General features: G+C 37.5%; 54 protein-coding genes (2 of these 54 cut by a window edge). 26 read left to right on the top strand and 28 right to left on the bottom strand.

The window, feature by feature from the left end; genetic code table 11:
* A protein-coding gene (locus EGI31_RS23960) for a zinc dependent phospholipase C family protein (RefSeq protein ID WP_255039730.1) crosses the window boundary here: on the top strand, positions 1-813 show its 3' portion. The gene continues 165 nt to the left of window position 1, outside the view; 813 of the gene's 978 nt are visible here — the last part of the coding sequence; the start codon falls outside the window, past its left edge; it ends in the stop codon at positions 811-813.
* 116 nt (positions 814-929) lie between these two features.
* Here the strand turns inward: EGI31_RS23960 and EGI31_RS23955 are convergent, their stop codons facing one another.
* The 8 genes from EGI31_RS23955 to EGI31_RS23920 all read right to left on the bottom strand — a co-directional run bounded on the left by EGI31_RS23955 (position 930) and on the right by EGI31_RS23920 (position 10,359).
* The gene (locus EGI31_RS23955) at positions 930-1,922 is read right to left on the bottom strand and encodes a polysaccharide deacetylase family protein (RefSeq protein WP_255039729.1); all 993 of its coding nucleotides are present in this window, start codon (positions 1,920-1,922) and stop codon (positions 930-932) included.
* 205 nt (positions 1,923-2,127) lie between these two features.
* Positions 2,128-5,148, bottom strand: coding sequence for a CHAT domain-containing protein (locus EGI31_RS23950; protein WP_255039728.1), 3,021 nt, complete (start codon positions 5,146-5,148; stop codon positions 2,128-2,130).
* Between the two features lie 78 nt (positions 5,149-5,226).
* On the bottom strand, positions 5,227-6,174 hold the full coding sequence (locus tag EGI31_RS23945; RefSeq protein ID WP_255039727.1) for a DUF4412 domain-containing protein: 948 nt from the start codon (positions 6,172-6,174) through the stop codon (positions 5,227-5,229).
* 142 nt (positions 6,175-6,316) lie between these two features.
* Positions 6,317-6,586: a hypothetical protein gene (locus tag EGI31_RS23940; RefSeq protein WP_255039726.1), complete on the bottom strand. Its 270-nt coding sequence runs from the start codon at positions 6,584-6,586 to the stop codon at positions 6,317-6,319.
* An 18-nt stretch (positions 6,587-6,604) separates the two neighbouring features.
* Positions 6,605-7,099 carry a hypothetical protein gene (locus EGI31_RS23935; protein ID WP_255039725.1) on the bottom strand — a complete coding sequence of 165 codons (495 nt, stop codon included), beginning with the start codon at positions 7,097-7,099 and terminating at the stop codon, positions 6,605-6,607.
* A 2-nt stretch (positions 7,100-7,101) separates the two neighbouring features.
* Complete coding sequence (locus EGI31_RS23930) at positions 7,102-8,574, bottom strand: hypothetical protein (RefSeq protein ID WP_255039724.1); 1,473 nt, start codon at positions 8,572-8,574, stop codon at positions 7,102-7,104.
* A gap of 16 nt (positions 8,575-8,590) precedes the next feature.
* Positions 8,591-9,961, bottom strand: a complete 1,371-nt coding sequence (locus EGI31_RS23925) for an OmpA family protein (RefSeq protein WP_255039723.1) — start codon at positions 9,959-9,961, stop codon at positions 8,591-8,593.
* Between the two features lie 71 nt (positions 9,962-10,032).
* Complete coding sequence (locus tag EGI31_RS23920; RefSeq protein WP_255039722.1) at positions 10,033-10,359, bottom strand: LytR/AlgR family response regulator transcription factor; 327 nt, start codon at positions 10,357-10,359, stop codon at positions 10,033-10,035.
* Between the two features lie 107 nt (positions 10,360-10,466).
* Here EGI31_RS23920 and EGI31_RS23915 point away from each other — a divergent pair, with 107 nt between their 5' ends.
* From EGI31_RS23915 to EGI31_RS23890, 6 genes are all read left to right on the top strand, one after another.
* Entirely contained in the window at positions 10,467-10,988 is a 522-nt protein-coding gene (locus tag EGI31_RS23915) for an RNA polymerase sigma factor (RefSeq protein ID WP_255039721.1), read from the top strand.
* A 1-nt stretch (position 10,989) separates the two neighbouring features.
* Positions 10,990-11,694, top strand: coding sequence for a tetratricopeptide repeat protein (locus EGI31_RS23910; protein WP_255039720.1), 705 nt, complete (start codon positions 10,990-10,992; stop codon positions 11,692-11,694).
* A 188-nt stretch (positions 11,695-11,882) separates the two neighbouring features.
* Complete coding sequence (locus EGI31_RS23905; RefSeq protein WP_255039779.1) at positions 11,883-12,518, top strand: DUF2490 domain-containing protein; 636 nt, start codon at positions 11,883-11,885, stop codon at positions 12,516-12,518.
* Positions 12,519-12,560: 42 nt separating this feature from the next.
* A complete protein-coding gene (locus EGI31_RS23900; protein WP_255039719.1) occupies positions 12,561-13,235 on the top strand; it encodes a response regulator transcription factor in 675 nt (224 codons plus the stop codon).
* A 22-nt stretch (positions 13,236-13,257) separates the two neighbouring features.
* Complete coding sequence (locus EGI31_RS25370) at positions 13,258-14,667, top strand: sensor histidine kinase (protein WP_255039718.1); 1,410 nt, start codon at positions 13,258-13,260, stop codon at positions 14,665-14,667.
* A gap of 102 nt (positions 14,668-14,769) precedes the next feature.
* Positions 14,770-15,714: a DUF8428 domain-containing protein gene (locus EGI31_RS23890; protein WP_255039717.1), complete on the top strand. Its 945-nt coding sequence runs from the start codon at positions 14,770-14,772 to the stop codon at positions 15,712-15,714.
* 114 nt (positions 15,715-15,828) lie between these two features.
* Here the strand turns inward: EGI31_RS23890 and EGI31_RS23885 are convergent, their stop codons facing one another.
* On the bottom strand, positions 15,829-17,523 hold the full coding sequence (locus EGI31_RS23885) for a carboxylesterase family protein (RefSeq protein WP_255039716.1): 1,695 nt from the start codon (positions 17,521-17,523) through the stop codon (positions 15,829-15,831).
* A 224-nt stretch (positions 17,524-17,747) separates the two neighbouring features.
* On the opposite strand from EGI31_RS23885, the gene EGI31_RS23880 reads away from it, so the two are divergent.
* From EGI31_RS23880 to EGI31_RS23865, 4 genes are all read left to right on the top strand, one after another.
* Positions 17,748-18,791 (top strand): NHL repeat-containing protein, encoded by a 1,044-nt coding sequence (locus EGI31_RS23880; RefSeq protein ID WP_255039715.1) that lies wholly within the window; start codon positions 17,748-17,750, stop codon positions 18,789-18,791.
* A 257-nt stretch (positions 18,792-19,048) separates the two neighbouring features.
* Entirely contained in the window at positions 19,049-20,335 is a 1,287-nt protein-coding gene (gene purD, locus EGI31_RS23875; protein WP_255039714.1) for a phosphoribosylamine--glycine ligase, read from the top strand.
* 95 nt (positions 20,336-20,430) lie between these two features.
* Positions 20,431-21,957 carry a PSP1 domain-containing protein gene (locus tag EGI31_RS23870; RefSeq protein ID WP_374760710.1) on the top strand — a complete coding sequence of 509 codons (1,527 nt, stop codon included), beginning with the start codon at positions 20,431-20,433 and terminating at the stop codon, positions 21,955-21,957.
* Positions 21,954-22,424, top strand: coding sequence for a gliding motility lipoprotein GldH (locus tag EGI31_RS23865; RefSeq protein WP_255039713.1), 471 nt, complete (start codon positions 21,954-21,956; stop codon positions 22,422-22,424). Before EGI31_RS23870 ends, EGI31_RS23865 begins: the two co-directional genes overlap by 4 nt.
* Before the next feature lie 356 nt (positions 22,425-22,780).
* Here EGI31_RS23865 and EGI31_RS23860 read toward each other — a convergent pair whose 3' ends face one another.
* A complete protein-coding gene (locus tag EGI31_RS23860; protein WP_255039712.1) occupies positions 22,781-25,285 on the bottom strand; it encodes a TonB-dependent receptor in 2,505 nt (834 codons plus the stop codon).
* 470 nt (positions 25,286-25,755) lie between these two features.
* Between EGI31_RS23860 and EGI31_RS23855 the strand changes: the two genes are divergently transcribed.
* From EGI31_RS23855 to vapC, 5 genes are all read left to right on the top strand, one after another.
* The gene (locus tag EGI31_RS23855) at positions 25,756-26,550 is read left to right on the top strand and encodes a sensor histidine kinase (protein ID WP_255039711.1); all 795 of its coding nucleotides are present in this window, start codon (positions 25,756-25,758) and stop codon (positions 26,548-26,550) included.
* A gap of 3 nt (positions 26,551-26,553) precedes the next feature.
* Positions 26,554-27,267 carry a LytR/AlgR family response regulator transcription factor gene (locus EGI31_RS23850; protein WP_255039710.1) on the top strand — a complete coding sequence of 238 codons (714 nt, stop codon included), beginning with the start codon at positions 26,554-26,556 and terminating at the stop codon, positions 27,265-27,267.
* 3 nt (positions 27,268-27,270) lie between these two features.
* The gene (locus EGI31_RS23845; RefSeq protein ID WP_255039709.1) at positions 27,271-28,818 is read left to right on the top strand and encodes a S10 family peptidase; all 1,548 of its coding nucleotides are present in this window, start codon (positions 27,271-27,273) and stop codon (positions 28,816-28,818) included.
* A 178-nt stretch (positions 28,819-28,996) separates the two neighbouring features.
* Complete coding sequence (locus tag EGI31_RS23840; protein WP_255039708.1) at positions 28,997-29,188, top strand: type II toxin-antitoxin system VapB family antitoxin; 192 nt, start codon at positions 28,997-28,999, stop codon at positions 29,186-29,188.
* The gene (gene vapC, locus EGI31_RS23835) at positions 29,189-29,593 is read left to right on the top strand and encodes a type II toxin-antitoxin system VapC family toxin (protein WP_255039707.1); all 405 of its coding nucleotides are present in this window, start codon (positions 29,189-29,191) and stop codon (positions 29,591-29,593) included.
* An 82-nt stretch (positions 29,594-29,675) separates the two neighbouring features.
* Here the strand turns inward: vapC and EGI31_RS23830 are convergent, their stop codons facing one another.
* The 4 genes from EGI31_RS23830 to lhgD form a co-directional block, all read right to left on the bottom strand.
* Complete coding sequence (locus EGI31_RS23830; RefSeq protein ID WP_255039706.1) at positions 29,676-31,121, bottom strand: NADH-quinone oxidoreductase subunit N; 1,446 nt, start codon at positions 31,119-31,121, stop codon at positions 29,676-29,678.
* The gene (locus EGI31_RS23825; RefSeq protein WP_255039705.1) at positions 31,121-32,689 is read right to left on the bottom strand and encodes a complex I subunit 4 family protein; all 1,569 of its coding nucleotides are present in this window, start codon (positions 32,687-32,689) and stop codon (positions 31,121-31,123) included. Before EGI31_RS23825 ends, EGI31_RS23830 begins: the two co-directional genes overlap by 1 nt.
* Before the next feature lies 1 nt (position 32,690).
* Entirely contained in the window at positions 32,691-34,832 is a 2,142-nt protein-coding gene (locus EGI31_RS23820; protein ID WP_255039704.1) for an NADH-quinone oxidoreductase subunit 5 family protein, read from the bottom strand.
* Between the two features lie 86 nt (positions 34,833-34,918).
* Positions 34,919-36,121, bottom strand: a complete 1,203-nt coding sequence (lhgD, locus tag EGI31_RS23815) for an L-2-hydroxyglutarate dehydrogenase (protein ID WP_255039703.1) — start codon at positions 36,119-36,121, stop codon at positions 34,919-34,921.
* Between the two features lie 127 nt (positions 36,122-36,248).
* On the opposite strand from lhgD, the gene EGI31_RS23810 reads away from it, so the two are divergent.
* Both EGI31_RS23810 and EGI31_RS23805 read left to right on the top strand, forming a co-directional pair.
* A complete protein-coding gene (locus tag EGI31_RS23810) occupies positions 36,249-36,539 on the top strand; it encodes a hypothetical protein (RefSeq protein WP_255039702.1) in 291 nt (96 codons plus the stop codon).
* A 221-nt stretch (positions 36,540-36,760) separates the two neighbouring features.
* Entirely contained in the window at positions 36,761-38,836 is a 2,076-nt protein-coding gene (locus EGI31_RS23805) for a BatA domain-containing protein (RefSeq protein ID WP_255039701.1), read from the top strand.
* Here EGI31_RS23805 and EGI31_RS23800 read toward each other — a convergent pair.
* Entirely contained in the window at positions 38,833-39,855 is a 1,023-nt protein-coding gene (locus EGI31_RS23800) for a hypothetical protein (RefSeq protein WP_255039700.1), read from the bottom strand. The two genes, EGI31_RS23805 and EGI31_RS23800, sit on opposite strands and share 4 nt — an antisense overlap.
* Before the next feature lie 247 nt (positions 39,856-40,102).
* Here EGI31_RS23800 and EGI31_RS23795 point away from each other — a divergent pair, with 247 nt between their 5' ends.
* The 5 genes from EGI31_RS23795 (at position 40,103) to gatC (ending at position 44,053) form a co-directional block, all read left to right on the top strand.
* Positions 40,103-41,053, top strand: coding sequence for a DUF8428 domain-containing protein (locus tag EGI31_RS23795; RefSeq protein ID WP_255039698.1), 951 nt, complete (start codon positions 40,103-40,105; stop codon positions 41,051-41,053).
* A gap of 103 nt (positions 41,054-41,156) precedes the next feature.
* The gene (locus EGI31_RS23790) at positions 41,157-42,191 is read left to right on the top strand and encodes a DUF6807 domain-containing protein (protein WP_255039697.1); all 1,035 of its coding nucleotides are present in this window, start codon (positions 41,157-41,159) and stop codon (positions 42,189-42,191) included.
* 69 nt (positions 42,192-42,260) lie between these two features.
* On the top strand, positions 42,261-43,028 hold the full coding sequence (locus tag EGI31_RS23785) for a TerC family protein (protein WP_255039696.1): 768 nt from the start codon (positions 42,261-42,263) through the stop codon (positions 43,026-43,028).
* A 1-nt stretch (position 43,029) separates the two neighbouring features.
* Complete coding sequence (locus EGI31_RS23780; RefSeq protein WP_255039695.1) at positions 43,030-43,776, top strand: lysophospholipid acyltransferase family protein; 747 nt, start codon at positions 43,030-43,032, stop codon at positions 43,774-43,776.
* Positions 43,766-44,053: an Asp-tRNA(Asn)/Glu-tRNA(Gln) amidotransferase subunit GatC gene (gatC, locus tag EGI31_RS23775; RefSeq protein ID WP_255039694.1), complete on the top strand. Its 288-nt coding sequence runs from the start codon at positions 43,766-43,768 to the stop codon at positions 44,051-44,053. Before EGI31_RS23780 ends, gatC begins: the two co-directional genes overlap by 11 nt.
* 4 nt (positions 44,054-44,057) lie before the next feature.
* On the opposite strand, the gene EGI31_RS23770 is transcribed toward gatC, so the two are convergent.
* The 9 genes from EGI31_RS23770 to EGI31_RS23730 all read right to left on the bottom strand — a co-directional run bounded on the left by EGI31_RS23770 (position 44,058) and on the right by EGI31_RS23730 (position 52,476).
* Positions 44,058-44,603 carry a YceI family protein gene (locus tag EGI31_RS23770; RefSeq protein WP_255039693.1) on the bottom strand — a complete coding sequence of 182 codons (546 nt, stop codon included), beginning with the start codon at positions 44,601-44,603 and terminating at the stop codon, positions 44,058-44,060.
* A gap of 65 nt (positions 44,604-44,668) precedes the next feature.
* Positions 44,669-45,322, bottom strand: a complete 654-nt coding sequence (locus EGI31_RS23765; RefSeq protein ID WP_255039692.1) for a hypothetical protein — start codon at positions 45,320-45,322, stop codon at positions 44,669-44,671.
* A complete protein-coding gene (locus EGI31_RS23760; RefSeq protein ID WP_255039691.1) occupies positions 45,322-45,822 on the bottom strand; it encodes a QcrA and Rieske domain-containing protein in 501 nt (166 codons plus the stop codon). Before EGI31_RS23760 ends, EGI31_RS23765 begins: the two co-directional genes overlap by 1 nt.
* Before the next feature lie 53 nt (positions 45,823-45,875).
* Entirely contained in the window at positions 45,876-47,315 is a 1,440-nt protein-coding gene (locus EGI31_RS23755) for a porin family protein (RefSeq protein ID WP_255039690.1), read from the bottom strand.
* On the bottom strand, positions 47,312-47,881 hold the full coding sequence (locus tag EGI31_RS23750) for an RNA polymerase sigma factor (RefSeq protein WP_255039689.1): 570 nt from the start codon (positions 47,879-47,881) through the stop codon (positions 47,312-47,314). The genes EGI31_RS23755 and EGI31_RS23750 overlap by 4 nt, the downstream gene beginning before the upstream one ends.
* Positions 47,882-48,014: 133 nt before the next feature.
* The gene (locus tag EGI31_RS23745) at positions 48,015-49,370 is read right to left on the bottom strand and encodes an FGGY-family carbohydrate kinase (protein WP_255039688.1); all 1,356 of its coding nucleotides are present in this window, start codon (positions 49,368-49,370) and stop codon (positions 48,015-48,017) included.
* 149 nt (positions 49,371-49,519) lie between these two features.
* Positions 49,520-50,626: a lactonase family protein gene (locus EGI31_RS23740; protein ID WP_255039687.1), complete on the bottom strand. Its 1,107-nt coding sequence runs from the start codon at positions 50,624-50,626 to the stop codon at positions 49,520-49,522.
* Positions 50,627-51,307, bottom strand: coding sequence for an SGNH/GDSL hydrolase family protein (locus EGI31_RS23735; protein ID WP_255039686.1), 681 nt, complete (start codon positions 51,305-51,307; stop codon positions 50,627-50,629).
* 89 nt (positions 51,308-51,396) lie between these two features.
* Entirely contained in the window at positions 51,397-52,476 is a 1,080-nt protein-coding gene (locus tag EGI31_RS23730; protein ID WP_255039685.1) for a BamA/TamA family outer membrane protein, read from the bottom strand.
* Positions 52,477-52,617: 141 nt separating this feature from the next.
* On the opposite strand from EGI31_RS23730, the gene cysS reads away from it, so the two are divergent.
* The 3 genes from cysS (at position 52,618) to EGI31_RS23715 (ending at position 56,030) form a co-directional block, all read left to right on the top strand.
* Positions 52,618-54,108, top strand: coding sequence for a cysteine--tRNA ligase (gene cysS, locus EGI31_RS23725; protein ID WP_255039684.1), 1,491 nt, complete (start codon positions 52,618-52,620; stop codon positions 54,106-54,108).
* A 77-nt stretch (positions 54,109-54,185) separates the two neighbouring features.
* Entirely contained in the window at positions 54,186-54,731 is a 546-nt protein-coding gene (locus tag EGI31_RS23720) for a Uma2 family endonuclease (RefSeq protein ID WP_255039683.1), read from the top strand.
* Positions 54,732-54,788: 57 nt separating this feature from the next.
* Positions 54,789-56,030, top strand: coding sequence for a NupC/NupG family nucleoside CNT transporter (locus EGI31_RS23715; protein WP_255039682.1), 1,242 nt, complete (start codon positions 54,789-54,791; stop codon positions 56,028-56,030).
* On the opposite strand, the gene murI is transcribed toward EGI31_RS23715, so the two are convergent.
* From murI to EGI31_RS23695, 4 genes are all read right to left on the bottom strand, one after another.
* The gene (murI, locus tag EGI31_RS23710) at positions 56,027-56,782 is read right to left on the bottom strand and encodes a glutamate racemase (protein WP_255039681.1); all 756 of its coding nucleotides are present in this window, start codon (positions 56,780-56,782) and stop codon (positions 56,027-56,029) included. The two genes, EGI31_RS23715 and murI, sit on opposite strands and share 4 nt — an antisense overlap.
* A gap of 58 nt (positions 56,783-56,840) precedes the next feature.
* Complete coding sequence (locus EGI31_RS23705; protein ID WP_255039680.1) at positions 56,841-57,221, bottom strand: type II toxin-antitoxin system VapC family toxin; 381 nt, start codon at positions 57,219-57,221, stop codon at positions 56,841-56,843.
* A 2-nt stretch (positions 57,222-57,223) separates the two neighbouring features.
* Positions 57,224-57,427, bottom strand: coding sequence for a type II toxin-antitoxin system VapB family antitoxin (vapB, locus tag EGI31_RS23700; protein WP_255039679.1), 204 nt, complete (start codon positions 57,425-57,427; stop codon positions 57,224-57,226).
* Positions 57,428-57,489: 62 nt separating this feature from the next.
* On the bottom strand, positions 57,490-57,671 hold the final stretch of the coding sequence (locus EGI31_RS23695; RefSeq protein WP_255039678.1) for a YgiQ family radical SAM protein. It continues 1,828 nt past the right edge of the window; 182 of the gene's 2,010 nt are visible here — the last part of the coding sequence; the start codon falls outside the window, past its right edge — the gene reads right to left on this strand; its stop codon occupies positions 57,490-57,492.

Here is a 57,671-nt window from a genome sequence, read left to right as displayed (position 1 = left end):
AATCTACCCGATGTCAGAAAATACAGCCACCTGAAAGACAAAGCCGAAAATCCTCGCCATTTTATTGATATTGAAGACTTTGGTGATATTCCTTTTGATAGTATACGCACCCGTAAATGGGATGAAAAAAGTCTCCAAAAGTGGGGGAATTTGCCTTGGTTTATGAGCGATACCTACAAAAGTTTGGTGAATTCTATGAAAAATGGTCGCCGCACCGAAACCTTGTTTTCTGCCGCTGAACTGGGTCATTATCTAGCTGACGCACACATGCCACTTCACACTTCGTCTAACCACGACGGCCAATTGACCAACCAAAGAGGAATTCATGCACACTGGGAGGCACTTTTGGTAGAACGGTATGCCAAAGGGTATAACCTCAAAGTTGGGCCAGCAACCTATATTACAAACGTGGACGCCGAAATCTGGAACATCATCAGAGACACACACATTCTAGTGGACACACTTTTGGCTATAGACCGAAAACTAAGAAGCGAATTCCCGGCCGACCAACTTTATGAAAAAGACAAAGACGGCAAAGTGGTAAAGAACAAATTTGGCCAGTGGGTATTTACCAAAGAATACTCAGAATTGTTACACAAATCGCTGAACGGTATGGTAGAAAAACAAATGCGGAAGTCAATCCAACAAGTGAGTAATTTTTGGTATACCGCCTGGGTAGATGCCGGCAAGCCCGATTTATTGGCAATGGAACAACCAGAATTGTTTAAAAGAACCAATAAACAGTACAAAAAGGACGTCAAAATCTGGCAAGGCGGTCAGCTGCCTTACCAATACATGGAAAAGGAATACTAGTAGTGCGATTTTGCTAAGTCGCATGTTGAATTCAAATGGGCAATATTCATTTTATAATTTTCACAATAAAAAACAAAGTAATTATTCACTGTATTCAGCGATTTGAAAAATCGCTGTTACTTAAGTTCCCTACGTCTCTTCCCCACCTCACGCCAAGTAGTCAATATAATCTTATTGTCTGCCAAATATTTCTTAAAAACTGGATCCATCATCGTCATGGCATCACTTTTTCGAACAATTCCTGAGTCAGAAATGTACTTAAATATCTCCGAGGGCCATGTGCAGTGCATAATTACCATCGTAAGGCCAGGTTTTAGGGCTTCTATGGTTTCTATATATTTCTTGGTTTTAGAAGCCAACAATTCAGCATCTGAACAGTCTTTTTTGCCATCTGGGCATCCCCAGCCGTAAGAAACATTATGCAAATCATCAATCACTGGCAGACCAGCTGCCCACAATTGTTTGCCCACCGCCGTGGTCATTTCTATGGTGAGTCCTGCGTCTTTTTCAGTTTGTAGAATCATCGAATTGTGTCCTCCCGGAAACATCACGGGAATTTTCTCTTCCATGGCCACTTTCAGATACCTTTCTAGGAAATCTTTTCTGGCAAAAACCGTCCCCATGTGTGTGTCTAGGTGTGTTGGCTCCCAGCCCATGGTGCGTGAGCGGTCTATTTGAGCTCTTATCTCTTTTTCTATTTCGTCAGGAGTAGCATTCGTGGCTGTGGCTCTTACACTTGGCCACATAGCTCCTTGTTTGTCCACCAGTCCAGGAACGGCAGGTTTACCCATCAATGGCCCCCAACGGTAACCTTTCCATTCAGAAGTGAGCGTCAAGTGCAAACCCGCATCAGTTTGAGGATGGGTTTCAAGATATTTGAAAAAATCTTGAATCCACGGGCAAGGCATCATCATACTTAATGAGTTGGCCACGCCTTCCTCCATGGCTTTTATGGCTCCCAGGTTAGAATCATACGACATACCCACATCATCGATATGCAAAATAAGCACTTTGGAGCCTTTCGGATAACCCAATTTCTCGGCATAAGTGGGTTCTTGAGCAAAGATATTTTGAGAAAATAGTAGCAAAATTACCAGCAGCTTTTTCATTGAAGGTTGATGTTTGGGTTGAATATTAATTCCGACTTTAAAAGTAAGGAAATTTTGTCTTTGGAGCAAAAAATGGTTTTGAGTTATGTTTTTGGGGACACAAACATTGGGCATGAAGTTATGGGAACACAAACTTAGGCTTTTTGAAGTTTTTGGGAACACAAACTTGGACTTTGTGAAGTTTGTGATGACACAAACTTGGGCATCATTTTTTAATTTTAGAAACCCAATATAAGGCGGCAATTCCTATTAAGCCGAGAAGAATCCAAAGCCAATAATTGGTGGTTTCTAAAGGCTCCATATTGCCATTTACCACAAAACCAGCCCAAAAATACGGGTGAGTTTTGAGCGGATTTTTGCTTATGAATGTTTTCTTCGCATTGCTCAGAGCCTCGTCTTTATCTTGACCTTCTTTCAGATTTTTGTAAAAATTTATGATTATCTCGGCAGTTTCTTTGTCGGGTACTTGCCACAGGCTGTAAACAGATGATTGCACACCGGCGTATGTGAGTGCACGAGAAATACTCATGATACCTTCCCCAGATTTTAAAATGCCATTTCCAGTATCGCAGGCACTTAAAACGGCCATTTTAGCGGGAAAATTGAGACTATATAATTCAGAGAAAAAGAGTTTTTCGTTGTTGGAGAAGACTAAACAGGACTTATTAAAATCATCCTCAAAAAGCTGTGAATGCATTGAAAAATGAAAGATTCCATACTTGTCTATCGAACTCAAAAACCTTGCTTTGGTGGCTTCTTGGTTTTTTACACTTTCACCTCCAAACAGACTTGCAATAGCGTTAGCTTCTTCACGAGCAAATTTTAAATCCGCAAAACCAGCCCTAACCAAACTTACCTCTGATTGGTTATATTGTGGAGAGAAAGCGATTAGTTTTTTGTTAGAAATACGTACATTGTTCTGCTGGTTAAACAACCAAATGGATAAAGAATAATGATACGAAAGTTGATGCTTCAAAACTATAAATTGCTTGGATTTCGGGTCTATGAGCGATTCGAAAGGTAAATAACTCAAAAAACCTTCGGGAATAATGCTGATTTTGGGCGTTGAGGACTTAAATCCCAGATTCCTGCACAATGCCATGGCGTTTGCTTGATAATCAGCATTTATATTTTTGGTTTTGGCCAGAAAAGCTTCCATCTGTGGTTTTAATGTACTCACCAAACCAAGTTTTTTTATTTCTAGGCTGTTCTTACTCAAATTCAAGACGTAAACGTGTTCGTTTCCGATATAATATTTTAAAATCGATTCGTCATTTTTAATATTTGCAATAACCTCATTGACATCAAAATTTAGAACAGATATTTCTCGGATAGCACGGTAAGTTTCGGAAGTACTTTCTAGCAATTTGTTGATTTCGGCTTCAAGTGTCAAAATCTTCTTATTGTTTTTGGCGATAAGATCTTTGTCTTTGATTACTAGGTTTTTATAGTAATTGAGCTCGCCTTCGAGGTCTTTTATTTGTGTGGCCGTGCGTAAATTGGTATTATCAGGCCTGTAGGCTTTTTTGAGATATTCTTTAAAAAGATGTTGAGAGGAATTTTCTTCGATAGTATTAATGTACTCTATGAGGTCTGCCTTTGAGAGCTTTTTCTCCGTTGTGGTGCTCAACAAACCTTCAATTATTTCAGAATGATACTGGTTCAGAGTTTCGTTGTATTCTCCTTTTTGGTAATATTCAAAAAATAACTTTGAAGCGATTTTATAGAGCTGTTCTGCTTGAATTAAGTCTTTTTTGTTTTTTGTTACTTTGTAATTTTTTAAAAATACCTCTCCACTTTTTGTAAAAACTTTGATAAAATTTAGGGAAACAGCATCTTTAACGTCTTTAAATTCTATTTTTTCAAGAGGCTTTCTTTTTTTGGAAAGCTCAAAAACCAAGTCTTCTAAATTCTGTTTGACATCAACCACTGCAGCCTCATGTTTTTTTTGAATTAAATTCAATTCTGCACGAGTACTTTTGAGTGTAAATTTGGACGAACTAAAATTTTCTGTATCTATATATCTAAGAGCAAGTTCTATATTTTTTAGAGCATTTGGATAGTCTTTTAATTCGTAATTTATTCTAGAAATTCTGGAGTAACCTATCATTTGATGGTGTTTTGACTGGTACCTGTTTGCTACGGCGAGTGTTTTTGTGGCCAACTTAAGTGCTTCGTTGTAATTTTTTTCTTGAATGTAATATTCCAATATTTCGTCGGAAGACTGAAGAAAATATTGGAGGTCTTTGGGGTTTTCGTTAGAAAAATTCGGGTCTTTTATCAAATTTGTCAGTAATTCCTCTGCCTTTCTTACCTCCTTAGTGGTCAAGTATATTCTAATGTTATTTAAAACATAGCTTTTTTTTGCTTTGAAATAGGTATTCAATTTTTGATTTTCGGGCTTACCGTATTTTCGCTGATAAAAAGTATTGAGTTTTCTTGAAGACTCTTTTGCTTTTTGATAATCGCCGTAATTGAGGTATTGATAGGTAAGGTTCTGGTAAACAGTGATTAGATAATCATCTTTGTCAAATAGGTTTTTGTGTACTTTTTCCCAAATATTAGCAGCCTTTGTATAATATGCTATGGCATTTTTTTCGTTTCCGACTTCAGAGTAGGCGTAAGCTAAATTATTATAAGTCAGTGCTGTATGTGTACTCACTTCGCCAAACTGCCTGATGTATTGTCCCAAGGATGTTTTGTAGTACGAGATGGCCTCGAAGTTCTTATCGTTGGTGTCATAAAGATAGCCCAAGTCATATAGATAATCCGTTCGTGTTTCAAGCAATGCTTGATTAAAATCTTTAATTTCTAGGCCCTTCAAAGCAAAATTTAGAGCCCCTGGCCAATCGCCAGAATAGGCAATGTAGTGGTATTTGTTGGTATAAAAATTCAGTAAAAGTGTGGTTTCGTGAGGTTTTCTATTTTTTATGGCTGAGAGGTTTTTTAATCCCAATTCCACATTTTTGATGAGTTCGTCATCGCTTAATTTGAAATCAAAAAGCAATATGTAGTTGTCTATAAAACTTCTCTCTGAAGTGCTAATAGATTTGTTATTTTTAAGGGATAAAGAGGCGGCTTTTGCTGCTTTATAGTCCGATTTATCATCCAAGTCATAAATCTTTTTCAAACCATCTGCAAACACTTTGGATTGTGAAATCGCCGTACTGCTTGACAAAATAAAAAGTAGAATGAATAAAGAAAACAAAAGTGTATTTTTAGTCATTGGCTTAAATATAAAACGAAAAAATACTTGATTTCTACCCAAGGTAAAAATCAAGTATCGGTATAAATTGTTTTAAATTTAAAACAAAGATTTATAAGTTGAGGTATCGAAGGTAGTTTTATCAGAAAGTTTTACCTCTTCTATCTCCATATCTACGGTATTTCCGTTTTCAGCTTTAACACTATAACCCAAAACTGCCCGGCCTTCTTTGGCCATTTTGGCGAGTTCGGGATGAGCGTAATATGCCATATAATTTTTCTGAGTGCTTTTGCCCGCTATTCCACCCGAACCATAACCCATTTTTTGACCCAATTTGGCAAACTCACCTACACGACTCTGGCTAATCCACATCAATACTTCGTCTTTAGAATCTTGATCCTCAACTTTATAACCGTCACACTTGTAACCTGCTATGGTTTTGGTTTGAGAGGTTTTGGTTATTTTTATTTGCTCATCTTTTTCAGTGGCATATTGTTCCAGCTTATCAGGTTTGAAACCGATGGCCATCAAGTTTTTGGTACCGTTATTGTTCGTAAAAGTAAACATCTTGTTTTGCTCCAAGTCCATCACAATCATGTCCATATTGCCAGAGGCTTTTTGCATATCCGGGTTATTGGATCCAATAAATTTTATCCCTACGGCCTTATCGTCAGCACCAAAAAAGTATTTGTTTTGCATGACGTTTTGTGTTTTTTTCTTAGGCTCAGTCATGGTCATTTTCATGGTCATGGAAGACACAAAACTGTATGAAGCCTTAGGTTTACCGCCAAACGAAAACCCACCGAAACCACCACTAGACTTTTCCTCCTTCGATTCCTTTGTCGCTGGTTTCTCTTTTGAAGTTTCGGTTTTTGTAGTAGTTTCTTCCTTTTTTTTGGTTTTAAAAAGACCATCAAAGGCTTTGTCAAAAGCGGCTTCAGCTTTTTTTAGGGGATCTTCCTCTTTCTTCTTTTCGGTCTCTTTTTCCTGACTCCATCCAGCAAAAGAAAGAGCCGAAAGCACGATAAACAACAAATATTTCTTCATTTTGTGAGCGTTAATTTATTATTCCAAAATATAGCTTATTGGTCTTTGAAAGCCAATTTAAATGGCAGAATTTTATTTTATGACAGAAGTGCAAAATCTGTACAACCTGAGCTAAAAATGAATTTATTTGGTTTCTTTCATTTCAATTATCACAGGTAAATTCCTTTAGCTGATCTTCGTAAAGTTTTCTTTGAGCAGCGGTGTAAACCGAACAAGACTTGAGTACATTATTGAGCGATTTCTTAACTGCCTCACATTTACTTTTGCTCTCAATATCCGTAGACCAAGCCTCAATGGCTTTAAGGTAGTCTTCGGTTACATTTTCACAATTGTTGGATATCGGATCCAGCAACTTTGCAGGCCCGCACGAAACTGTGGTAAAAAATGCTAAACAAAAAAGTAGTTTTTTCATGGTTTGATATATTTATAATTAATATTTCATGCTGAATGTACAATTTTTAAATTCTTTATCTGGGTCAAGGAAATTAGTTAGTATGACATTCATTTCTCCTTCAATCACACTGTTTTTCTTGTATTTTGTAAATTTAAACGTGCCACTTTTAGACAGCATATTTTTGCCGTCGATTGTACCTACAATAACACCTAATAGATTGGCCTCTAAATTTTTGTTGTCAAATTGGTAAGTTTTGCCTAATTCGAGTTTGGTATCAGTGAATTGTAACGAAATGAAATTGTTGTCGTCTATTTTACCTACCATGTCAATAGTGGCAAAAAGCCCCCCAAAACTTACTGATTTTGCCTCCCAAGCCTTTCCGTCAAGTGTGCCTTTCATACTACCAGATACTTTACTGCCAGAAGAACTTCCTGAGTCGTCGTTATCGTCAGGTGTAATGTCGAGTTTACCACATGAAGTGATAGATAATGTGACTAAAAATAGAAAAGAGAGTTTTTTGATTGTTTTCATGATTATTGATATTGATAAGTGATAACTAAACTGTGGAATTGAAGGGTGTTTCCGGTCCAATTTCCTGATGATGAAATGTTTACATAATATGAATTATTCTGATTGTCAACGGTTTCATTAGCATTATCGGTGATGTTAATAACGCTTACCGTATTTGTAGAACTTTGAGCAGATGCAATATTGGTAAATGTATTGGTTGCATGGCTATTTTTATTTAGCGTAAATGAGAGATTCGAGGCTGAATTGTCTAATAAAAACATTCTAACATTAGTAATCCTAACACCATCAGGTAAATTTATTGGTAAATACATAGTAGCTCCAACATTCGTGGTGTTAAACCAGGCATAGCCACTGCCTTTTCTTAGTTGGTCATCATAATCTTGGGCTTGAACTGCACTAAAATTATAGCTTGCAAAGTAATTGGAACTACCTTCTACTCTTAAAATACCATCTTTATCAGCGAAAACATGGCGACGTTCGGTTATATTGACCTCATTAAAGTCGAGTTCAGCGGAGCGTATAGTGTTATTCACGTCAAGATTAGCCTTTGCTTGGGCTAAGCCATCTTCACCAATCCCCGTAATTGAAGGATTAATACTTACATTTTGATCACTTCCAACACGAATAACAGTCCCGAAAATAGAATTCATTTTTAAATTATTTTCGAAATCCATTTGAATGCTATTATTGGATTTTAAACCTAATCCAGAATTATTACTAGTTCTGTAACTATATAGGTAGCCCTCATCCTGCAAAAGAATTTTTAGTTTGTAAGTAACAGGTAAACCAATTAGATATCGAAAAGAAGCAATGGTATCAGAAGACAAATTATTTCTAATTTTTACAACACTAAGCCTGTGGGCTGGATTATCAACTCCAATCCCAACATTTGCAGTTTCTCCATCAATTATAAATCTATTAGCTCCATTATTTCTAAATGAAAGAGAACCAGCAGACTCAGATTGTAATAGAAAGGACCCATCGGAGGTCATAGAAATACCATTTGGATTTGATCGCAAGAAGAACTTGTTATTTAAGGAAAGCGTAGCTTGATTCTGTAAAGGGTTTCCATTTCCAAAAAAAGCTACATTTTCATTGTTTGCTAGAACATTGAACCTGTAAAAGCCATTTGTGGCGTTATCAGCAATGGAGACATTCCCTTCGGAATTTAAGTAGAACTTTGGTCCACTGTTCGTATCAAAAGAAGTATGAAGTGAAAGGTAATTCTTCCCAAACAACTGTAAACCTCCATAGCTAGTCCTTATTCGCCCATGAAGCAATGAATAATTATAAAAATCAATGGGAGTCAAATGACCCTCACTATAGATTTTAAAAGGATTTGATGGTGAAGAGTTTACTTCAGTACCGCTACTTAAATTGTCAAACACACTTTTCCCAGGCTCTAAAGTGACAGACTGGCCAAATGAAAAAATAGACAAAATGCTCAACACAAATGTTTTATATATTTTTTTCATAACTTTGATTATTTTTTTACAATTTCAAAAATTCAACTCTGCGATTATTAGCCTTTCCTTGCGGCGTGGTATTAGGTTCAGAAGGCAGGGCTTCGCCCTTTCCATCTGTTTCCATGCGATTGGCCTCAATTCCAAACTCCGCTGAAAGAGAATTCTTTACCGAAGCCGCACGGAGTTTCGATAATTCTAAGTTTTTCACATCATCACCATCAGAATCCGTATGACCAATGATTTTTACTTTAACAGTCGGGTTTTCTTTCAACACCGTTCCGATTTCTTTCAAAACTCCATAAGACTCAGCCTTAATTTTGTCAGAATTGACATCGAAAAGAATTCCTCTGGTCACTAGTTTGCCTTCGGTGATGAGTTTGGAACGGGTATCTGGTGCACCCACTGCATATCGAACATTGGCCACCATATACTCGTCTTTGTTTTCCTGTTCCGAGTAGTTCATATAGCTGGAGCCTAACTTAAATGCATTGTATTTTAGTTTTGGGTCAAAAGCCTTCGGGATATCCAAAACTTTGACTTCGTTGACATAGATACGCAGTCTACTTTTTTGCCTCCATATAGAGAAATGAACTTTGCTCGGTTCTTCATAACTGTCGCCTGAGCATGTCAAACTTTTTATTACTAGTTTTTCATTCTTGTTGATTACCTCGCTGTTTTCATAGACTTCAAAACCAGCGAATTCGGTTCCGCCACCCCAATTGAAATAGAATCCATTGTTGATATTTGTATTTGTAAAATCAGCCTTAGGATTTGGGCTCGAATAAATGTAGAAATTGTAGCTCAGTAGGTTATTGCTGCGGTATCTAGTGAAGATATCATATTCCAAGGTGAAATTTTCTGGCATATCTTTCACAAAATCTGGCTGAAAAAAGCCATCCTGACTCATGAAAAGCCATTTTTCAGGACTTTCGTTGAAGGTAACAATCTCCGCAGACGAGTTCGTATTCCATTCCAAAGGAAAGTCCCCCACACTGGTCTCATTAAAGTCATCAAAACCCAAAACTTTCTCTCCAGGCACGAAGTCAAACTTCGAATAGGCCTTCATGCTGGCCTTGGGAGCTGGTGCGGTTTGCTCCTTTTTTATCTCTTTCTTTTCGTTAGGTTCTGAACCCTCAGAAGCCTTATCATCCTCATTTTCCTCCGAATCACTTTCTTCCGATTTTTTCGAATTACTCTCCTTTTCAGGCTTTTCTTTTTTCTTGAAAATATTCCCGATACCTTCCTCTACTTTGTCGAGGCCTTTGTCAATGCTTCTGTCAATTGCATTATTGGTACGGTCAGTAGCTTTTCTTTTCGCTACTTCTTTGGGTTTTATGATTTGGGCCGAAAGACTCTGCACGGCCAAAAACAAAATCAGTGTTATGTAAAATCTCATTTTATATAATGTTTAGTATTGGTGTCATTTTGAGAAAAAAGTAAACTCTGGTTTTGAATTTTTTTTTCAGTTCATTTTTTTTCATACAAAAGGCTGTTTTTTAGGCCCGTAAGTCTTCTCCTCGAAATACTGGCCTTTAGGTTATTGAAAAGCAAAACTTCTTTTTCTTGAATTTCGAGACAATAGTGTAGGTTAATTATGCACGAGCGATGTGTACGGTAAAAAGGATAGGGCTCAAAAATCCCTTCACATTCCTTAAGTGTTTTGGCCAATGTGATACTTCTGCCATTTGAAAAATAAAACACGCTATAGTTTTCGTCGGCCTCCACTTTTATAACATCCTCGGGTTTTACTTTGGCTCTTTTTAAGCCTCTAACATTTTTAAATTGATATTTCATGAACACTTTTTTAATGTTTGTGTGGAAAAACACGAAAAGTAAACTGCCGTAAAATAAAAAATTTCGTATGTTTACTTTTTAAGAAAAAAAACACTAAGCTCAGAACAGTGACGGAGATAGAGAATTTAAAAAGGCGGGACGGAAAAACACTGGAGCGGATTTATACTTCGTATCGGAGTGGATTTTTGATGTTTGCCTCGAAGTATAATTTACCTCAAGAAGACATTCTAGATGTCTATCAAGATGCTTTTGTGGCTTTGATAGAAAACGCCGAAAAAGGTAAACTCGATGGATTGAATGCCGAACTGAAGACCTATCTTTTCTCTATTGGTAAATACATGATTTTTGGCAAATTGAGAAAAAATAAGACTGATTTTGTTGAAATAGAAACACTCCCTGACGGCCTAGAATGGTCTGAAGTAGATGAAAGTGATCAACAGATTGGGCTTCTAGAAAACAGTTTGAAAAAACTGGGAGACCAATGCTACAAAATTGTGCGACTGTTTTATTACGAAGAAAAAAAACTCGACGAAATAATGGAACTGCTCCCTTATCAGTCAAAAGACGTACTGAAAAGTCAAAAAGCGAGATGTCTAAAACATCTCAAAGAAATGTTATCGAAAAACTGAAATGGAAGAGCTAATCAATAAATATTTCGAGAAAACACTGACTGAAAAGGAGTTAGTGGAGTTTAATGAAAAACTCGAAACCGATAATGAATTCAAGGCAGAGTTCGAATTTCAAAAATCGGTGCAGTCGGCCATTCGTTCAAAAGAGAGAGCTGAAATCAAGAACTTGGTGGCGAGCTTCGAAAAACCAAAGCATCAGAATGGTTGGTGGAAATACGCCGCAGCTGCGGTGGTGTTTATCATCGGGGGCTGGGTGGTTTTTCAACAATTTCTTGGTAAATCCGATACCTCCAAACTTTATCTGAGCTACTATCAAACTTACCCGAATGTTATAGCCCCGAACGTACGTGGAGAATCCGAAGAAACCTTAAAAACCAAGGCTTTTGCTGCTTACGACTCTGGAGATTTTCAATCTTCAGCCCAACTTTTTGGAAAACTCAAAGCACTGGTAAGTGAAGATTATGCCACGTTTTATGAGGGAATTTCTTATCTAGAAATCAATAAACCAGAAAAAACCATTGCACTTTTCGAGAACAAAAAATTTATTAATTCAAATGCTCAACTAGAGGTATACAGGCAATGGTATTTAGCTTTGGCATATCTAAAAACCAACAAAAGGGACAGTTCAAAACAGATTTTGAAACAACTGTCCATAAGCGATAATCCCCAAAAAGAGCAAGCCTTGAAGCTTTTAGACGAACTTTAGGTTTTGTTAATATTTCATCGATACCGCCGAAAAACCCTCTATTTGTGTTATTTTTGATCCGAAAATTATCAAACAAGCATTATTTAGTGGATTTGAATAAAAAAATCAGACGAGTTTTTTGGTTAACTTTTTTTATACCTTTTTCAGTTGTTTCTCAATCGAATGTAACCCACCAGAATCTGTTTTGGATGCGGGCGATGGTACAGACAAATTTGAATAAAAAATTATTCTTGGTTACTGAAATAGACAACCGTAGGTTTTATGAGGGGAATACCCAGCACCACACTATTCAGCACAATCATCTACATTTTAAGGTAAATCCTAATTTAGACGTTGCATGGGGACAAACTTTTTCGTGGCAAGATCCTCAATTTCCTGACGCCACCGTTAAACTTACTGTTCCCGAGATTCGTCCTTTTCAGGAATTAAATGCTGTACAGCGAATAAATGAAAAGATTGTTTTTTCTACCAGAGTCAGGATTGACGAGAGATTTATTCGGAAAAATGACGGTGTTCAACTTCTTGAGGGATATAATTTTAACATGCGTTATCGTCTGAGGCTACAATACCAGTTTTTTCTCTGGAAAAAACAAAACGCCAACCTAAAGCTTTCGGATGAATTAATGGTAAATTCAGGGAAAAATGTGAATTTCTTTGACCAAAACAGAATTTATATAGCTTACGAGCATAGTTTTACTAAAAAATTCTCTGCCGAATTGGGCTATTTGCGATGGTATCAACAGCGAGCTCAGTTCGATACGTATTTTCAAAGAGACATTGTTCGTTTGACTTTATTTAAGAAGATAAATTTTGCCAAAAATTAGATTTATCATCGTTTTTTGATGAAATAGCAAAAAAATCGGAGTATGAAAATTTTACTAGTAGAAGACGAGGCCAAAACTTTGCAACTCATTAAGCAAGGTTTGGAACAACATAATATTGAGGTAGATATCGCATACGACGGCCTCATGGGCCTTACATTGGCACAAAGAAATACATACGATTTATTGATTACCGATATCATTCTTCCAGAAATAAATGGGCTAAATCTTTGCAGAAAACTGCGTGAAAGTGGTTTCGAGACACCTATTTTGCTCTTGACTGCCTTGAGCACTACTGCCGATATTATCACTGGACTAGACGCAGGAGCAGATGACTATCTTGGGAAACCGTTTGAGTTTAATGAGCTTATGGCCAGAATCCGAGCCTTGACTCGTAGAAATAAGTCGATAGCGGCTCCATCTAATGTGTTGCGAGTGTCTGACTTGGAGCTAAACCAAGATACCAAACAGGTAAAACGAGCTGGAAAGGAAATACTATTGACGGCCAAGGAATTTAATCTTTTGGAGTTGTTGATGCGTCATCCTGGTCGTGTGATTTCGAAGGTCGAACTTGCCGAGAAAATTTGGGACGTAACCTTTGACACGGGTACGAATGTCATAGAAGTTTACGTGAATTTTCTTAGAAAAAAAGTGGACAAAGACTTTGATAAGAAGCTGATTCATACACAAATAGGTATGGGCTACGTTATAAAGGATTGACTAGAAATCGAAATAGAATCAGGTGAAGTCCATATTGGAAAAATTAAACTTTAAGCTCAACATAAGAGGGCAGCTTACCTTGCAGGTTTTACTGTTGGTGGGTTTTCTTTTTATGTTTTTTTCGGTTAGTATTTATTTTTTTAGTAAACTTTATCTCGAAAAACGCTTCTACAAAAAACTACAAGACAGAGCTTTAACGACCTCGTCTCTTTTTTTTGATTTCCAAGCCAACAATATCGAGATTCAGAAAATTGTTGAAAATACCGAAAGAGAGTACCTCAACGAAGAGGTTATTTCGATCATAGACATCAAAAGAAACCTTTTTGTGTTTTCCAACAACTTCAAAAAAGAGGAATTTCACCGACTTTTGATGTTGAGGATTGACTCAACCAGCTCGGTAGGAAACGCAAGTTTGGGTGCTTATAAGATGGCTTATCTGAGAATCAAGGATAATTCTGGAGAATATTGGGTGATGGTGAGTGCCGTTGACAAAATAGGCGAGGGAGCCTTGGCGGACTTAAAGAATATCCTTATCATTATGTCCTTTGTGGCCTTACTTTTTATAGGATTCTTGGGTTGGTATCTGGCCAATAAGGCCCTTGCTCCGATATCTGACATTATTCAGCAGTTAGACCAGATTTTTCCGAAAAATATTTCCAAACGTATCATTCATACCAATTTTGGCGATGAGATAGGCCAAATGGCCGAAACAATCAATAAGCTCTTACATCGGGCAGAAAATGCCGTATTCACTCAGAAAATGTTCGTGGCCAATATTTCACACGAGCTAAAGAATCCCCTGACGAAAATCTTCACACAGATAGAGCTGTTGGAAATGAAATACAAGAATTTTCCGGAGTTTCACGAGCAGATACTTTCTTTGAGAGAAGATACCCTTAAACTCAATCACCTCACGCATTCGCTGTTACAATTGGCCAATATATTTTCAGACGAAAACGCATTGCCACTTACCGAAGTCAGGCTGGATGAAGTGGTTTTTGATGCGGTTTCGGAGTTCAAAAAATGGAATGCGAATAAGAACATAGAGATAGATCTCGAGAATTTTCCTGAAGATGAGAAATACCTCATCGTAAATGGCAATGAGGAGGCTTTGAAGGTGGTTTTCAAAAATTTGATAGACAATGCCTGTAAGTTTTCGGTCAACCAGACTGCTTTGTTGAATATTTCGGTTAAGCGTAATCAGGTGAAAGTGGGCATAAAAAATGAAGGGGTCCCTATTCCCAAAAACGAGATCACGCAAATTTTTCAACCCTTTTATAGATCAGATTCCACCGCAAGAGGCAAAACAGGCCATGGTGTTGGTTTAGCCATTGTAAAGCAAATTGTTGAACTACATCACGGTAAAATCAGCGTTTTACCACAAGAAGATGGCAATCTTTTCCAAGTCACTATTCCAAACCTTTTTTACTAACAGCTGAATTTTAAGGTAAATTTAATTTCCATTTAACACCGGTTTAAGGTGGGTATGTTTAGTTTGTAGCATATTCGAAACTTAAAATATTTAAATATGGAAATGGAAAATCATTCACCGAGTAATTCAAATACACTTAAAATAGGTTTAGTTGTTCTTTTAGGAGCTTTAGGTCTTTTAGGATATCTATACTACGGTTCACAAAACGAAAACGCCGACTTACAAAAACTTCTAACTGGCAAAGTAGACGAGCTCTCAACTACCAAAGTTAAGTTGGATTCGATATCTCAATCACTTGATGCTAAAATTGCCGAGGTGACCGCCTTGGGTGGAAGTGTGGAGGAGCTTGAAAAAATCAAGGCTCAGCTAGAGCAAGATAAGAAAAGACTCAAGGCAGATGCTAATTTTTCTGCTAAGAAATATGAGGGTAAAATAGCTGAATATGAGGCTTTTTTAACTCAAAAAGACGAAGAAATCTTAAAGTTGAAAGAAGAAAATGGGCTACTAAACTCACAGAATTTAACTCTTCAGACAGAGAAGGAGCAAGTGCTTAGTCAAAACAAATCATTGAGCTATGCCAAAGACTCTTTAAACTCAAAGGTAAGCGAGGTTAGTTCTCAAAATGAGGATTTACGCAAAAAAGTAAACGTGGGTTCTGCTTTGAAAGCGGTTAACGTACAAGTGGTAGGATTGACAGGAAGAGGTAAGGAAAAAGATGGCGAATTGAAAAACCGCAAGGTTGATCAACTTAAGATTTCGTATATTCTACCTTCTAACCCACTTACTGAAAGAAACAATAAAGATGTGTATTTGAGAGTAATGGATCCAAACGGAGCAGTGCTGAATGACATGTCGAGAGGTGGTGTTTTGAATTTTGCCAACCAGGAAATTGGTTACAGTTTAAAGCAAAACGTGGCCTACACCAATGACGACCAGAAAGTTGATATGTTCTACAAAAAAGAAGCAGCTTTCAAATCAGGTAAATATGCAATTGAACTTTACTCAGAAGGCTTCAAAATTGGAACAGGAAGCTTCTTGGTAAAATAAATAAAGAATATATTCATAATGGTTTATAGGGTTCTATCGGATTCCTGCGTCGATTTTCGATGCAGGAATTTTCATTTAGCGTGAGGCTAAAAAAGGGCCTTGCGGCCCCTTTTCTTATTTCAAATCTATCATTCCCGAATTTTTCAAAATCCCCTTGTCTTTGTCGTTTAAGCTCCAGTTTTTGTCAAAAAGACCATAACCTATGACATTGTTGATGTTTTTGTCATACAAAACCCAGTCACCATAACCCGAAAGAATACTTGCTTTTCCGGCTGATCTCAACCTAGCAAAAGGACTATTGTCGGCATTGGGCAATTCCCAAAACGGTTGTCCCGAGTTAATCAAAATGTATTTGTTGCCATTCGGAAAAATAAAACTCAAACTGGCATTTTCTTTGGCAGAAGATTTAAGCGATATAGGCAAGTAGGCTGCATATTTTTCGATGATTTCATTGGTTTCTGCTTCGCCAAAAAGCACCAGATTTGACCTCTCTATGTCATTTGGTCTTACTTCTTTGTCGGACAAAACCCTAGGAAATACCATCACCCTACCCATGAAATCTCCTCTATACACACTCCAATTTGCTGCTTCTTCAGCTATTTTGCGTCTTTGGTCTAGCTGCTCTTTGGTCGGATTTCCCTTCGTGCCATACACGTAAATATGCCTATCACCAATGGCCTCCGTCATTGGACCTTCCAAATTTGCATTTTTAGTTTTCGTATTGTCAGGTCTTTTGCCTACAGCCCACTTCCCATCATTTTTTATCAAAATTTGCCCATTGGTCAATCCGAAAACAGAAAGATTTTGCCCGTCTATGTTAAGACTTAATTGCGACTTGGTGTTAAAATTCGGATGTTCTAAAATATTGACAGAAAACGCATTGATGTTTTCAGTTTTTACGTCCAGAATATTCTTATTTTTAAAATTGGCCTCTATTTTGGCTGTTTCTCCAACATTTTTGTCAATAATTTCGAGCCAATAAGCTTTGTTGTATTTCAGCTGACTCGTAGTAAATTTCACTTTGTCTGGAAACGGATTTCTTGTGAATTTCGAAAACCAGGTAAAAATAAATTCGTCTTTGTAGGCATTTACCCAACTATCGTGTTTTACTCCTGGATATTCTTGGTAAGTTACTTTTGCTCCTGCGGTTTTAAAATCTTCTACCCACTTTCTAGTGTTTTCAACTTTTACAGCAGGGTCTTGATCTCCTTGGAAAAAGTGAACATTCATGTTGTATGCATTATCGAGATATTTGATGGTTTCTGAAGGTGGTGCTGGACAAACAGGTGCTATAGCCGCCCAAACATCGGGCCTCGTGAGACCCACCCACATGGTGCCGCCACCACCCATCGATAGTCCGGTAAGATACATTCTGTTTTCATCTATGTTGAAGCGTTTTTTCGCATCGGCTATCATATCCCAAACATCTTTTTCGGCTATACCTTGGTAGCCCATGGTGCCACGAACATTTGGAGAGATCACCACATAATTTACATCCTTCCATTTCGGAAATTTCAAGCTAGCCTCTACGTCATTTTCACCTTCGGCATTGCTTTTGCCAAAAACTCTCCGAAGAGCTAAGCGATGATTAGAACCAGCTCCATGGAGCATAACTACCAATGGGTAAGACTTCTTCTCGCTGTAATCTTTTGGAATGTAACAGGCATAGGGTTGTTCGGTGTCATCAACATCCGAGTGAAAAGTCAGAATTTGCGGGCCCGAAGGGAGTTTCTGGGAGAAAGAATTTAGGAAAGTAAATAGTAAAATAGAAATTGAAAGTATCAATTTTTTAGGAAAAACATGACTCATTTTGGGTAAGGTTTAAGAAAGGAAGTTAATTTTCATTCGCCAAATTTTTAAATATTTCTTTATATTTCAAATCAAAACATTCAAAATGTATGATTGTGAAGACAAGAACGAACTGATTTTATAAAGTTTTTTAATAACTATCGTTTTTTTAAGAAAAATCTTAGGATTAAATCCAACCAAAAATATAATTCATTATTTTGCATAAACTATTCAACAATAACAAGATGTATTTAGATCGAAGAAATTTTCTCAGAATCGTTGGAGCATCATCTGCTTTACAAATATTACCAGGCTTTACGTATGGCAAAAATGATGAAATAATAATCGGCCATAATACTCACAAATACAAGGTAAAGGTAGGTTGGGGGATGCTGGATGCCCAAAAAACACCAGTAAATGACTGCCACGAAATGGTAGAAGATGCAACTGGTAGGCTCATAATGTGTACGAACGAAACCAAGAACAATATCCTTATTTACGATAAATCAGGGAAATTGCTCGAGACTTGGGGAAACTCCTATCCCGGAGCTCATGGCCTCACCATATTCAACGAAGGCGAAAAACAATATCTTTTGATTTGTGACAACAGCCGCAATCAGGTCATAAAAACTGATTTGAAGGGCAAAGAAATTTTTAAAATAGACTATCCCAAAGAAACGGGTGAATATCAATATCCAAGTCAGTTTGTACCAACCGAAACAGCCGTAAATCCCGCTAATGGAGATATTTATGTGGTGGATGGCTATGGCAAAAACTTTGTAATACAGTATGATTCAAAAGGTAAATATATTAGGCATTGGGGCGGAAATGGCTCAGAGGAGGGTCAATTTAAATGTAACCACGGTGTGGTTGTTGATACGAGAAATCCTTCAAAGCCAACTTTGATTATCACATCAAGACAACAAACCTGCTGGAAGCGTTTCACGCTTGAGGGTAAATACATATCGACCATCCATTTGCCTGGTTCATTTATTTGTCGCCCAGTGCTAAAAGGCGAAAATCTCTATGGTGCAGTGTATCGTTCTACCTCAGAAGAATATCCCAACTCAGGTTATATTCAAATTCTCGATAAAAACGACAAGGTAGTTTCCTCACCTGGAGCCTCCGAACCTATTTACCAGAATGGTCTACTTCAAGAACAAAGAAAATCAGACCCCGCCAAGGTGTTTATGCATCCACACGACGTCTGTATAGATGGCGATGGAAGCATCTACATACCACAATGGGCATCCAAAAAGACTTATCCGGTTAAGCTAGAACGGGTGTAGAGGAAATTTACTAATATCAGGACTATGGTTTATTGAGTACGGATAAGCAAATTATCGGCATTTAAATTAAAATCTGTGAAAATCAGCGTTGCTTGTATCCGTGTCATCTGCGTTCCATTTATATTGAAATTGGATTCTGGGCAATACTTTTTTCATAATCAAAGATATTGATTTGAATGCTTTGTTTTGACCGAAAAAACCTTCTCATTTTGTTCCCACCCCTTCAATACCTATTTTTGTATTTTTAAATACAGAAAATGAATATTCTTATAATAGGTTCGGGTGGTAGAGAGCATGCATTTGCATGGAAAATGGCTCAAAGCAAAAAATGCGACAAACTTTTTGTAGCTCCTGGCAATGCCGGTACAGGCCAAATCGCCACCAATGTAGATATCAAAGTAGATGATTTTGAAGGGATAAAAAAACTGGTACTCGCTGAAAGTATAGGTTTGGTAATTGTTGGGCCAGAAGATCCTTTGGTGAAAGGAATCGTAGATTTTTTCAAGGCCGATAGACAACTTAAAAAGGTAAAAATAGTAGGCCCAGATGCTTCTGGAGCTAGGCTTGAAGGCAGCAAGGATTTCTCTAAGGCCTTCATGCAAAAACATGGTGTACCTACCGCATTTTCTGAAACTTTTACACGAGAAACTCTAGATAGCGGATTGGCTTATCTCGACAAACAAGCGGGTCCTTATGTATTAAAAGCCGATGGTTTAGCCGCTGGAAAGGGTGTGATTATCACTGAAAGCAAAGAAGAAGCCAAGGCGAGTTTAAAGGAAATGCTAACCGAAGGAAAATTCGGAGAAGCAGGAGATAAAGTTCTTGTAGAGCAATTTTTGAAAGGAATAGAGCTTTCGGTTTTCGTACTTTCTGATGGTAAAAACTATGTGATTTTGCCAGAAGCCAAAGACTATAAAAGAATAGGTGAGGGCGATACTGGCCTCAACACTGGTGGAATGGGAGCTGTTTCTCCTGTGCCGTTTGCCGATACCTCTTTTATGCAAAAAGTGGAAGATTTGGTAGTAAAACCAACATTGGCTGGTCTTCAAGCCGAGGGAATTCACTACGTGGGCTTCATTTTTATAGGCCTTATGAACGACGAGGGCAACCCGATGGTAATAGAGTACAACGCCCGCATGGGTGACCCCGAAACCGAGGTGGTTTTGCCAAGAATAAAAACCGATTTTGTTAAATTAATGGTTGCTGCTGCAGATGGTAAATTAGACAAAATCAAATTGACCATTAATCCGAAATCAGCAGTTACGACCATGGTCGTGGCGGGCGGATATCCTGAGGAATACAAAAAAGGCGATTTGATGGAAATTCCTGAGGCAGACAAAGATACGGTGGTTTTTCATGCAGGTACAAAAACTACCGAGGCCGGAGTGGTGACCAATGGCGGAAGGGTTATTGCTCTCACTGGATTGGGCAGAACAATGACCGCGGCGGTCAAGAAATCACAAAAAATGGCCAAAAAAGTCAAGTTTAAGAAGAAGTATTTCAGGAAAGATATTGGCTTGGATTTAATGAAATATTTGGATTAATGGTTAGTTTTGTTTTTAGAAAATAATTAGAAAATCGTTCCGCATTGATTTTAGGCATAAAAAAGCCCTTCAATCGGTTAAAAATATATATTCTTATGGCGTGTGGACAATGCTCATCCGGTGGATGTGGCAATATTAAAAACGTAGCAGAAGAAAAATCCAATCACAAAACTACGGCAGGTTGTAGTTCAGGAGGCTGCTCAACAGGTGGTTGTAACAAAATGAATTCTTTCGATTGGCTCTCTAACATGGAAACGACCAAGAGCAGCAGATTTGGTATCGTAGAAATCAAGTTTAAGGGTGGGAGGAAAGAGTATTTCAAAAACAAAAACAATCTGGATTTATACACGGGTGATTTCGTAGTGTGCGAAATGCCTACAGGTTATCACATTGGTTCGGTGTCATTACAAGGTGAGCTGGTACGTTTGCAGATGATCAAAAAAGGGATCAAAGAGTCTGATGACTTGGCTGTTATTCACCGTTTGGCTACTGAAAAAGACCTTGAAAAACATACGCAAGCCATCAACAGAGACTTGCCAACCATGTACCGTACTAGAGAAATCTGTAAAGAACTTAAGCTCAACCTCAAACTCTCAGAGGTAGAGTTTCAGTCGGATAATTCCAAAGCCACTTTTTTTTACTCAGCAGATGACCGTGTGGACTTCAGGGAGCTTATAAAAATGTTGGCGGGTGAGTTTAAAGTGCGTATAGAAATGCGTCAAATCAGCCTTCGTCAAGAGGCTGGAAGACTGGGTGGCATAGGTTCATGCGGAAGAGAACTGTGTTGTTCTACTTGGCTTTCTGACTTTAAAACGATACCAACGGCGGCCGCAAGATATCAGAATTTGTCTTTGAATCCTGCCAAACTTTCTGGCCAGTGTGGAAGGCTGAAGTGTTGTTTGAACTACGAATTGGAGACCTACATTGATGCTATTAGAGATATTCCAGTGGTGGATAGATCTCTAAAAACGGAAAAAGGTGATGCAACCCTACAGAAAACGGATATTTTCAGAAGAATCATGTGGTTTAGTTATCCCAACGAAACCAATTGGTATCCAATAACTTGTGCTCAAGTTGCCGAAATTCAGAAAATGAATGCAGCTGGTAAAAAGCCAGTTGGTTTGGAAAATTTGGTAGAGATTTCGGAGTTTGTGTCAGCCAAACCTACTAGTATCAACAATGATCTCGAGCGTTTGGATAAAAAATATCATCAAAATAAGAAGAAATCAGGTCCTAAAAGACCGAATAATCCTAATCCTCGCCCAGAAGGAAATGGCGGTGCAAGGCCTAATAACCCTCAGTCGCAACAGCAGCAAGTAAGGTCAAATCAGCCGAACAACAATCCGAATGCGAGAAATGAAGCAAACGTGGTTAAGCCAGCTAACCCACTGGGACAACAACAAAGGCCAAATCAGCCTCGCTCACCTCAACCACAAAATAGACCAAATACTCCAAGACCGCCACAGCCAAAGGTAGAGGGAGGTATGTCTAATACGCCACCTCAAGTCTCAACAGGAGGAAATCCTACAGGAGCTGAAGGAAATGTAGAGAACAGAAACAGAAACAAGAAAAGAAAGAAATATAGAAACAACAATAACCGACCAGATAAACCAGAGTTATGAGAGGTAAAATAGCGATATTGGCATTATTTAGCCTTATTTTGGCCTGCAAAGGAAGTTCTGATTTGAAGGAAATCAGAGAGTTTAAAGACTCTGAGTGGTTTATTGCCAAGAAACAGACCTTTGAGTTTGAGGTAAAGGATATTCAGAAAACATACGATTTTAATTATTTGGTAAGAAACACCATTTCGTATCCTTATTATAATTTGTACCTCAACCAAACCTTGACAGACCAGAAAGGTAAAGTGTTAGTAACCTCTATGGACGAAGTGATACTCTTCAATCAAAAGACCGGTAAACCTTATGGAGATGGTCTTGGTGATATTTTTGACAATAGAATACCAGCTCCAAAGCTACAAAAATATAAGTTTGCAAGGCCAGGTAAGTATAAATGGACACTTGGTCATAACATGCGTCCTGACCCACTTCAAGGCATGATGTCTATCGGTGCGGAGGTTTTAGGCAAGTAGTGGAATTTTCCAAAATTGCATTAAGTGTAGAATATCCAATTTTAGTTTTCTGGCCAGTAGAACTTTCAAATTCTCCTTTGGGTAAACTTTAAACTGCTTTAATTAAGTATTAAATTGACACCCAAATTTTGTCAACTTGGCATAAAAAGTTCATAACCAATATCCTTTTGAATAATGATGGCATTTTTATATCAATTTGAAAATGGCATAGTATGCAATGTGATAGGAGTGTAGAGCTCTAACCCTTGGGTTTTATATAATTTTCATTTCCTCCCAATTCACTCAAAAAAAAGAAACTTGCCAAAAGCTTGGCAAGTTCTCCTATTATTAACCTAAAACCTATATTAAGTACTTTTCTAGTTACGACCCGCTGGGGCACCACCACCTTGTTGACCAGTAGTTTCACCTCCACCATCTTTCACGTCGTCGTTTTTAACACCTTTTGCTCTCTTCTTTGGCATCATAGCATCGGCACCCATCTTACCCAGTTTGTAAGAGAGATTCAGGCTAATACCTCTATTAAACATGTAGTTTACACTATTTTGCGTAAATAGCGGAGACTCCATGGTAGTTCTTATTTTCATTGCATTTTGAAGGAAGTTCTGGGTAGATAGACCTATACTTCCTTTTTTATTCTTGAATTCTTTTCTAGCACCAAGCGAATAAAAACCAAATCCACCTTGACGACCCATTGGCAAAACTCTGCTGCCTCTTACGAAACTAAAGGCTTGAACCTGCCAGCCTTTTTTGAGGGTTATGAAGCTCATCAAACGTCCGTTGTGGTTCCATCCTTCGTTCGCAACTGGAATAGATACCCCTGCGGCCGAAGTAGTTTGACCGGTAATATAGTTGTAAAACGATTCTATACCTGCGTTAATCATCCATTTTGAGGTAAGACTTAGGTTACCCGAGAAGTTTACGCCATATGCTTTGTCATTTCCAATATTTTGAAAAGTAGTAATTACCACTCCATCTTCAGTGCCAGATGGTGTAGCAACTTGAGTAATGGCGTTACCGGTTAATCTCGTGAAGACCGACATGTTTAGGTAAATCTTTTTGATACTTGCACTAACACTGGCTTCTATATTGTCGGTCAATTCAGGTCTTAGTTCAGGATTTCCTTGCTGAATATTTTGAGGATTTACTAGGTTTACGTTGGGGTTTAATTGTTGTAAACCAGGGCGTTGAATTCTTCTATTGTAGCCTGTTTTAACAGTATATTTTCCGCCAAATGTTTTAGAGATATTTACATTGGGTACCAAAATATTATATGGTTCTATGTCTATTTCCGTGCTGTTATTTTGAGTGGCAAAAATATCAGTGATCTCGTATCTTGTACCAGCCTTAAAAGTGTATTTGCTTTTTGAAGTATATGTGTATGCCAAATAAGCCGCACCGATATTTTGATTATAGTCTAATGACCCGTTTGGTCTTTTCGGGTCGTTTATAAGATTTCCACCCACCAAATAGCTAAAGTCACTATTTACCTCTCTGAAAATTCCTTTTCCGCCAAATTCTACCAATTGATTCTTTTTGATCGGTGTTTGGTAGTCTACTTGCACGGTGTATTCTTGATTTATATTATCATTTCGGTTGGTAAGGGCCAGTCTTTCCAGTTCTGCGTTGCCAAGCGGTGTATTAGTAAAGTCTGAGTTTGCTGTACTTCTGCTGTAAAGTGTCGAAATACTTAGTTCTTTTTGAGGTTTAATTACATGTAAATAATCGATGTTGAAATCCCAACTGTTAGATGGGTTTTCAGAGATAATTCTTTGGTTGGTATTGCTCAACTGCGTAAGATTTTCAAATCGCTCGATGGTCAAATCTTGATTTCTATTGAAACTTCTCGTTCCAAATCTCGCTCCAGCAGAAAGTGATTTCGTTTTCGAAATATCATAATCCGCACCCAAAGTATATCTTCCGAATACCATTTCATCCTTTGCATTTCCTCTTTGACTGGTTCTAAAAGTGTTTACAGTGCCTTTTGTAATTTGCTCAAAGGTGGTTTCTGAAGGGTTAAAGTTCGCTCTTCCAAAGCCTCCCAAGGTCATACCGAATTTACCAGTCCTTAGGCTACCATTTAGGCCTAAATTTGCTCCTCGGTTTCCACCTCCTATGTCTGTATTTAGGCTGTAGCCCTCCAGATTATTTTTTTTAGTGATGATGTTGATAATACCTGATGAACCCTCCGCATCGTATTTAGCCGATGGCGAAGTGATTACCTCAACAGTCTTTATTTGGTCAGCAGGAATTTGCTTCAAAGCATCCGCTATACTTGCCGCCATAATAGTTGATGGCTTGTTATTAATCAAAACTCTGATATTTGAGCTACCTCTCAAAGAAACATTTCCGTCGAGGTCGACAGACAACAATGGTACTTTTCTTAGAATATCTGCAGCGTCACCACCTTTGGCAGTAATGTCCTTGTCGGCATTGTAAACTAGTCTGTCTACTTTCTCCTCTATAACCGCACCCTGACCAGTTACCACAACTTCATTGAGTAACTTGGCATCGGTACTCATGAAAATATCTTTAAGTGTGATGGATCTGTTTTTAGCGGTGATTTCTTCTAAAAATACAATTTTATCTTTGAATCCTATAGAAGAGAATTTAATAGCAAACTTGCCATTAGGTACATTCTTGATAGTAAACTTGCCTTTTTCGTCGGTAAGAGTTCCATCTATTGGTTTAACCATATCAGTGGTTTTGTACAAAGACAAAGTGGCAAACTCAACTGGTGTTTTGGCTACGCTATCTATGAGTGTACCCATTATTTTTCCGTCACCTCCTTGTGTGGCGGTGGGCATCTGAGCAATTGCAAAAGAGCAGATGAAAAATAAAATTGAAGTGAAGTATTTGGTCATGTAATAGTTTTTTGATAATAAATCGATAACAAAACTAACATCAAAAAGTTTGACGTTTCCAAGAATTAGATAAATGAAACTTAAATGAGGATAAAAGGTCAATAATCGATGATTTTGTGCATATGCCATGAAAATAATTCTTAAATCTATTCAAATACAATTTTGGTCTTGTATTTGAATTTTATTTAAAAAAAAATGTGAAATTGCATCCTTACAATTCTATGAAAGTGCAAATCACAAATAAAAAAATATCGAGCGATTTACTATTTAGGGTATTGTTTCATGTCATTTTTTGGTTTTTTTGGTTGGTATTACCCATCCTTAACTCCATAATGGACGATGACAAAAGCCGCTATGAATGGTTAATGCTAACTTTACCATTAGGCTTTTTTACAATGCCTTTCTTTTATTTCAATTCTGAATTTCTAATTAGGAAATTTTTGCACAAGGGCCAGCTTACCAGTTATATTATGAGTCTTTTGGTAATGTTTGTGGTGTTTTTGTTTGCCTTTTATTTGCTAAAAGATTATCTGGTTGATAAATACCCCATCCGTATTTATGACTCTCGAACCCTGTTTCCTGTTCTATTTATCATTTCCATGAGCACACTTTATGGTTTTGTGATATTTATGATTGGCCAGTCGAAAAAGAATCAAGAGGAACAGGCGGAAAGATTAAAGTCAGAACTTTCCTTTTTACGTTCTCAAATTAGTCCACATTTCATATTCAATGTTTTGAATAGTATTGTGTATTTGATCCGTACCAAATCTAAAGAAGCCGAAAGTGTAACACTTGAATTGTCGAATTTAATCCGATACATGCTATATGAGTCAGAAAACAAGCAGGTTTTAGTTGAAAAGGAAATCGGGTATCTCGAAAACTACGTAAAGCTTCAGAACGTAAGATTTGGCGAAGATGTTAAAATTGACCTTAGGCTTGAAGGTAACCCCGGTTCAATGATGATAGAACCCATGTTGTTGATTCCATTTGTTGAAAATGCCTTTAAGCATGGCGTAGGGTTTATCAAGGACCCCAAAATTGAAATCTTTATTAAAGCGAAGGAAGGTGAGAAATTCGAGTTTTCGGTTAAAAACCTTATGAGTAACGAAAGGACTGAGACCAAAGATCCAAACTCTGGAATCGGAATTAAAAACGTAACACGGAGGATTGATTTGCTTTATCCAGATGCTCATAAACTTGCCATGAAACAAGAAAACGGTTTTTTTGAAGTATATTTAGAATTAGATTTAAAAAACAAAGCCTAAAATATGAATTCCAAAATAAGATGTATTGCCGTTGACGACGAACTTTTAGGCAGAAAGCTACTCGAAGAGAATATAGGGCAACTTCCTTTTCTCGAGCTTGTAGGTACTTGTAAAAACGCCTTTGAGGCCATAGAGCTATTGGCCAATGAAAAGGTAGATTTGGTCTTTCTAGATATTCAAATGCCGGGTATGACAGGAACAAAACTTCTTGAAAGTATGGTGACCAAGCCTATGGTGATTTTTGTAACAGCATATGAGCAGTATGCCGTTGAGAGTTACGACCTTCAGGTGGTAGATTATCTCATGAAACCCGTTAGTTTTGAGCGTTTTACAAAGGCAGCCATGAAGGCAAAAGAATTGTTTAGGTTGTCAAAAAGCGAAGTCACTAATGAGGAGCAAACTTACATGTTTGTTAACGTGGAATACTCTTTGGTAAAAATAAATTTTGACCAGATCACACACATTGAGGGTCTCAAAGACTATATCAAGATTTATGTAACCAATGCAGTGCATCCAATTCTTACGAAATCAACATTAAAAGGAATTGAAGAAAAGTTGCCATCCAAAAAATTCCTTAGAGTTCAGAAATCCTTTATCGTTAATCTTGAAAAGATAGAATCTATTAGAAATCACAGGATTACGATAGGTAAATATGAAATTCCGGTGAGTGATAGTAACATGGAAAGCCTCCTAGAAGCAATAAACTATAACAAATAAAAAATGAAGAGAAATTTACTTTTAGGTATTTGTTTGGGACTAACATTCCTGGCAAATGCCCAGCAAAAGAAGGCAGAGGCAACTCCTACTGCAGCCACTACGCCAAAAGCAGAAGAAAAACCTCAAATTTCTAATTCAAGGGTGCTCAATCCTGACATGGGTGTAGTAACTAACGGTGAGGTAACCATCAAAGGTCAAAAAGTGCCTTACAAAACCACTGCTGGAACTATTCCTGTTTGGGATGACGCCGGTAAAATCATTGCTTCATGTTTTTATACTTACTATGAACGCAGTGACGTAAAAGATAAAGCCACCCGTCCAATAATATTTTCTTTTAATGGAGGCCCTGGTTCGGCTTCGGTTTGGATGCATATTGCATATACCGGTCCCAAAGTTTTGAATATCGATGACGAAGGTTATCCCGTTCAACCGTATGGATATAAAGACAATCCATATTCTATTCTTGATGTGGCCGATATTATTTTTATTGATCCCGTAAATACTGGTTTTTCAAGAATAATAAATCCGGAAACACCGAAGTCCACTTTTTTTGGAGTAAAAGCAGACATTAAGTATCTATCGGAATGGTTAAATACCTTTGTGAGTAGAGCTAACCGCTGGTCTTCCCCGAAATATCTAATAGGTGAAAGTTATGGTACAAACCGTGTATCAGGAATGGCTTTAGAATTACAAAGCAGCCATTGGATGTATCTGAATGGAGTAGTTTTAGTCTCTCCAACCGACTTGGGTATCAAACGTGACGAAACCATGGGCGATGCATTGCGTTTGCCGTATTTTGCAGCAGTGGCCTGGTATCATAAAGCCTTGGAGGCATCGTTTCAAAGTAAAGATTTGACGGCTTTTTTACCTGAAGTGGAGGATTTTACGGTGAATCAATTGATTCCGGCCTTAGCCAAAGGAGGATATTTGCCAGAAAACGAAAAGAAAGCCTTAGCTGCTAAAATGTCGAAATACTCAGGTTTGTCTGAGGATGTTTTGATGAAAAACAACCTAAAAATTTCACTCAATTATTTTTGGAAAGAATTGCTTCGTGACAGAGGTTATACTGTGGGTAGACTCGATTCCAGATACTTAGGAATTGACTCAAAAGACGGAGGCGAAAAACCTGAGTTCAATGCCGAGTTGAGTTCGTGGTTACATTCATTTACACCACCTATCAACATGTATTTGCGTGAAGAATTGAAGTTCAAGACAGATTTAAAATACAATATGTTTGGACCCGTTAATCCATGGGAGCGTGACGATGTTAATCTCGGAGAGAATTTGAGAGCTGCTATGGCTGCCAATCCTTACTTGCATGTACTTACACAGTCGGGTTATTATGATGGTGCTTGCGATTATTTTAATGCCAAATACAACATGTGGCAGATGGATCCAAGTGGTAAAACCAAAGAAAGACTAAGCTGGAAAGGCTACCGTTCTGGTCACATGATGTATCTCCGCAGAGAGGATTTACAACAAGCCAACGAAGACCTCAGAGAATTCATAAAACAAAGTACACCTGCACCTGGTAAGGCTGCAAAATATTGATAATGATATTTTTATAAATTTAAAAGCGATGCTTCGGTGTCGCTTTTTTTATATCCATAATTTTTGGTAGATCTTTACTTGCAACTTGTTCAAAATCCTCGTACTTGTATAAAAACATTGCCAAATTGGATTTTTGTACATAATTTTAAATATATTTGTACAAATAGAATCTAAAACAATGTTGACAAATATCGATATAGACCAAAAGAAGGTTGCTGAAGTAATGTCATTACTTAATATTAAAACCAAGAAAGAGGCTGTTGATAAAGCACTTGAGAATTATTTAAGAATACTTTCTGCCCAAGAACTACTTAAAATGAAAGGTTCTAATGTTTGGGAAGGTGACTTAGATAAAATGAGGACTGAATAAATGGAGAATATTCTAGTAGATACTTCAGTTTGGATAAATTATTCTAAGGGTCATTTTAATCAGCAAACGGATATGTTGGATGAATATTTGAAATTTCATCCATTTCATATTTGGTGTTGTCCGCCTGTTATTCAAGAGTTTCTTATGGGTGTAAAAACCGTAAAGGAGTTTGAATTTTACAATTTGCATTTTTCTCGTTTTATGATTCCAGAAATGGATTGGACAGCAATCTCCATTTCAGCAGCCAAACTATATTTCGACCTAAAGAAAAAAGGCATCACCATTCGAAAGAGCAACGATTGCCTGATTGCTCAAATTGCAATAGAGAGTAACGCCACATTAGTTCATAACGATTCTGATTTTGAGCTAATAACCACAGGCTCGGAGCTGAAAACTTTTGGATAATTATCTTTTAAACCAAAACATGGTCTATTTAGATAAAAGTATTTGCAATTTTTCTACCTCAGGAAACATTAATTTTTCTCACCTAAAACAAAACCTTTCTAACCCATTCAGTACCGAAGTCGGGATATAAAAAGAAAATTATCAAAGCAATGCTGAAGTAAGTGAGAACGAGTGTAAGAAAGAAATCGGGGTTGTACCGTGGTTGATTGTAGCTCTTTTTGATGAGCATAAAATATGGCACTTTTAGGTAGTAGTAGATAGAAATAGCGGCATTCATAAGCCCGAATATCAGAAGTCCATAGTAAACCGAGCTGTGCATGTCTTCTCCAAGGTTGATGATGTAAGAAAAAACCATCAGTTTTGCCATAAAGCCAATGGTTGGAGGTAAGCCAACCAAAGCCATCATAATAATTACAGCATTTAATCCCATAAATATATTTTTCTGTCCAATACCTTTGAAGTCTTCTATTTCATCACTTCCGGACTGTTTTTTCAATAAATCAGCCAAGAAAAAAGCTCCCATGGTGATTGGTAAGTAGGTCAAGAGATAAAAAAAGGCACCATAAAAATCTGTTTGGGGGCCTTTCAGAACGCCAATCAATATAAATCCTGCTTGAGCAATTCCCGAATATCCAAGCATTCTTTTGAGGTTAGTTTGCCACAAAGCCGCCAAATTACCAACTATCAATGAAACAAAAATTATCAACAAAACTACTGCGTTAAGCTCCGCGAAATTGGCTTGAATTACCCTTGCTACAACCAATACCCCCACAGCTTTCGGTGCAAAGGATAGATACGATATCACTGGGGTAGAGGTGACCTCATATACATCAGGAACCCAACTGTGAAACGGTGCGGCTGCTATTTTGAAGAACAATCCACCCAAAAACAAGAATGAAACGATTTGTAGAACAAGTGGCGAATTGCTCGAAATTGATGCGGAGAATGTTTGTTCGGCGAAATTTAGCACGTGTCCCATTCCATAAAACAACGATATCCCATAAAGCATAATGGCACTGCTTGTGGCTCCAAAAATGAGGTATTTAATGGCCGCCTCAAAATTCGTTTTTTCGTTTTTGGTGGCTACCAGAACATACGAAGCGATGGATACTAACTCAATACTCACGTAAATGACCAAAAAATGAGTGGTCATGGCCAGAAAACTCAGACCCAGTAATACGCAAAGTATCAAGAAGTATATTTCACCATCAAATTTGTATTTAAATAACCTCCCATGAATTAAGAAAATAATAGTAGAAATAGATACTAATTGTTTGAAAAACAAGCTGGTTTGGTCAACCAATAGTAGGTTACCGTAGAGTTTTAGGCCTTCTGATGGTAGATTTTCATAAAAATACGTTGCTGTGAAAGTGTAAGTCAGAACCAGCAAGAATGAAAATCTATACGGCCATTTGGAATCTTTTTTTTGAAAAGATATTATGATGACCAATAACAAGATACCCAAGATAAGTATCCATTCGGGTAAAATGTGTTTCGAGCTGGAGAGTATTTCTTGTAATTCCTTCATTAAAAAAGCTGAATTACGCTAGGATTGATGAGGTCAAAAAGTATATTCGGGAAAATTCCAAAAATCAATGTTAAAATTCCAAGAACCCCCAGCATGATGATTTCTTTCTGATCGAGGTCAGTCAAATTGTTCTTGAATTCCTCTTTTGTCCAAAATTCTCCAAAAAACATTTTCTGGAAAGTCCAGAGCAAATATATGGCCGAGAGAACAATTCCTAATACTCCTAAAATTGGAATAACCTTAGGCACACTCCTTGCCTGAAAACTTCCAAAAAGTGTAAAAAACTCTCCAATAAAACCAGAAAGCGATGGTAAGCCTAGTGATCCAAAGAAAGCAATGGTAACTGCTACAGTGAATATAGGCATTGTTTTGGCCAAACCTCTGAAGTTCGCTATTTCTCTATTTTTGGTTCTTTCGTACAAAACCCCAGCGATCAGAAAGAGCATAGATGATAGTAAACCATGGCTAAACATTTGGAATATAGCACCGTTAAAACCTTCAATGTTAAACGCACCAATGCCTAACAGTACAAAACCCATGTGAGAGATGGAAGAATAGGCTATCAATTTCTTTAAATCCTTCTGAGCCAAGGCATTAAAACCGCCATAAAGAATTGATATTAAGCCCATAATACTAAATAGTAATCCATAGTGAATAGCTATGTCCGGGAAAAATCCATAGGCTATCCTAATAAGTCCGTAACCACCAATTTTAAGCAATATACCAGCCAAAACCACCGAAATGGGCGTTGGAGCCTCAACGTGTGCATCGGGTAGCCAAGTATGAAATGGCACCATGGGTAGTTTTATTCCAAATCCTATGAATAGCAAAATGAACATGAAATCTCGGGCGTTTATTCCGAAGATTTTCACTGGATTTTCTATATTCAACAACGACCCTTTCAGCAAATTCGCATGGTCACTGAGTATTCTAAAATCAAAGCTAAAGACCGTTCTTCTGTATTCGCTTGTAAAAAACTCATCGACATTCGACATGGCTAATGCTATCATCACGACCAAAATCATTACCGATCCAACCAGCGTATAAATGATAAACTTCAGCGATGCATATGCCTTGTTTGGTCCACCCCAAATACCGATTAAGAAATACATCGGCAAAAGCATAAATTCAAAGAAAATAAAGAAAAGGAAGAAATCGATGGCTATGAAACAACCGATAACTGTGGCGGTAAGCAGTAAAAATAGGCTGTAATAGGCCTTTTCTTTTTTATTTATAGAAAATGAAGATATGTTGGCTATAAAGAAAACTACTACCGAAAGAGCCACCATGGCCAAGCTTAGGCCATCTATGCCTACTATGTAATCTATTGATAATATGGAAGTTTTGCCTAAAGTTAGTCTTATCCATTCAAAATGCTCTAAAAACTGATAACCAGTGTGGTTGGGCTCAAAGCCGCCAATCAAGGTGCCTAAGTTTATCATGAGCAAGATTTGGACAATCAACGATATCCATCTGTATGACCCTTTGTAACTTTCGGGAAGCAACAAAATGACCATTGAAGCAATCAGAGGTAATATTATGAGAGAACTTAATAAGCCAGATTGCATTTTAGAATATTAGGATTTTGATAAAAACAATGCATAAAATGATAATTACAAGGCCCAAAAGATACAATTGAATCTGTCCAGACTGCGATTTTCGTATTTTGTCTCCTAAGTTTTTTAGGCCAAACGAAATCTTGAGAACCAGGCCGTCTATTATTTTATCGTCTATTTTAGAACTAATCTCCGACAAAGATAAAACTATTGAGGTGATTTTTGTTATCAATCGATCCACAATATTGGTTTCAATTCTCTGAAAATATGGGGCAATTTCAAACTTACCTGAAGTTACTCCTTTAACATTTATGCTATCTACATGGGATGAATTTACAGTTTCATTGCTTTTGATAAACATAAAAAACAGCTTTTTGTATAGGCTGTCCATGTAGAAATGGTTTTTGGATAAGAGGTAGAATTTTCTTTGGCTGCCAGTCTTAAACTCTCCCAAATAAAACCTTCTCAATTCTTCGAAAGTGGTGTTATAGCTGATGAGCAAGGCCAAAATAAAAAGAACTCCTACAACCCACGGAATCCAAGTGAAGTGTGTTTCGTCATGTTGAAATACCTCAAGAAACCAAACATCCTCAAAAGAAAATGGATTTGAACTAAACAAAAACCAGGTAGAGCAAATGGCCAATCCAATAACTGAAACATCAAAAACGCCTAGATTTCTTACAAAATTTATGACTTTTTCTTCACCCAAAGATTCATTATCAGCATTTAATATATCCTGAAACGATTTTATGGCTCCGTCAAATGTTCTTTTGGTAGAACTTATGATTTTATCTACCGGACTTTCTTGTCTTTGGAAAAATACCATAACTAACTGCCTGATCATATAAAAAGAAGTCAGAAAAGAGGTGATTCCCATCAGTACAGGTATCAATATTTTTATGTTAATTGGGCCATCTTTTGTTCCAAAAGCCACCGCGGCATTTAAAAGGGAATCTTTTGATAAAAAACCAGAGGTAAAGGGTAAGCCTATTAGTGATGCAGCACAAATTAAATAAGCATAAAAAACCACAGGAAGTTTGAGAATCAAATTGCCCATTTTTCGCATGTCTTGCTCATGGTGCATGTAATTTATGACAGCCCCAGCACATAGAAACAAACCCGCCTTGAAAAACGCATGTGTGGCCAAATGAAAAAATGAAGCTCCAACGGCTCCCATGCCTATGCCTGCTACCATAAAACCAAGTTGTGAGATGGTAGAATAGGCCAGTACTTTTTTAATATCATATTGAAAAACAGCCGAAATGGCTGCTAAAACACTTGTTAAGCCGCCAACTAATGCTATCACTAAACCTGCATCTGCTGTGATGATGGGCGAAATTCTACCCAATAAAAATACCCCAGCAACCACCATGGTGGCGGCATGGATTAGTGCAGAGGCAGGAGTAGGTCCTTCCATGGCATCTGGAAGCCAAATTTGTAGCGGCAATTGTGCCGACTTGGCGGTAACGCCTCCAAAAACCATCAGCACGGCTAAGGTTTGAAGCCCTTCAGGGGTTAAGAATGGAAAACCAAAAGCGGTTTTATCCATATTTTCTGGTATAAAAGCATCAAAATCCAGGTTTCCATAAATTAAAAACAAGAGAAATATGCCCACCATCAAAAAGGCATCTCCCATTCTGTTGATTAAGAATGCTTTGATTGCTGCTGAATTAGCCGCTTTTTTGGTATACCAAAACCCGATAAGCAGGTAAGAACAAAACCCTACAAGTTCCCAGAAGAGATAAAGTTGCAGTAGGTTACCTGCCAATACTAGGCCAAGCATAGAAAATACAAAGAGGTTCAAAAACGCAAAATAACGATTGATTCCGTCGTCATGCTCTAGATACTTAGTAGAGAAAAGCTTTACAAAAAAAGCAATTATCTGTACCAAAATATACATAAAGTAGGTTTGGTTGTCTATCAGGATTTTGAAGTTGATGCGGGTATCTCCCAAATGAAGCCAATTATAAGAAATGCTGAAGTTTTCGGTAGAAGGTACTTGTAAGCTTGAAGAAAAGATAATCCCTAGGACGCTAATTACGATGGAAATCCATCCTGAAAGTTGTTTAAAGACAGAATTGTTCAGACTAAGTAGCAAAACAAAGCCGACCAAATAGATGAATAAATTATAAAAAATTATAGACTCTGGATTCATGTATTTTCAGAGAGCTTTAAAAAGGCAAAACTAAATATTATAATTTAGAAAAATGAGATAATGAAACTATATAAACGGCAATTTCTTTAATTCAGCCGTTTTAATGCCATTTCTGCCACAGTTTTACCTATCGACAGAGACGAAGTCGCGGCTGGGGAAGGGGCATTCAGTACATTAATGGCTTGTTTGTTTTCCAAAATCGAGAAGTCGTCAAGGAGTCCTCCGTCATAATCACAGGCTTGTGCACGCACACCTGCACCGCCAGGTATAAGGTCGTCTTTCTGTATTTCTGGTATCAAAGCTTGAAGAGCTTTTGTAAATGCCGATTTCGAAAATGAACGATAGTATTCGCCTAGGCCCGTTTTCCAATATTTGGCTGCTACTTTTCTAAATCCAGGCCAAGCAAGGGTCTCACCAAATTCGGAGAAATCAAGCGAAAGCTTCTTGTAACCTTCCCTACGAAATGCCAAAACGGCATTTGGGCCAGCTTCTACGCCACCATCTACCATACGCGTGAAGTGTACCCCAAGGAAAGGAAAGTTAGGATCTGGAACTGGGTAAATTAGGTGTTTTACCAAATACTGTTTCTCTGGTTTTATTTCATAGTATTCTCCTCTGAAGGGAATTATTCTCACTTTAACTTGCTCTTTTTCAGTAAACTGAGCCACTTTGTCAGAGTATAGACCAGCACAGTTAACGACTAATGTGGTGTCATAACTTCCTTTGTTGGTTACTACGGTCGAAATCCCATTTATTTCCGAAATGGAACTTACTTTTTCTCCTAAGCGAATCTCTCCACCCAGGTTTTTAATATTTTCAGCATATTTTTCGGAGACTGTGGTGTAGTTAATAATACCCGTTTGTGGCACTTTAATACCTGCAATGCCTGCTACATGAGGTTCTATGGCCTGCATTTGTTCTTTATTTAACTTTTCTAAGCCCTCCAACCCATTTTGTATTCCTCTTTGGTAGAGTGTTTCGAGGCTTGCCAATTGATCTTCGCTGGTGGCCACTACTAATTTGCCGCAAAGTTCATATTTGATATTGTTTTCGTTGCAAAAGTCTATGAGCATGTGATAGCCTTCAATACAGTTTTTGGCTTTTAAACTTCCTGGTTTGTAGTATAAACCTGAGTGAATAACGCCACTGTTATGACCAGTCTGGTGTGCTGCGAGGCTGTTTTCCTTTTCTACCAACAATAGTCTTAAGTTGGGTTTGGCTTTTTTAAGATTAAGAGCCGTAGCGAGCCCAACAATTCCCCCACCAATTACCACCACGTCATAATGCATATCAAAACAGCTTTAAAACCCATCAAAAGGGCTATTTGAAAATAAGGACCGAATAATTAAAATAAACTTTGGCTTTTTGGATTGCTCATTTTAAATTTGTGCAAATTTAAATGATATAAGTTTCATAATGAAAAAGAACATAGTATTCATTTTCTGTTTAGTGGCTTTGGCTTCTTGTGGATATCAGAAAAACAACCGAATTGAGCAGGATGATGTAAATGAGGGCAACGAATACGTTTATGGCGTTCATCCAGATTCAGTGGCTAGACAATTAAATGTAACCTATACAGCTAAGCCTGAGTTAGAGGCTCGTACGGCGGCAATCCGTGAGAAACTTTACGGTCCATCTACTCCGGCTTCAACCGCCGAAACTACCCCAGCTGCTCCAGCAGCAGATAGTACTAAGGTAGGTGCTTAATTGACGATATTTTCTCAAAGTGATTTTACAAGAATTCTAAGATGATTTTTTGTAAAATCACTTTTTGTTTTATGTAAGATCTGGTTTCTTTTGCATTTTGAGTCAGTTTTGTCGTTATTTGATGAATACCTAACTTTAGGGTTGTATTTAGGCCTTTGGGCGTTTTATTTGCCCGAAATTATTGTACATTTGATTCGCTATAAATCTGAATTTTAGAAAATATGCAGTTTTTGTTTCCAAGTGTTTTGTGGGGATTGTTGGCCTTGAGTATTCCGCTCATTGTGCATCTTTTCAATTTCCGAAGAACGAAAAAAGTATTTTTTTCTAATGTTGCTTTACTAAAAACTGTTGAAACCAAGTCTTCGGCTTTCCGAAAACTAAAGCAGCTACTTATTATGGCTGCTAGAATGTTGTTCCTAGCCTGTTTAATTCTTGCTTTTGCTCAGCCCGTATTTTTCAAGAACAAAGCGAATCTTTCTGCAAAGCCTGTTGGTATCAATGGTATTTATCTCGACAATTCGTTGAGCATGCAGAACACCACCGAAAGCAAGCGGTTTTTAGATTTGGCCATTATAAAAATAGATGAGTTACTTTCGATTTTCAACAGGTCGTCTAATGTTCAGATGACCACCAACGATTTTGACGGGCAAGATCAGTTCGTAACAAACGCATCTAAGGTCAAAGATAGGCTCACTACGACAGACTTTTCTGAAATTCCTCGAACACTTGAGCAGGTTTATAAAAGACAACGTTCGATTGCTCAAAAGCACAATCCTTCTGCCCAAAATCATTTCTTTTGGTTTTCTGACTTTCAAAAATCTACAATGGGTCGGTTAGAAAATATCAAGATAGATTCTAACGACAAAGTGCATTTAATACCTGTAACTGGTAAAGCTTCACAAAATGTTTTTGTGGATTCGGTATGGTTAAGTTTACCTGTTGTACGGGAAATGCAAAATAATGTTTTGAACGTAAAAGTTTATAATTCAGGAAGTAAAGGTGTGGAAAAACTGCCACTGAAGTTATTTATTGACAATGTGCAAGCTTCTACGTCATCGGTTAATATTGCCTCAAATTCTTCGGCCACGGCCACATTTAACTTTACGGTTAAGGAGCGAGGTGTGCACAGAGGCAAAATATTGTTTGATGATCAGCCCATCACGTTTGACAATGATTATTATTTTGTGTTGAACGCTTCTCCAACCATTCGGGTTCTTCATCTTTTTGGGCAGCGTAGTCCACAAAACTACCTTTCCAAAATGTACGCCAACGATAGTTTGTTTAAATACACTTCGTATTCGGTGAGTAATTTTGACCCGGGTCAGGTACAAAATGCCGATATGGTGGTTTTAGAAGGAGTCTCTACAATAGATGGTGAAACTAAGTTGGCACTCGAAAATTTCCTTGCCTCTGGTGGCTGTGTGGTTATTAGTCCTTCCGAAAATCCTGTGGCCGCGAGTTATCTCGCCTTTTTGGGTAAATATGGATTTCAAAATATAGAGGTCGTTAATGAAGTACCAAGTCCCGAAAATTTTGTAGATATCAACGAACCCGATAAGAGTTCTCCTTTTTATGCCGATGTTTTTGAACGAAGTTCGTTTAATAGCTTAGTAAGTTTGCCAAAATCTACGCCAAAGTTACAATGGGGAGGTGCTGCTGAAAAACTGCTGAGTTTCAGAAATGGCAAGGCCTTTCTTACCAGAACCAGAGTTGGAGATGGCGTGGTGTATTTGTTGGCCAGTCCGCTCAATGCCAAATTCGGAAATTTTGCTGAGCACGCCTTTTTTGTGCCAACATTTTACAAAATGGCTTATTTAAGTAGTAAATCTGATAGGTTGGCCTATAATTTTAGTGAGTCGTCTCTGAGTTTTTTTATGCCCAATGCTCCTAAAAATGCAACTTATAAACTGAAAAACGATAAGCTAGAGATTATTCCGGTGCAAAGACTATTGGGTAAAACACTCAACCTGACACTTCCAAAATCTTCCGAACTGAGTGAGGGGCAGCTTTTTGGCTCAGGTTTTTATGATTTGGTTATTAACGGAAAAGTGGAGAAAACACTCGCACTGAACCATGATCATTTAGAGTCTAAACTTGATAGTTACACTGCTGAAAACCTCAGAGATATTTTTGAAAATCAAAAGAATGTCGAAGTTTATGACGATATTTTCGATGGTAGTTTCATTGAAGCCTTTAGGGATACTTCATTGGGCAAACCGCTATGGAAATACTTTGTGGTTGCGGCATTATTCTTCTTGTTGGTCGAAATACTGTTGATTCGCTTTTTGAAATCTTAAAAATCGGTGACCATTTTAAGACTCAATTCTACCACTTCGCCCATAGATTCACAAGCCAAAAAAGCTTTGTTTTTATAATGGCTAGATAGTTCTTTTCTCAACTGAGTCAAATTGGCATCTAGGTGTATTTTATCGGTTTTCATACAATTTAAAAGCTCTTGTAGTTTCACTTTTTCGTCTTTCATGCGGTGGGCTATCAATGACCGTTCCTCTGTTTGATATTGTTTCACCGATTCCGAGGTCATGTATTTCATGCCTAACTCTATGATGGCGTTGTTTTGTTTAAAATACTGAGGCATATACACCGACTTAGAGGCCTCGTAGGATTGTTGATCAAAATCTATGGCTCGGATTCTGTAATGAAAATCCTCGAAGTCAGGCGTTACAATTATCACAAAATTCGAAGAATGCATGTCGCCTAAAAGCCTAACAAAACAACGTTCATTAAATTTTATAAACTCTTTTGTAAGCCTGATAGGGTTGAGGTTGATGTCATTCAGATGGTTTTGCATGAAAAGATCACCCGTAATACCTGCTATATGTTCTTCAATTAAAGTATCTTCAGAAGTAAAATACGACATTACGTTTGGCGATAAAAGATGTTCGAGTTCTAATCCGTAGATTCTGGAAGCATCGGCTTTTTTGATATAAAAATAGTCGTAATTGTCATTGACTTTGTTACTGATACGTACCCTAAAAGGCAATGTATTGGCGTAAGTACAAATATCCACCCTGTCAACCACCAAGTGCTTTATTACAGATTCGTCGCCATCGGTTTTGAGGTCTGCGTAGATGTTTTTGAGGTTTTCATAAATCTCCACGAGGTCGGTTTGTGAGTAAAATACCGTTTCCCAGAGCGTGTCGTTGCCGTTTTTGTCGTATAGCGTTATTTTGTTGTCATATCGCAAAAGATCGCTGTATTTGAGCGGAGAATCTATTTCACGGCCCGTTTCTCGCAAGTATTTACGTAGGAGTGGAGATATTTTGAATGGTATTTTTTTCTTTGAAATCAGTGCCATTTTTAGTTACAATTAATGCAGTTTCATACTGCTCTTTGGTTTAGAGTTAAATACTTACGTTATAAAGTTTCAGATTTACTTGTGAGTCAAAGAAGCACTTCACAAATAGAAATCTTCCTTGATCTAGTTTTTACAGTCTACTTTTGTACAAATTACACACCTTATTTACCAATATTAGTGTAATTTGGCTTTGAATACAAAAATAAAAATATATTTTTGTCGTATTAATAACCTATAAACTAACATTATGGAAGAATCAAATAACAGCAGCAATTCGATTATTAAGGCTGGATTAATTTTGGCTTTGGCAGTCGCTGCTATTTTTGGGTATTTGTATTTTAATGAGAAACAAGAAAATTCTCAAAACAACGTATCTATCACCGAAAAAACCAACGAACTTCTAAGAACCAATACTAAGTTGGATTCAATATCAGCCCAGTTGGATGCCAAAATAGCTGAGATAGCGGCTTTGGGAGGACAAGTAGAGGAGTTGGAAGCTTTGAAGGCGGAGTTGCAGAAAGACAAGAAAAATCTAATGTCGTCGAAAAGTTTTGATGCCAAGGAGTATCAAAACAAGATAAAAGGCTACGAAGCCATGTTGCTTGAGAAAGATGCCGAGATAGCCAAACTTAGAGAAGAAAATGCTATTTTGAATAATCAAAATCAAGTATTAAACTCTGAAAATACAGGCTTGAAAAGTACGAACTCCGACTTAAGAACTGCCAAGGAAGCTCTGGCCGACTCGGTTTATAAAACTACTGTTCAAAATCGTGAATTATCTGAAAAAGTAACTTTAGCCTCGGCACTTAGACCAATGAATTACACAGTAGCCGCCATTAACTCAAGAGGAAAGGAAAGAGATGGCGAAGAGTTTAAGGCCAGAAAAGTTGATAGAGTAAAGGTTTCCTTTAAATTGGCCGAAAATCCCTTGACCAAGAAAGAAAACAAAACTATTTATATGCGTATGATAGATCCAACTGGTAACGTAATCTCAGATATGGCAACAGGTTCGGGTGCATTTAGTTTTGGAGGCAAAGAAACTATTTATACAGCTAAACAGACCATTTTGTATTCCAATTCAGGTCAGACAGTTGAGTACATTTACAATCGTGGGGCCAATTACGAAAAAGGTACCTACAAAATTGAACTCTATGCCGATGGCTTCAGAATAGGTCAAACGAGTTTTAATATCAAGTAATTTTCAGTTGTTTAGCAATAAAAGTATCAAAAAAAGCGGTCTTAGGGTCGCTTTTTTTGTGTCTAAAAGGAGTAATTTTGAAGAATATTTCAACCCAAGTTTTATGAAAAAATACGCATTTATTTTTTGTTTACTGTCCGTGTCTGTAATGGCTCAAAAGCCAGTGAATATCACATCGTTGCCTGCTGACAAAAAGGTGGAGGTGAAAATTGGCGGTACTTTATTTACCAACTATTTCTACCCTGGTAAAGATGTCCTTAAAAAAGCTGTACTTTACCCTGTTTTGAGTCCAAAAGGAACGATAATTACACGTGGCTGGCCACTCGATCCTCGTAAAAATGAACGTGTTGATCACCCGCACCATGTGGGTGTGTGGCTCAACTACGAATCGGCCAATGGTCATGACTTTTGGAATAATTCAATAGAAGTAGAAAAAGCAAAAGACCCTCGTACATTTGGAACGATAGTTCATACGGGTATCAAGAAAATAAAATCTGGCAAAAAGAAGGGTGAGTTGGTAGTAACAGCTGACTGGTTAGATAAAGACGGTAACAAAATGCTTGAAGAAACCACAACTTTCGTGTTTGAAGGTAATGGCACATCAAACATCGTAGACAGAATTACGACCTTGAAAGCTGTTGTGGATAAAGTGGTTTTCAAAGACGTTAAAGACGGGCTATTTGCAATTAGATTAGCCAGAGAACTGGAATTGCCGAGTAACAAACCTGAGGTTTTTACAGATGCGGCTGGTTTGGCTACTAAAGTGCCAGTAATGAACAACGAGGGTGTTACGGGTAATTATCTCAATGCCCAAGGTATAAAGGGTGAAGACACTTGGAGCAAACGCTCGGAATGGGTGACCCTACAGGGCAATATAGAGAAAGAAGATATTTCAGTGACTATAATAGATCACCCAACGAATATAAATTACCCTTCTTATTGGCATTCTAGAGGTTATGGTTTGTTCAGCGTGAATCCATTGGGCGAAAAAGCATTTACAAATGGAGCCAAAGAAACTAATAAAACCATATCTAAGGGCGAAAGCATAACTTTTAAGTATCGTTTGGCCATTAGTTCTACTAAATTGAGCCCAGCTGAAATAGAGCTTATGTCGCAAAACTTTGCTAAAAGGTATTAAAAATATATAAGTGGTAGAATAGATATTGAAAATTTGGTAATTTTGTGAAAAATTACTCACTTAACTACAATGCAAGAACTATTAACTACCGCAGCTCTTACGAGTGTATTTACACTTACTATATTAGAAATAATATTAGGAGTTGATAATATCATATTTATTTCTATCATTTCAGGTAAACTCCCTGCCTCCGATCAGTCAAAAGCCAGAAACATTGGTTTGATTTCGGCCATGTTTATTCGTATTGGTCTATTGTTTTTGTTGGGTTTTATTTTGGGTTTAGAAAAAGAGCTTTTCAATCTTTCGGATTTTGGATTACCAATAGACGAAGGTATGACCGGAAAGGATTTGATTTTGCTTGGTGGAGGTTTATTTTTGTTATATAAATCGACCTCAGAAATCCACCACAAACTTGAAGGTAAAGAGGACGATTTGGATTCTACAAAAAAGGGTTCGTCCAGCCTAACTAAGGCGGTAATTGATATTTCTATCATCAATATTATATTCTCTATAGATTCCATCATAACGGCCGTGGGTATGACGAACATTATTTCGGTTATGGCTACTTCGGTTGTACTTTCAACAGTGGCGATGTTACTTTTTGCCAAAAATGTTGGCGATTTTGTAGATAAGCACCCAACTGTAAAGGTTTTGGCTTTGTCGTTTTTGGTGATGATTGGTACTTTGTTAGTAGCTGAGGCTTTCCACGTGCATGTACCAAAAGGATATGTTTATTTCGCCATGGCGTTTTCTTTCTTGGTAGAGATGCTTAACATCAAAATGCGTACAAACTCTAAAAAGCCAGTGAAGCTACATACTCACGTGAAGGAAGATTAATATGCAAAAAAAGCGTATTGGTATTTTATCCTATCTATTTAACTTTTGGTGTATTGTTTGGTTGATAATTGTTTATCTAGCCCTCTTTCCGTTTATTTTTATTTGTATCAAAATAAAAAAATTAAATAGGTATGGCACCAAGCTGACCAATATTTGGGCGGACATTTTTTTTGTGATTGTGGGTATGCCTGTGAAAATTGAGCACAGATTCAAGCCAGACCGCACTAAAAATTATGTTTTTGTTGCCAATCATTTCTCTTATCTCGATGTGGCGGTAGGTATGAAAGTCGTTCGTAACTATTTCTCCTACATGGGTAAAAGTTCAGTAAAAAACATTCCTTTGTTGGGTTATATGTTCGCCAAACTGCACATACAAGTTGATAGAGGAGACAAAGAAAGTCGCTCAAAATCCATGATGCGTTCAAAGAAAGCCTTGGATGCCGGCCGAAGCCTTTTCATAATGCCCGAGGGAGGTATTATCAGTCAGGAAATACCTAAAATGCATCAGCCATTTAAAGATGGAGCTTTTTTGTTGGCTATCGGTTCGAAAGTTCCGATTGTTCCGATAACTTTCTTAAATTTGTACGAAATAATGCCTGATAAAACGATATTTTGGGGAATACCTAAAGTTATAATGCATGAGCCTATAGATACTTCAAATTATTCAAAAGAAAATTTGGAGGAACTTAAAACAAGGGTTTATGAGATTATTCAAAACGAGCTAGATGCTTATAAAAATGGAAATTGACTTAGAAACGATACGAAAAATCGCACATTTAGCTAGGCTAGAACTTAAGCCTGAGGAAGAACAGCAGATGTCGGGTGATTTTGCTAAGATATTGGACTGGATGAATCAGTTAAACGAACTAGATACGAGTAATGTAGAACCTCTTATGCACATGCATCAAGGTGTAAATGTTTTCAGAAAAGACATTGCCAAAAACGAATTGACAAAAAAAGAGGGACTGGTGAATGCCCCTCTGAAAAATGACGATTATATAATGGTACCCAAAGTGATGGAATAATTCCTTACAGATTAAATACCATATTGAAAGTCAAACTTATTTTTTCGTCTGCTCTGACTCCCATCAAACCTGGAGGTTCTACTCCATAGTCTTTCATGTTAACGTCAAATTTGCCTTCGATTTTTAAATTGTTACCCGTTGCAGTTTTTTTTGCCTTTACTTCGATGGGCTTTGTTACGCCATGAAAAGTTAGATTTCCCTTTATAGTAAGCTGATTATTGGTTTCCTGAATATTATTAGCAGAGAAGGACACATTCGGAAATTTCAGAGCTTCCAATGACTCTAATGCATGGGAGTCACGGTTAGAGTTGCCACTATCAAATGACTTTACTGGCACTATAACGGCTACTGCTTCTATAGCAGATGTTTTGTCATTGTAAACAATAATACACTTGTTGGCCGTGGATTTTGCGTCCCAGTCGTGCATGGGGTGCTTCATGGCATACTGAACATAAGACACTTTTTTGTCTGCTTCAATTTTCTTTTTTTCTTGGCCATTTGAAAGCAAAGAAAGTAGAAGGAAGCCAAAGAATATGAATGTTTTTTTCATTGTTTTTTTGATTTTTTAAGTTAACACATCTACGACTTCTACTACATTAAAGATGTAAAAGAAACTTAGAACTCAAACTTGATGGTGGCTATTGCGGCCGTGTAAGCCCCAAAGGTGGTAAATGCAGCAGCCCTATGCCATTTTTTTATATTAGCTGGGTTGGAGTTGCCGTCTATTTGTTTACTCAGAACGTTTGTAGCTATCATACCAGAAAGATGCACATAGGATAATATCTTATGCAACTTTATGTTGTCGAATTTCTTGCGATTAACCAAAGGAGGCGGTGCCGTAAAACTCATTAATGCGGTTGTAAAGTAACCAATATTAATTCCAGTTGCGATACCCTCATGTGTTCTTTTGAGTTGGTCAGTGTATCCACCGGGTTTATAAAGTTTAGAGCCTACTATTCCCTGTGCTAACATTCCAGCAGCTGTAACCAAGCCTAGGGTTTGGTGTACTCGGAACATGTTTCTACGAGCTTTTAGCTCTCTTTCTCTACTTGCGGCAGTAAGCGTTTTTGGTGCTATACCTATTTTTCGGTAAAGGCCGTTTTGTCCCCAAAGCATACGCTGAGTAATGAGCATTCTTTCTGGCAAGAGATCGCTGGTTGCTGGTTCGGCATCCGTCATTAAATCGTTTAAAAGGCTGTCTGCGGCGTTTTCCTGTGCGAAAACTGCAACGCTAAAAGCCATGAATAAGAAGAGCGTTAGTTTTTTCATTAACCTATTTTAAGTGTACTTGCTGCTGCATTAAATGTGGTCTTATATGTTTTAAGTGCAGTTGTTGCAGGGGCTTTTTCGACAGTTCCATCGGTCTTAAACTCAGAACCATGATTGCTACACCATAGGTCTCCTTCTGCTTTTCGGAATGCAAGTGTAGTGCCCTGATGTGTGCAGGACTTAGAAACTGCAATGTAGGTTCCGTTGGCATTAGCAACGAGGGTGTCACCAATGATGACAAACTCACCCGCCGTGGTAAGTTTAGAGTAGCTAGCGTTTTTTAGGTCAATTGTATAATCAATTGATGCCCCAGTAGTAGTTCCTGTCAGTCCAGATGATGTATTACCAGTGTTACCGGTGTTAGTGTTTCCTGGTGAAACGGTTTCTTCTTCGCTACTGCATGCTGACACAGCTCCGATACAATAAAACGCCATTAAGGCTTTAGACGAAAGACCCAACGTTTTCAGAAACTGGCCTCTTGATTGTTTGTTCATTTCCATAGTTCAACAATTATAATTTTTAGATTATTATGAAACCATCTACGGAAATCTCCTCATTTTGGTTGCATTTTTTTTCTTGGTGCGTGTGTTTTTAAATTTAAAAATATACCTGTTGTGAATAATTTTACGTTTCCAAAACCTACATTTTTGACCGGTATTTTCACAAATGGCTCTACTTGTACGCTTAAAAAATTCGTGAGTTTTCGTTCTAAGCCAACCGACATATTTACTACACCAGCACCAAAAAAGCCTGAGCTTCCTTCCCATTTACGCCACTTCAGTTTGGGGTCGGCATCGTTTTCGTAGAAATATTCATATTTTTCATTCATCATCTTGTAGTTGGTGATACCTAATGACGTGTAAAGTTTATTTGGGCCTTTTTCTAAAACTTGATAGGAAAGCATAACGGGTATATCTAACATATCGCATGTGGCTGAAACTTCTTTAAGTGGTGATGATGGTTTGCCCCATTTTGCAGGCCAGGCGTAATTTTCGGGATAGGCGTCATACAGTTTCAGGGATTTTATAACCCCTGCTCTTACAGCCCATTTCCGGTTGATTTTATAATCCAAAATTACTTGCAGGTTATATCCCATCGGTCCAAATTCGCTTGCAACTACTTTGCTGTAGTCTGGTGAAAAACCGAAATTTAAAGCGAATTTTTGAAACACTTTCGAGCTTTCGGGTGGCAAGGCTTTTGAAATATCATTTGCGTTGGATTGATTAACAATTGGATCGGACTGATTGGTCAGAATAACTACTGTATCTTCTTTGAAATAAGCTTCTTGTGGCTTTGATTCGGCTTTCAGGGTGCTTATTTCTTTGACTTCCGAAACTTCTGTTTTTTCTTTGCTTTGCTGAGCAATTGTTACTTCTGTTTTTTCTTCAGTTAGCTGAATCTCAGGTTTTAGAACTGTCTGATTCTCGTTATTGGATTTTTGCGTAACTATTTCATTTTTAGGTATTGTTATCTCAACGAAATTCTTGTCTTGATAGGATCTAGGCTTTATTTTGTTTTTGGTAAAAACTTGTTTAGCAGCAGTATTTGTGCCGTTTTTCTCCGCCAAAATTGCCTTTGGCTTTGCTCCATTTTTTATACCTACTTGCGTTTTTGTCGGATTCGAATCTATGACAAAGTCAGCTTGATTCTGAACACTTTTTTGTTCTATATTTTGCGTTTTATCAATTTGCTGCTGGGTTCTATTTTCTTTTGCAGAAGTATTATTTTCGTTTCTTACTTCAAGATTATCCGTTTTGGTACTTCTATTTTCATTCTCAAAATATAAGGTCGATATAATGCCAAGTGTACCAAAAATTAAGATAGCAGCTGCCGATCTCCAAAATATTATAAAGCGTCTTTTGCGGTTTTCTTCATCCAGTTTTTCTTCCATGAGTTGCCAAGCATCTGGCCATACTTCTTCACTATGATTCAAGGAAATATCCTTGAATGCATCGTCGAATTCCTCATCTGATATATCGTTCCAGTCTTTCATTTTTGTTTTATTTTGTGGGATTCAACATCTTTCAGAAAGTTACGAAGCATTTCTCTTGCTCGAGATAAGTTCGATTTTGAAGTTCCTACCGAAATGTTCATCATTTTGGCTATTTCATCATGCGAATAGCCCTCTACCACATACAAGTTGAAGTTTATCTGATAGTTTTTTGGAAGTCTTTTCGCAATCAATAATAATTCTTCGTAGCCCATTTTTTGAATAGGACTCGTCTCCTCATTCGGAAATGAATATACACTCTCAATATCAAGATGATGATAGTGTTTATTTTGGCTTCTATATGCGTCTATTGCTGTATTTACCACAATTCTTTTTAGCCATACATTGAACGGCCGCGTAAAATCATAAGTGTTTATTTTTAAGAAAACTTTTAAGAATGCGTCATTAAGAACCTCTAGGGCTTCGTCTTTTGACTTTGAATAACGCAAACATATACTCATCACAAATCCAAAGTATTGCTTGTAGAGCAATTCTTGACTCTTTCGGTCTGCTTTTAGGCATCCTTCAAGTAAGATTCTGAGCCTTTCAGACTCTGGAATTGGATTCATGGTACATCAATAGTTACGGAGAAGAATAGTAATGGGTTGCAATTTCCGCAATACCAATGTAGTTACATTAATTGAATTTTCAAATAATGTACGATTAGAATTATGATAAATACCCAAATAATCAGGCTTTTTCTTAAAAAAATCTACTCAGTTTTAGTTTAGAATCGTCAAAGGTATTGCCAGACCAGTGCTCTGAAATAACCAAAGCTGCTCCTAAAGCTGAAGCTTGGGCAACTTCTGAAGCATAAATTTCTGAGTTAAAAAATGCTTCTGAAAGGAGGTTCATGAAAATGGGATTTTTCGAAAATCCACCATCCACAAATATTTTTTTCGGTGTGTTTTTTCCAAAAACCAATTTCGTAGAGGCTACTTGTTGGGCTACCAAGTCCATAATGAACTGATGATAAGCTTGTTCGAAGGTCTTGAATTGGTTGAGATTTCTTTCCACAAAAGGGCATTCACGTAATTGGCCCAAATCTGTTTTATCTGGTGTGGCCTGTGTATGTGTTTTTCTTAAGGCTTGAATGACTTTGTAGTCAAACTTTACATTTTTATAGTAGTCTGAGTCCACTTCAAAATAGCTAGAAAGGTGTTTTATTTGTCTTTCGTGTTCGTTACCAGAAAATAAACGAGACGCTCTCACGGATTTACCTTCATAGCTTAAGAAGTTGAGACAATCGCTTTCAAGTTCACGTCGGCTCAATGGTTCCTCATTAAATGGATTTATACTAATGCACCAAGTGCCCGTAGAAATAAGTACAAATGGCTCTTTGATGGTTTTCAGGTAGGGGACCAAGGCCGAGGAGCTATCATGGATTCCTGGCCCGATGGGTATTCCGTCCTTAATAGCCACTTGATTGGCTGAAACAGATGGTAAAAGTCCTGATTCAAGGTGTTCGTTTTCTAGCCAATGGTGATAGGCTTGCTTGGTGAAATCCCACATAGCGGTGTGGCAGCCCACACTAGTAAACTCTGACTGCGGTATTTGGCTGAAGACAAAACTCAAATATTGGGGTAAATGAAGGCTGTATTTGGTGTTTTTAAAAACCTCTGTTTTTTTGTATTTCAACCAGTACAATTGCATACCTGAGTTGAGCATTCCAAGGTCAGGCGATGCGGTGTCACTAAAAAAAGTGACCAATGGCCCATATTTCTCTTCGAATGTCTTCTTGAGTTCCTTCGGGAAAGACTTTAAATAGTTGTATAATGGGGCTATTGGGTTGCCTTGGTGATCTAAATGAACCAAACTTGCCCCGTAACCCGAAAAGTTAAGTCCTTTAATGCTAAAGTCAGGGTTGTTTTTTAATAACTCAAACTCCGATTTTAGCCAGTTGGTTAGAGAAAACAAGTCATCGCACGCCTCACCGTCGTCATCAAGTATTTCAGGAAATGAAGTTTGTTTTTCATAAACTACTTCATAACTTTCGTTGAAGGCCAATATTTTTTTATTGGTTTTGCCGATATCAAATACAACACAAATGTTCTGCATACAATTTTTAGACTTTCTTTCAATAACACCACAAGGTACAAAAATGCTAAAAACTATTTTTTATAGTCACCTTGTCTCTCGTGTTTTATGGATAAATGTTTTTCTTTCTGTAAAACTCTTCGAAGCCTTCGAAAATTTTGTGAAAATAATCAAAGAAATTTAATACAAACGGGCATCGAAATATTTATTTCTTTTCCTGTGTTTTTTAGTATGCCCGTTGTGGCATTTCTTTCGAATATTACGATGTTGTCGGTGTTTTGGTTAGCCACGAACAGATATTTACCATCTGGAGAAATTCCGAAATTTCTTGGTACTTTTCCACCGACTGGTGTTTGGCTTAATTGCTTCAATTTCCCAGTTTTTGGATTTATAGAAAAGGTTACAATGGTATCATAAAACCTATTAGAGCCATAAAGAAATTTTCCATCAGGCGAAATATGTATATCTGCACAGGCATTATTGACTGTCGAGCCTTCAGGCAAGGTGCTTACTTCTTCCAGTGTTTTTAGCAGGCCATTTTTGTAGGAAAATAAGGTTACTTTGCCAGTAAGTTCTTGAATGACATAAGCGTAGGGCAAAGTCGGATGAAAGGTAAAATGTCGAGGACCAGAACCAGCTGATAATTTTATTCTTTGAACTTCTTTTAGTTTACCTATTTTGACATCGAAAGCATAGTTTACCACCTCATCAATACCTAAATCTGCCACAAATAGGTTTTTGTTATCTGGCGAAATATTTACGGAGTGTACATGCGGTTTTTCTTGTCGATCTTTATTTGGGCCTGCTCCATAATGCTGAATAATTTGGGTTGGTTCGCCAACAGTGCCATTGGTTTTTATAGGCAAAACCCCCAAACTTCCGCCGGTATAGTTTCCTGTAAAAATCCATTCTCCGGTTTTATCCAAAGCTATATGACAAGGATGTGCTCCGCCGGAGTTTACAATGTTTGAATGCCTAAACTCTCCGGTGGTTTGATTAAATTTTAAAGCTTGTACACTTCCACCATCTGTTTCACAAACCGTGTAAATGTTTTTTTTGTCTTTAGATATGTCTAAAAACGATGGATTATCTATTTTGTCTGAGTGGCTAACTATGGTTGATTTCAGAGAATTCTTGTCAACCGTCACATAATAAACTCCCTCTGAGGTTTTCTGTGTGTATGTTCCAACCAATATTTTGTAGGTATCGCTTTTTTGAGCTTGAACCTGACCCAAACACAGTAGTGTCAAAGTCATTATACCGAGTGCTTTTTTCATTTATTTTAAGGTCTCGTTTAGTTTTTTCTTAATAATAGAAGCCCAGACATCGTATCCTTTTTGGGTTTGATGCAGTTTATCAGCAATAAAATACTCGTCAATTGGCAAACCGTCGGAACCTAAATACTGAGCTTCGGTTTCTACAAATTGGAGATTCTTTTTGGTTTTGCAATAAGCTTGGATCAAGGCATTGGCCTCTCTTATCTGTGGCCAAGCATTCCAACGAGACTTGGTGGGCGTGAAAGCCACGAAATAGATAGGCTGATTCTTGTATTTTTTTCTAACGATTTTTTCTAGGGTTTTAAACATTCCCAATACTTCTCTGGGAGTTTTATCGTCTTTTCCTCCAGTGATGTCGTTAGCTACATAAACCACTAAAGCTTTGAATTGATGCGGATAAATGATGCGTTTGGCATAAACCAACAAATCTGTAAACTTAGCACCGCCATAACCACGCTGAATGGCTGGGTATGGAGCCATGTCTTTGTCAATATTTTTCCAAAGTCTGATACTTGAGCTTCCAATGTATAAAATGGCATTCTCGGGGTCTTTTTCGGCCTTGTCTTTGGCTTCCAGTTTCTGTATTTCTGGTTCCCAGCTTTTTGCTGCTTCCTGAAACTTGCGGATAGGGGAGCAGGAGAGAAGGATAGAAGTGAATGCTATAAAAAGAAGATTCTTCATAATTTGGGAAAGGTTGAATTTGAACCGCAATTTAGGAAGAATTTCGGTAAATCATTTATGGCTAATTCGGTATTTTAGTATCTATCCAATTAAAATGCCTCGCCTACCGTGGCGTAAAAATTGCCGGTTGTGTAAGGAGAAAGTGCGTAATCAAGTCGCAAATTCAGATGATTCTTGGTGGCTATTCGTAAGCCAAGCCCATAGGTGAATTTTGGATATTTAAATCTTAAGAGATCATTCTGATTCCCCAAAAACGCCGCAGAACCAAAACCAACTACCCCAAACATTTTCCAGACTTCTTGTCTGATTTCGGTCTGTAAAATCATGGCATTTTTGTCTCTAAAATAACCTTCGTAGATGCCACGCATTCTTTGCTGTCCGCCCAAATAGGCCAGTTGATTAAAAGGCACGTCGCCGACATTAAACTGAGAGAATAATTGTTTGGCCAATACAGTCTTCGGAGTCAAGCTGTTATAATGTGCGATGTCAAGGCTAATTTTCGTAAATTCTCGATTTGCACCAAATATTTTAGATGAAGGAACCACGTAGAATTCTCCAAAAACACCTTTTCTGGGATAAAATACTGCATCTCTGGTATCTCTTAAGACCGATAAACCAACGCCAAGTGTTCTTGATTGATCACTTCCGTTGATTTTTCCAGTTTCTAACTCACCGCCGGGTAAGGTGCCGGTGACCTTGTAGTCCTCGAAATTGAGCCTAAGTCCCACATAGGTTGATTTCCGAACCTGTTTTGCGGCCAATAGCCTTACTCTGAAATAGTCCGTGTCGTATTTTTCGTCAGGGACTCTATTTTCGCCAATGCCAGAGTAGAGATAATTAAATCTGTACCAACCGTTTTCAGAGAAGAAATAATATTTGTCGTTGTTGGTGAAAATTTTAAAAGGGAAAAACACCAAAATCTGTTTGTTTTGGGTAAATGTTGTTCCGAAGGTTATTTGCGAGGGTTTGGCACCCAGCGAATCTTTGGCAAATGAAAAACTTGCCGCACCTGCCACGCCGCCACCCCAGCGGGTTTCTGGAAGGCGAAAAACAACCGGTAAAACCACGATGCTTTTATCACGAAATATTTTTTGTGTTGAATCCTTTTGCCCGAAGCTGTAAGTGCAAATTAAAATCAGTAGAACAATCAGGAATTTTGGCTTTTTCATCAATGCTTTTCTTTGGCGATTATGCAAATTTGGTAATAAATACGGACTGAAATTGTTTTAAGGACGACACTTCCACAAAAAAAAAGATAAATATCAATTGAATAGAATTATTTTTGTGTCTAATACTCGAAAAAAACATAAATGCAAACTCTGAAAATATACAATTCGCTTACCAGACAGAAAGAAGTTTTTGAACCCATCGTACCCAAACACGTGGGTATGTATGTTTGTGGTCCTACTGTTTACAACTTTGTACATCTGGGAAATGTTCGCACCTTTATGACTTTCGATGTGCTTTATAGGTACTTAATTCATATTGGATATAAAGTAAGATACGTTAGAAACATCACTGATGTGGGTCATTTGGTAGGGGACGGTGACGAAGGAGAGGACAAGATTGGAAAAATGGCCAAGTTGGAGCAATTGGAACCCATGGAAATTGTACAACGTTACACCAATGACTTTCACGATGTTTTGAAGTTGTTTAATTTTCTTCCTCCAAGTATTGAGCCATCGGCCACCGGTCATATGGTGGAGCAAATAGAAGCCGTTAGAGATTTGATAAATAAAGGATTGGCTTATGAAGCCAATGGTTCGGTGTATTTTGATATCAATAAATACAATGAGTCAGGTAATAATTACGGAAAGCTTTCTGGAAGAATTTTGGAAGATTTGTTGAACGAAACCCGTGAATTGGACGGACAAGCTGAAAAACGTAATCCACTGGATTTTGCGGTATGGAAAAAGGCTGCTCCAGAGCATATTATGCAATGGCCTAGTCCTTGGGGAATGGGATTTCCAGGCTGGCACTTGGAGTGTACTTGTATGAGTGCCAAATATTTGGGTAAACAATTTGATATTCATGGCGGAGGAATGGACTTGAAATTCCCACATCATGAATGTGAAATAGCACAAGGAACTGGCCTAACAGGTGTGGAACCTGTGAAATATTGGATGCATTCTAATATGCTCACGGTTAATGGACAAAAAATGTCTAAATCCTTGGGGAACAGCTTTTTGCCTGCTGAATTAATCACCGGCAATCATCCTCTTTTGGAGCAAGCTTATAGCCCAATGACCGTTCGTTTCTTTATGTTACAGTCGCAGTATCGTTCTACTTTGGATTTTTCGAACGATGCACTCAAGGCAGCTCAAAAAGGCTATAGAAGATTGATTAATGGTTTGAGAGTTTCTAAAAATCTTGAATTTGTGGCGAATGATGAGGTTGTTATTGATGAAAAAAAGAAGGCTGAAATTGAGAAATCCATTGAGGGTTTTTATGAAGCATTAAATGATGATTTAAATACTGCAGTAGCTATTGCTCAATTGTTTACGTTGCTGAAATACGTGAATATGATCTACATGAATCAGCTTCAGCCAGCGGCTATTGGAGAAGATACTTTTGAAAAATTAAAGGCCAAATTTGTTGACTTTATTGAGAATATTTTGGGTCTTGAAGAAGAAAAACCGACTAATGACGAAGCAGTTATCCAAGGAATGTTAGAACTCTATCGTGACCACAAAGCCAAACAAGAATACGATAAAGTAGACCAAATCAGGACTTATTTCAAAGCCAACAGCATGAGCATCAAAGATATGAAGCACAAGATTGATTGGGCTTGGGAGGAGTAGGAAAAGGGAAATGGAAAAGTTTCAAAATTGGTAGTTGAATTTTTTTTATTAAATTTGGTTGACAATCAACATTCGATATGATAATAGAAAAGAATAATACGGACGTTCCTACTACTCTTGCCGAATTTGAGATTTGGGAAGCGGAAGATGGGTTTAAATATGAATGGAATGATGGCGAACTTATAAAATTCGTAGGAATGAATAAACACCAACTTTACATTTACAATACTTTGCTTGATTTGTTCATTTTGAAAGGTTATAATTTATCTGGAATTTTGGTCAGTGAATTTGATACTAAATTGTCAGGGATACAATTGAGAAGGCCAGATATTGCTTATTTGACAAAGAATCAAGTACAATTGGGGAAAAATGGAGAAGATGTTATTCCTGAATTTATCATAGAGATTATTTCAGGCACTGATAATATCAACAAAGTAGAAGAAAAGATAACAGAATATTTCAAATCGGGTGTAAAAGTAGTTTGGAATATTATGCCAGAGCAGCAATTGGTTTATGTCTATACTTCAAGAAAATCTGTCAAAATCTGTAATGAAAATGATATTTGTTCAGCAAGTCCAGTTTTAAATGAATTCGAAATTTCGGTTAAATCAATTTTTCAATAATTTATCATCATTTTACTTCCTAAAAACCTAGTCAACGCCCTAAAAAACTTATAACCTATGCAAAACCTCATTGGCCTCCTTGGAGTGGTACTTATTCTCGTAGTAGCATTTTTGCTTTCAAATAATCGCAAAGCCATTAATTACCGCACAGTTGGTGTGGGGCTGTTTCTCCAGCTGCTTTTGGGATTGTTTATTTTGAAAACCACTATTGGAAAAGAACTTTTCTCCACTTTGGGCAGATGGGTGACTCGCATTATTGACTTTTCCAACGACGGAGCCATGTTTGTTTTTGGTCCATTGGCTCAAAATGACCTCGTGGCTAAGGCATTTGGTGGAGGTGGTTTTATTTTCTTTTTTAAGATCATTCCAACTATCATTTTTGTGGCAGTTTTGGTAAATATTTTCTATTATTTTGGTATCATTCAGTTTGTGGTGAAGTGGTTGGCTATTGGTATGAAAAAAATCATGAACATAAGCGGTGCGGAAGCTCTTTCTAATATTGCTAGTACGTTTGTCGGTCAAGTAGAGGCACAAATCATGATAAAGCCTTACTTGAAAGGCATGACCAATTCTGAGCTGACAGCCTCGATGGCAGGAAGTTATGCTTGTATTGCAGGTGGGGTAATGGCTACATACATACAGTTTGGAGTAAAAGCCGAATATCTAATTGCTGCAAGTATAATGGCTGCTCCGGGGGCTTTGGCTATTGCCAAAATCATGTTTCCTGAGACAGAAGAGTCCGAAACAAAAGGAGAGGTTTCTTTAAAAGTAAAAAAGGAACATACCAATTTCATAGACGCCGTATCAGCTGGTTGTTCAGACGGACTAAAAGTGGGTTTGAATGTATTGGCTATGTTAATAGGTTTTCTTGCCTTGATAGCTTTGATTAACTTTTTATTGGGTAAAATCGGTGGTTTGGTTGCAATGCCAACCTTGAGTTTAGACTTGATTTTGGGTTATCTTTTCGCTGGATTTGCTTGGGCCATGGGTGTTCCTTCAGCTGAGATTGTACAAGCCGGATCGTTGATGGGTACCAAATTAGCGGCCAACGAATTTGTAGCATATCTTAACCTAAAGGGAATGATGGAAGCTGGAGCTTTATCTCCGAAAACCATAGCTATTGTTAGTTTCGCACTTTGTGGTTTTGCCAATTTCGGCTCTTTGGGAATTCAAATAGGTGGAATATCTGCTTTGGAGCCTTCTAGAAGGGAAGATTTGACGAAAGTGGCCGTTAGAGCCTTGATTGCTGGAACTTTAGCTAGTTACATGTCTGCTACCATTGCTGGGTTATTGTTTTAATACTGTCGATTCAAATACCTCCAAAATCTTGTTTCGTCGGTTACATATTTACCCGATTCTATGAATCTCACTGTGCCATTATCGTTGAGATTTAGAAGATTTAAACCAGCCAAAGTGTTTTTGAGATGCCGAGAAGTCCCCTCGTTGCCATCTACGGGATGTAAAGTCGGGAAGTTATCTTGAATTAGTTTTTCGAAATAAGTAAAATGTGTACAGCCCAATACTACATATTTATAGTTTTCTAAATCAAACTTTGAGAATTCTTTTTTGAGATATTCCAAAACCTCAGGACTTTCAAATTGCTCGTTTTCAGCAAATTCTACCAGACCAGGGAGTGGAAGTCTGTCTACCAAATGGTTGATATCGAGTGAATTGATGAGGTGTTCGAATCTATCCGCTTTTAATGTAACAGGTGTAGCACAGGCCAAGATTCTTTTGTTTTCGGTATTGTTATCAAATGCCACCTTTACAGCTGGTTGAATAGCAATTATTGGAAAGTCGTACTTTTCTCTTAGGAATTCTATGGTCACATTGGTGGCTGTGTTGCAAGCCAAAACTATTGCTTTACAGCCCTCATTTCTCAAGAAAACCACTGCTTTTTCTACATATTCTTTGATTTGATCGGTGGTTTTGTAAGAATAAGGTACGTTTTCAGTATCGGCAAAATACAAGAAATTTTCATGAGGCAGGGTGTGCATCATTTCTTTGAGTAGCGTAAGGCCACCAATGCCCGAATCAAAAACTCCAATCATGTTGTAAAATTAAGACTAAGCCATTCATTTTTGTATTTTCTTTTGAATTTAAACTCAATTAGTACAGCTTAATATTGTATTCTTTGAATATGGCATCGTCAGAGCCGATTATGAGGTTTTCAGTGATGGCTTGTGTGATAATTATTCTATCAAATGGGTCTTTATGATGAAATGGTAGGTTACTAAGAACAATTAGATTCTGAAATGAAATGGGCAAAATAGTAAAATCATTTCTTTCCACAAAAGCGAAAAACTCAATTATATCACCTTTTAAATCTAATTTTCCAATGTTTACTTTAATAGCAATTTCCCAAAGAGTAGCGATACTTAAATAAATGGTATTTTCAGTATCGAGTATTACGTTTTTTGACTTTTGGTCGAGTTTTGAATCACCAGCATAAAACCAAAGTAATGTGTGTGTATCTATTAATAAATCCATGTTCACATGTAGTCCTTGAAGTCTTCCAAAGGAGCATCGAAGTCCTCGCTTATTTTTATTTTACCTTTCCCAATACCAAATTCTCTTTGTTTTTTCTTGGATAAATTCTCTTGCTTGGCTTTTAATAATTCTATGAATGCCAAAACCTCACTTTGTAAATTATGAGGTAATTTTCCTATTTCACGACCTAATTCTATAGCTTCCATTTTTCTGAATTTATTGTCAATATTAGATATTAATTTTAAACTTTCAAAAATATTATATCATCTTACGCCCAACCTTTCTTCTTTTTCAATGGTTTTTTCTTTTGAAAAACATCTTCTTTCGGTTTTGTTTCGAACTGTTTTTTATGGTCGAAATTTGGTTTTTGAGACATTACAGTAGTCGATTTTTTCTGAAGTTCCTCTACTTTTTTAACCTCGTTATTGTGTGGTTTTATCGGGCTCAAAA

Source organism: Lacihabitans soyangensis, assembly GCF_024343775.1.
Taxonomy (GTDB): Bacteria; Bacteroidota; Bacteroidia; order Cytophagales; family Spirosomataceae; genus Leadbetterella; species Leadbetterella soyangensis.
This window is presented reverse-complemented; position numbering and strand designations above follow the sequence as displayed.

Bases quoted from the DNA above. Each gene is read 5' to 3' on its own strand.
- EGI31_RS23955 (WP_255039729.1), bottom strand. From the start codon at position 1,922: ATGAAAAAGCTGCTGGTAATTTTGCTACTATTTTCTCAAAATATCTTT.
- EGI31_RS23950 (WP_255039728.1), bottom strand. From the start codon at position 5,148: ATGACTAAAAATACACTTTTGTTTTCTTTATTCATTCTACTTTTTATT.
- EGI31_RS23945 (WP_255039727.1), bottom strand. From the start codon at position 6,174: ATGAAGAAATATTTGTTGTTTATCGTGCTTTCGGCTCTTTCTTTTGCT.
- EGI31_RS23940 (WP_255039726.1), bottom strand. From the start codon at position 6,586: ATGAAAAAACTACTTTTTTGTTTAGCATTTTTTACCACAGTTTCGTGC.
- EGI31_RS23935 (WP_255039725.1), bottom strand. From the start codon at position 7,099: ATGAAAACAATCAAAAAACTCTCTTTTCTATTTTTAGTCACATTATCT.
- EGI31_RS23930 (WP_255039724.1), bottom strand. From the start codon at position 8,574: ATGAAAAAAATATATAAAACATTTGTGTTGAGCATTTTGTCTATTTTT.
- EGI31_RS23925 (WP_255039723.1), bottom strand. From the start codon at position 9,961: ATGAGATTTTACATAACACTGATTTTGTTTTTGGCCGTGCAGAGTCTT.
- EGI31_RS23920 (WP_255039722.1), bottom strand. From the start codon at position 10,359: ATGAAATATCAATTTAAAAATGTTAGAGGCTTAAAAAGAGCCAAAGTA.
- EGI31_RS23910 (WP_255039720.1), top strand. From the start codon at position 10,990: ATGGAAGAGCTAATCAATAAATATTTCGAGAAAACACTGACTGAAAAG.
- EGI31_RS23905 (WP_255039779.1), top strand. From the start codon at position 11,883: ATGCGGGCGATGGTACAGACAAATTTGAATAAAAAATTATTCTTGGTT.
- EGI31_RS23900 (WP_255039719.1), top strand. From the start codon at position 12,561: ATGAAAATTTTACTAGTAGAAGACGAGGCCAAAACTTTGCAACTCATT.
- EGI31_RS23890 (WP_255039717.1), top strand. From the start codon at position 14,770: ATGGAAAATCATTCACCGAGTAATTCAAATACACTTAAAATAGGTTTA.
- EGI31_RS23885 (WP_255039716.1), bottom strand. From the start codon at position 17,523: ATGAGTCATGTTTTTCCTAAAAAATTGATACTTTCAATTTCTATTTTA.
- EGI31_RS23880 (WP_255039715.1), top strand. From the start codon at position 17,748: ATGTATTTAGATCGAAGAAATTTTCTCAGAATCGTTGGAGCATCATCT.
- purD (WP_255039714.1), top strand. From the start codon at position 19,049: ATGAATATTCTTATAATAGGTTCGGGTGGTAGAGAGCATGCATTTGCA.
- EGI31_RS23870 (WP_374760710.1), top strand. From the start codon at position 20,431: ATGGCGTGTGGACAATGCTCATCCGGTGGATGTGGCAATATTAAAAAC.
- EGI31_RS23865 (WP_255039713.1), top strand. From the start codon at position 21,954: ATGAGAGGTAAAATAGCGATATTGGCATTATTTAGCCTTATTTTGGCC.
- EGI31_RS23860 (WP_255039712.1), bottom strand. From the start codon at position 25,285: ATGACCAAATACTTCACTTCAATTTTATTTTTCATCTGCTCTTTTGCA.
- EGI31_RS23855 (WP_255039711.1), top strand. From the start codon at position 25,756: ATGAGTCTTTTGGTAATGTTTGTGGTGTTTTTGTTTGCCTTTTATTTG.
- EGI31_RS23850 (WP_255039710.1), top strand. From the start codon at position 26,554: ATGAATTCCAAAATAAGATGTATTGCCGTTGACGACGAACTTTTAGGC.
- EGI31_RS23845 (WP_255039709.1), top strand. From the start codon at position 27,271: ATGAAGAGAAATTTACTTTTAGGTATTTGTTTGGGACTAACATTCCTG.
- EGI31_RS23840 (WP_255039708.1), top strand. From the start codon at position 28,997: ATGTTGACAAATATCGATATAGACCAAAAGAAGGTTGCTGAAGTAATG.
- vapC (WP_255039707.1), top strand. From the start codon at position 29,189: ATGGAGAATATTCTAGTAGATACTTCAGTTTGGATAAATTATTCTAAG.
- EGI31_RS23830 (WP_255039706.1), bottom strand. From the start codon at position 31,121: ATGAAGGAATTACAAGAAATACTCTCCAGCTCGAAACACATTTTACCC.
- EGI31_RS23825 (WP_255039705.1), bottom strand. From the start codon at position 32,689: ATGCAATCTGGCTTATTAAGTTCTCTCATAATATTACCTCTGATTGCT.
- EGI31_RS23820 (WP_255039704.1), bottom strand. From the start codon at position 34,832: ATGAATCCAGAGTCTATAATTTTTTATAATTTATTCATCTATTTGGTC.
- lhgD (WP_255039703.1), bottom strand. From the start codon at position 36,121: ATGCATTATGACGTGGTGGTAATTGGTGGGGGAATTGTTGGGCTCGCT.
- EGI31_RS23810 (WP_255039702.1), top strand. From the start codon at position 36,249: ATGAAAAAGAACATAGTATTCATTTTCTGTTTAGTGGCTTTGGCTTCT.
- EGI31_RS23805 (WP_255039701.1), top strand. From the start codon at position 36,761: ATGCAGTTTTTGTTTCCAAGTGTTTTGTGGGGATTGTTGGCCTTGAGT.
- EGI31_RS23800 (WP_255039700.1), bottom strand. From the start codon at position 39,855: ATGGCACTGATTTCAAAGAAAAAAATACCATTCAAAATATCTCCACTC.
- EGI31_RS23795 (WP_255039698.1), top strand. From the start codon at position 40,103: ATGGAAGAATCAAATAACAGCAGCAATTCGATTATTAAGGCTGGATTA.
- EGI31_RS23790 (WP_255039697.1), top strand. From the start codon at position 41,157: ATGAAAAAATACGCATTTATTTTTTGTTTACTGTCCGTGTCTGTAATG.
- EGI31_RS23785 (WP_255039696.1), top strand. From the start codon at position 42,261: ATGCAAGAACTATTAACTACCGCAGCTCTTACGAGTGTATTTACACTT.
- EGI31_RS23780 (WP_255039695.1), top strand. From the start codon at position 43,030: ATGCAAAAAAAGCGTATTGGTATTTTATCCTATCTATTTAACTTTTGG.
- gatC (WP_255039694.1), top strand. From the start codon at position 43,766: ATGGAAATTGACTTAGAAACGATACGAAAAATCGCACATTTAGCTAGG.
- EGI31_RS23770 (WP_255039693.1), bottom strand. From the start codon at position 44,603: ATGAAAAAAACATTCATATTCTTTGGCTTCCTTCTACTTTCTTTGCTT.
- EGI31_RS23765 (WP_255039692.1), bottom strand. From the start codon at position 45,322: ATGAAAAAACTAACGCTCTTCTTATTCATGGCTTTTAGCGTTGCAGTT.
- EGI31_RS23760 (WP_255039691.1), bottom strand. From the start codon at position 45,822: ATGGAAATGAACAAACAATCAAGAGGCCAGTTTCTGAAAACGTTGGGT.
- EGI31_RS23755 (WP_255039690.1), bottom strand. From the start codon at position 47,315: ATGAAAGACTGGAACGATATATCAGATGAGGAATTCGACGATGCATTC.
- EGI31_RS23750 (WP_255039689.1), bottom strand. From the start codon at position 47,881: ATGAATCCAATTCCAGAGTCTGAAAGGCTCAGAATCTTACTTGAAGGA.
- EGI31_RS23745 (WP_255039688.1), bottom strand. From the start codon at position 49,370: ATGCAGAACATTTGTGTTGTATTTGATATCGGCAAAACCAATAAAAAA.
- EGI31_RS23740 (WP_255039687.1), bottom strand. From the start codon at position 50,626: ATGAAAAAAGCACTCGGTATAATGACTTTGACACTACTGTGTTTGGGT.
- EGI31_RS23735 (WP_255039686.1), bottom strand. From the start codon at position 51,307: ATGAAGAATCTTCTTTTTATAGCATTCACTTCTATCCTTCTCTCCTGC.
- EGI31_RS23730 (WP_255039685.1), bottom strand. From the start codon at position 52,476: ATGAAAAAGCCAAAATTCCTGATTGTTCTACTGATTTTAATTTGCACT.
- cysS (WP_255039684.1), top strand. From the start codon at position 52,618: ATGCAAACTCTGAAAATATACAATTCGCTTACCAGACAGAAAGAAGTT.
- EGI31_RS23720 (WP_255039683.1), top strand. From the start codon at position 54,186: ATGATAATAGAAAAGAATAATACGGACGTTCCTACTACTCTTGCCGAA.
- EGI31_RS23715 (WP_255039682.1), top strand. From the start codon at position 54,789: ATGCAAAACCTCATTGGCCTCCTTGGAGTGGTACTTATTCTCGTAGTA.
- murI (WP_255039681.1), bottom strand. From the start codon at position 56,782: ATGATTGGAGTTTTTGATTCGGGCATTGGTGGCCTTACGCTACTCAAA.
- EGI31_RS23705 (WP_255039680.1), bottom strand. From the start codon at position 57,221: ATGGATTTATTAATAGATACACACACATTACTTTGGTTTTATGCTGGT.
- vapB (WP_255039679.1), bottom strand. From the start codon at position 57,427: ATGGAAGCTATAGAATTAGGTCGTGAAATAGGAAAATTACCTCATAAT.